Origin of the sequence: Paenibacillus sp. SYP-B3998 (genome assembly GCF_010820665.1) — a bacterium.
GTDB lineage: Bacteria > Bacillota > Bacilli > Paenibacillales > NBRC-103111 > Paenibacillus_E.
This window is the reverse complement of record NZ_JAAIKC010000007.1, coordinates 230,687-273,362: the sequence shown is the minus strand read 5'-3', so window position 1 is coordinate 273,362 and position 42,676 is coordinate 230,687. Positions and strand designations below refer to the sequence as shown.

The window sequence follows — 42,676 nt, the reverse complement described above, 5'->3', positions numbered from 1 at the left end:
CTTGCATGTATTAGGCACGCCGCCAGCGTTCGTCCTGAGCCAGGATCAAACTCTCCATAATAGTTAAACCTATTTGAAAGCTTAATTGCTCATTTGCGTTGCTAGCGAGATTTGCATCTCTTTTTTGGTCGATTGCTCGACCGTGCTTCTTTCACTCGTTGTTCAGTTTTCAAAGATCAATTTCTTTCGTTTTAATCCTTCGCCCCTCAAAGGCGACCTGATTAATGTACCACATTTGCCTATTCGATTGCAAGAACTTTTTTTGTTTCTTTACTTTCTTTTGTTCTGCCTCCGAAGCGACAAGGAGTAATATATCAAAATCGAAATAGGAATGCAAGCTTTTTTTAATAATTAAAAAAGAGGCTATGAAATGCTTCCACAGCCTCTTTTTCATATACTCATATTATCCTTGGCTTCCAATGTAGATATAACGTGCTAGAACTAGAACCGCTAGCACCCACATCCACCAGTGAATGGGATAACGCGTTTGACTTTTGCCGCTTAAGTTAGATGCTGAAGCAAGCACGACATAAGTAACGATTCCAAAGGAAATCCCATTTGTAATATTATAGGTGAAAGGCATTAAACGATAGTAAGGAATGCAGGGATCGCGAGAACGAAGTCTTGGAAATCAATCTCTTTAATCGATTGCACCATTAATACACCAACTACAATAAGAGCTGCTGCTGTTGCGGAACCAGGAATCAGCATAGCAATTGGCGCCAAGAACAGAGCAAGCAAGAAACATACCCCTGTAATAACTGTTGTTAAGTCCGTACGGCCACCTTCTGCTACAACCGCTGCACTTTCTACGAAAGCAGTGACTGTGCTCGTCCCAACCAACGCACCACCGCTCACGCCAATAGCGTCTGCGAACATGGCTTTACCTACACGTTTATTGCCCTCTTCTTTGTTCTTCATAATTCCTGCGCGACTCGCTGTTCCAACCATCGTTCCAAACGTATCGAAAAGCTCAACAAAGGTAAAAGTTGCAATAACAGAAATAATTCCTGTATTCATTGTTCCTGCAAAGTCAAAATCAGCAAACTTAAGCTTCGTCATATCCGGAATCCAAGTTGTGTCCGAGCTCGTAAGGGAACCCAGATTGACAAGTCCCATGAAGTAATCGACAACAGTAGTCATCAAAATTCCGATCAAGATCGCACCACGAATGCGCAGTACCATAAAGATGGAAATTAATAAAATTTCGATTAACGTCAGGATCACGCCTTTGTCCTGAAAGGATCCCAGATGAAAAATAGTTTCAAAAGAAAGGACCTCTGTGTATTTATGTGCGGCAATATCTTTGGAGCTTTCCACTGCGACACTTAAAATACCGCTGTTCTTAAAGCCAATCATCGCGATAAACAAACCTATACCTACGGTAATTGCATGTTTCAAGCTGTCAGGAACCGCGACAAGCAGCATCTGACGGATTTTCGTAAAAGTCAGAATCAAGAAAATAATTCATGAAATGAAGACGGCCGTTAATGCCTTGGAGAAAGTAAACTTGCCTTGCGAAGATAAAATAATTGTTGCGAAATAAGCATTTAAGCCCATACCAGGCGCAAGTGCAACAGGAAAGTTAACAAACAACCCCATAGCTATTGTCATTACACCCGCTGCAATAGCTGTAGCCAAGAAAATAGATGTCCAGTCAACGCCAGTTGCCCCTGATTTAAAGGCACTATGAACATCCGGATTCACTGCCAGAATGTAAGCCATCGTCATGAATGTAGTGATACCGGCCATGATTTCTGTTCTTACAGTTGTACCGTTTTGTTTCAACTTAAAAAAAACGATCCATCGACTTATTCCCCCTAAAGTTTCGCCAGAAAGCTAGCTTCGTAAGCAAATCCCTCTATGTCGGAACAGAAAAAAACCGAAATCCTCTAACTTGATTCCGGGTACGAAAAAGGAGCTATCCATATGAGAGCTGCCTTTGACGTGCAGATGCAAAAAGAAATGCTCATACGGATTCCGTTCCTTTTTTTTCGTAGCCAGATCATTTGCAGGTGATCTCGTAGAAACTCTCAGGCCAATTCCCAAGATTATACGAAAAACTGTTATCCATTTCACATTTCAGTTCAACAAAAAAACCGAACATTTCTAGGAATTATCCCCCTAGATGTTCGGTTTTAGAGTTTAGCTATTTTATTCCCACTCGATGGTAGCTGGTGGTTTAGAAGTTACGTCGTAGACAATCCGATTCACATTCTCTACTTCGTTAACGATACGAACGGAAATTTTCTCAAGCACATCCCAAGGAATACGCGCCCAGTCCGCTGTCATGCCGTCGATCGAAGTTACCGCACGAATACCAACGGTATATGAGTAAGTTCTCGCATCGCCCATAACGCCAACACTTTTCATGCCTGGAAGCGCGGTAAAGTACTGCCAGATCTCGCGATCCAAGCCAGCTTTAGCAATCTCTTCACGCAGGATAGCGTCGGATTCACGAACGATGTGCAGCTTGTCTTCAGTTACTTCACCCAGAACACGAATCGCAAGACCTGGACCTGGGAAAGGCTGTCTCCAAACGATTGCCCCCGGAAGGCCACATTCCTCGCCGACTTTACGCACTTCGTCTTTGAACAATGTCTTGAGCGGTTCAACAAGCTTGAATTTCATATCTTCTGGCAGTCCACCAACATTATGATGGGATTTAATGGTTTGCGCCGTAGCCGTCCCACTCTCTACGATATCTGTATACAGCGTCCCTTGCGCCAAGAACGTGAAGTCATCAAACTTGCTGGACTCTTCTTCAAACACACGGATGAATTCAGTCCCGATGATTTTACGTTTTTGCTCAGGATCATCCACTCCTGCCAAATTGCCAAGAAAACGATCACGCGCGTCAATTTTAACAACTTTCATGTCAAATTTACCGACAAAGGTTTCCATGACGCTTTCGCCTTCGCCTTTGCGCAGCAAACCATGGTCGATAAACATACAAGTCAATTGATCACCAATCGCTTTATGCAAAAGAATAGCAACAACGGATGAATCAACGCCACCGCTCAGTGCACAAAGCACTTTCTTGTCGCCTACTTCTTCACGAATTTCCCTGATCGTGTCTTCGATAAAGGATTCCATCGTCCAATCGCCTTCACAACCGCAAACGCCGTATACGAAGTTATGAATCATTTCATTCCCTTGCACAGAGTGACGAACCTCAGGATGGAATTGTACGGCATGGATGTTTTTCTCACGATGGCTCATCGCCGCAATCGGCAGGGATTCCGTACTAGCTTCCAGCACGAAGCCCTCAGGCAATGCGGAAACGTGGTCGCCGTGACTCATCCATACGACTTGCTTAGGGTCGAGTCCCTTGACTAGCGGACTTTCGTTCGTGAATGCCAGCTCTGCTTTACCATATTCACGCGTATGCGCGCGTTCTACTTTTCCGTTCAACTGATGGGCAATCAACTGCATGCCATAGCAAATCCCTAAGATCGGGATACCTAATTCTAAAATCCCAGCGTCAACAGCTGGAGCGCCTTCGCCATATACGCTTGCTGGACCGCCAGAAAATACAATCCCCTTTGGTTGAAGCTCACGGATTTTATCCACCGTCGTATTAAAAGGCAGCAGCTCGCTATAAACACCTAAATCACGAATACGTCTTGCAATAAGTTGATTATATTGTCCTCCAAAATCTAAAACGACAATTAGTTCACTCGGTTTACTCATTATCCGACCTCCTAGTTTCATAGCGATAATGCTTGTCGCTTATCACTATTTATAGCTACTAATTTTAAACATTACCTACCTAAGATGTAAAGGCCCTTGAAGGAAAGGATTTTGAAGCAGACTTAAAATAACCATAATCAGCGCCATAGCTCGTTCTTATTTTTGGGAACCTTGTATGGATTGAATAGCCCCCCATACAGCGGCAATGTCACGTTTGGAGTAGGCAGGCCGACCCGGAGTATCGTATCGAATGCTTTCATACATGAGCGCAAACTCAAGCAGCGCTTCCTTTTGAGCCATGTTCTTAATCTGTAAAGCCATCACATATTCTCGCACGGTTTGATGCGCGGATTTGGCCCCATACTTGTGAAACATTTGTAACCATAAACGATCCATATGCCGCACTTCAGGTCGGGAGCCGCTGAGACGAACATCATAACTTAGAAAGAGGAGCTTTATTTTGCCTCTGAATGCAAGAAACAAACCTGTTAGAAGAATGGTTAACGCAGCAATAATTAGTAGATGTTTCCTATAAGTTTGCACAAAATTGATAAACTCATTCTTGATCATTTGTAACCATTCCATCGGATCTGTTGCCAGACTTTTTCTGGTTGATGTCATAGCTAGGGAAGCTGTCATTGTGGGACGTTCCGCTTGCGCATTTTGAAACGCAGCTCTCGCCTGCTCGGAGTCAAGGCTTGAAAAGCCCGGAGTTGGCTCAAATGGAACCCAGCCCGTGGAAGGAAAATACACCTCTACCCACGAGTGTGCATCTTGATTGCTCACCCTTACCTCTTGCAAATGATCTTCCGTTGTTGCCAGAAGGGTTCCCGGCGCATATCCTTTCACCCAACGAGCAGGAACGCCGACAGAACGAAGCAGTACGACCATCGAGGTTGAAAAATGATCACAGTAGCCCACTCGATCTACAAACAAGAAATGGCTAACAAAATCTTCATTGCGAGTAGGACGCGTTGGCTTATCCAAACTATAGCTATAACTGCTGCGCAAATATTGCTCTATAGCAACAGCCTTCGCGTATGGATTGGGATAGTTAGTCGTCACCTGTTGAGCTAATGCACGGACGGTTCGCGGCAAATTGGCAGGAAGCTGCAAATACGTATCTCTTACAGATATCGGGTAACTGCTGGAATCCGCTCCTAGCGCAGCAGGATCTTCAAACACGGATTGTATCGTTATTTTGTAAAAAGAAAGTGGATCGCTGATTTCAGGTACTGACACTTTATCATTACCATTATTGCGGATAACAATTTCTGGAGAAAGGGACTTGCCTTTCTCTGTCAAAATGGCATCCACACGAAGAAGCGCCCCCCCATAAAATAACTGTTTAGTGGAAGATTCAGGGCTCCAGAGCACTTCTTGCGTGATTGTCGGAGCAGAAGCTAGCGAATCGCGTGGGACAAAGGACTGTCCCGTTTGCTCAGTCTGCGTCCATCCCTTACCGTTGTAGAAGCTTTTGGATTCGCCTCTCCAGTACGTTAGCTTCGAAGTTTTGGCTGTGAATACTAACGTGTTGTCTGATTGAAGCGGACCACCCAACAAGGAATCGTCATGACCATAGCCCGATCTTGCCGCGCTGGTCTGAAGTCCGGCATCCTCATTGTAAAGTTCAAACATACGATCGGTTAAATAGGCCCAGCTTACGGGCTTCATCAAAGGCGTCGGAGCAGCTTGGATCGCTGAGTACCAGCCTGCTCCAGCCATTACCCCCACAACGGTTATCGCAGCCAAAAGCCATTGAAAAGCACCCGCGGGTCGGATATTCGCAAAGCCATAGAATTGCTGAATTCGCGAGAGATTAAGTATGGATGCTAACAATAAACCATAGCATAGCGTGCGTATAATCCCATATACGGTATCTGTGCCTAGCACAAGCTGCAAACAAACGAGATAAGCGAGTGTAGCCCCTACGAACCAAAGACTGTGCTGCCTCTGAAGCATGAGTGCTTGGACAACGGAGATAAGGAGCGACCAGCCGAACAGGAACAACAAAGTGCGTGTCTCCCCGCTTATGTTGTCAAACTTCGCTTGGAGCACATGCCCAGCATCCTGCGAAATGAGTCTTATAAAATCAATGACCCATGAGCCGCTCAGGAAAGCATTGCGATCAAACATGAAGCCAATGAAGAATAAGATGATCATGCTTTTCGCGACCCAGCCCCATATATAGGGAACTTTGAAACAGTCTATCGCAATGGACAGCGCGAATACGACTAAAAAAGGTTGAATGCGATAAACTTCAGATACATCTGCCATAGCGGGTAGAGGACGTAACCATTCGATTAAGAGAAAAAAAAGCAGTATGGAGATCAGAACATCACGAAACATGGAATCCCCTGATCGAACTTCGGAACGGAAATCGTTCGTTCTAGAGCGTGTTGCACTCGCTTGACGAGATGGCTCTGGAACTTGGGAAGTTATACCGGCTCGAAACTGCTTGTTAGGGTATGCTTGTGATTCGCCGGAAGCAGCGATTTGATGACGGGAGGGTTCAGGCTGTCGCATCGATCACACCTCCTTGCTTCGGCCACTGACGCGAGGGATGCGGCACTTCCGTGAAGCTGCAGCCCAGCGCCTGCAGCTGCGAAGCCCCCTCTCGGTCTGCGACCGAGAGGGAAGGCCGGGCGTGCACGTAAATTACGTGCACGGATCGCCGCCTGCTGCGCGCTTCTGCAATGGCGCGCAGCAGGGGCACGTCCAGCGTCGATGTGATACATAGCATCGACGCATCCGGCGGCAAGGCCGCAGCCTCTTTCCTGACGAGATCAGGAAAGGAAAGGCCGGGCTTGCCGCCCACGCTCGCGAGGACTTCATACGCGAGCGTGAGATCAGGGCGAATCGAGGGCGCGATTCGCCTTACCCCGCTGGAGCTGCTAGCGAAGCCGCAGCTCTCGCGCCCGCGAGCGGCGGCTTCGAAGAAGCCAGCCGCAAGGGCGACGCCCTTCTCCAGCAGCGGCTGAGCCGCTTCTGCTGGGGCGGCCGCAGGCGTCACATCGAGCAGCAGCATCCGCTTCGCGGAGGCTGCTTGCTCGGGGTCCTTCGTCATCAGCCGCCCCAGCTTGGCTGATGATTTCCAGTGGATGCGGTGATACGAATCACCGCTGACATAAGCACGGACTCCGCCAACTAGCGAAGTCGCTGCCTGAGGTACGCCTGCAGCAGGCTTATCACCATCCTCTGCACGCAGCGTCATCACCGATCGATCCAATGCGTCAGGTTTCGGATAGACCATGCACCTTTGTTGACCATCACAAAAAGCCTTCTTCACAGCGAAACCAAATAAATCTCCCGTTACAACCTCAAGTCCAGCGAAACGATAGCTGCCTCGCATTAATTCCGTAATCCGGTAACGAATAAAAACCGAAGAGCGGAACCATGGAAATAGCAGCTTTCTGTGGCTTAATTTATTGCCTGTCGCCTCATGCAACCATGTTTCCTTCGCGATAAGCCAAGGCAACGGTAATAGAGAACGATGCGTTATCTGCAGCGTAACGATCAATTCCTCCCCGGCAATGCCTACAGTCTGCGATAATGTCCGCTCCACGCCCAAACCTCTTAACGCACACATATATACGAATCCGGCTTGCACTAAAATAAACAAAAAACAATCCAATAAAAACCAAGAAGCAAACCCACCTTGTGTAATCGCTAAAACGAAAGAAAGCAGACATCCTACCGTCAAGAGCAACGATTTTCCCCAGCTTCTCATCAACATCCCCCCTACTTCGACGAAGAAGAGTAACGAAGAACGGGTGTTTGTAGCGAAGAAAGCAGGCCAATCAAAATCGCTTCTGCGGACTTCCCCGTCATTCGAGCTTCGGAGGTTAGCATCAACCGATGTGCCCATACTGGAAGTACATAATCCTTAATGTCGTCAGGTACAACAAAAGTTCTGCCTCTCATATACGCCGATGATTGCGCGGCTCGCATAAGCGCGTACGATGCCCTTGGACTTACTCCCAAATACAAATCAGGATGCTGTCTCGTCGTTAATGCAGCGCGAACAATGAATTCTTTCAACGTTTCGTCAACGTGAACCCTCGCCGCTTCTCTTTGCAGTTCAACAAACTCATCTTGTACAATTACAGGCTTGAGATATTCCAAGGGTTGCCGATCCTGCAAGCGGTCCAACATCTGAATCTCTTGTTCCATGGTCGGATAACCGATTGTCAATCTCATAAGGAAGCGGTCCATCTGCGCTTCGGGCAGCGCATAAGTGCCTTCATAATCTGCCGGATTCTGAGTAGCCAACAGCAAAAAAGGCTTCGGTAGTTCATAACCGATACCATCTATCGTCACCCGCTTCTCCTCCATCGCTTCCAAGAAGGCCGCTTGCGTCTTCGGCGATGTTCGGTTACATTCATCCGCTAGTACGATAGGAGTCATTAGCGGCCCCGGTCTAAATTCGAATTCTCCTGACTTTGCATTGTACACCGATACACCTGTGACATCAGATGGGAGCAAATCAGGTGTACATTGAATTCTCTTAAACTCACAACCAATCGTTCTCGCAAGGGCGCGCACCAGCATGGTTTTCCCAACTCCGGGAACATCCTCTAGCAGCAGATGTCCACCGCTCAGCATGGCTACAAAAGCCTTCTCTATTGTTTCTCTTTTTCCAACGATAACCTTCTCGACGTTCATGATCATCCGTTCTACAAGAGGCTGCGGCTGATCGAAGATTCGGGCTTTCGACTGCATAGGCAAGAAGCCTCCTTCATCAGGGTATGCTTCTAGTTTTTCCAGTCCCCTACTCTTTTAGACATTAAAAGTTTGCAGCAAATAGAGAGTTTTTCAGAAAACTACTATTCTCATTCCACCCGTAAAATTGACGAAACGCTAGCGACACTTCTCTTTTGCCTGGTTCAATCAACGATTGAGTGATTCGCCCTCCAAGTAAATCTATCGTTTTCTGCAAAGGAACGATGATCGTGCCTTCTTGCAGACTCATATCCGCTAACCAATAGGTATCCACCACATTCCCAAACGTATAAAGACGCAGGCTTCTTGTGGATAACTCATACTCAACATCATATACCCCATAGTGAGCTCTAGCCGTCTTCGTTGCTTCTTCCCAACGCACTTGACCTCCCATCTTCTCTATAAGAACGCGAAGAGATAGTTCAATTTGATTCCCCCGTACTTCGTATTGCGTCGATTCGAGGGTAAACTCGCTACCTGCGCTCACATGAATTTGCAGTGGGACACCAGAAACAGACGAAAGAATTTGAGCGGACTCCTCTTGAACCACCTTGGTTTGATTCACCAATCGCTGAATAGCATCCTGGGGTTCATTCTTAATTGGCCCATGCGCTAATACGTATTGGCGCGTTTCTTTAAGCATCGTTTGAAAATGAGACAAACTCATGTTCCTTGACCATTTTGACTTGCCCACGGGGAATTGCTTTGGCTTCACTTCTGTTGTTAGTGGAGCAAACGAATAACCTAGCTTTTTATAATAGTGAATAATTTGCGGCAGCGCCTCTACGGAAGATTCATGCCCTGAGCCATCATGGAACAGCAAGGTGATTTCATGCTCTAACGGCGTGCTTTTAATCGTTTGAATCATTTCATTTACAGGCACATGCGGCCTTTTGGAATCGCCGCTATCAACGTTCCAATCTACTACTGTGTAGCCAGCTTGCTCTAACAAGTAATAATAATAAGCATCGAAATTCGTATAGGTGCCACCTGGCGCCCGTACCAATTGCGGTCTGACACCTGCTATATCAGAGAACACCTCTTCCGTCCTTTGAATTTGATCCCAGAAATTTTGAAAATCACTATAAAGATCTTTATATACATGATTAAAAGAATGATTGCCTAATGCGTGACCGCTATTAACGATTCTTTTGACTACATTCGGGTACGCCTTCGCTTCCTCGCCAAGGGCAAAAAATGTAGCCTTCACATCTTCTTTTTCCAAAATATCCAATACTTGATCCGTCAGCTTGCTAGGCCCGTCATCAAACGTTAAGTAAACGGTAGGCTGCTCTGGCTTCAAATAACTTTTTTCTTGGATGGAGCGCTTTCCGGATTTAAGTAATTGATAGATTTCCTGACCATCTTGAATGGAGCTCCCTTCCCCCTCGGCTGCTTGTACGGGGAAAACAGAGAATCCCAAAAAAACTACTAACAATGCGGCCATCGTAAGTTGAATTCGTTTCTGCATGTTGTGTAGACGTTGTGGATTCAAACGCATGCAATGATCCCTCCGGTTTGTTCTATCATTTTGAACTGCTGATAGATTATATGGGAGGAAGTTCAATAGTATGTCTGATGGTTTAGGTCTAACCAGGAGGAATTTATCCGGGGCTTGATATAAGACCTACGAAACTTATAAGCAATAAAGCAGCAAGTAAAAGAATCACTATTCTTGCTCCTTGAAAGAAAACAATTTGCGTACATATAGCAATTAACAAAACGCAGATACCCATTCCTACCGTATTAAAGAAACCATTCACACGACCAATGAGATGATTCGGTACCATTTCCATAAGGATGGTATTGCGTGCTACACGACTACCCGCATTTCCCCATCCATTCAATGTTTTGAATAGAAGGAAAATACTGACGAAAGGAAACGAATAAAAGAAAGAGTAGAATCGTAGACGCCAAAGTCGCATATCCATAGACTTCATCTCCACCAGATCGATTAACCAAAAGCCATGGAACACCAATCATCGTAATCCCTGAACCAATGGAAGAGAGCATATTCGCTATCATAAGAAAAGCCATTCTACGGTCTTTAAGCATTGTCCACATGGTAATCATTCCTTTCGCAAAAAAAGAGCAGCCCTCGATGGCCACTCTCAAATTACAGCAGATCTTTTACTTGTATTTCAACCTAATGCCGACACGACATCTAAAACAGACTGCACGTGATTCTTCACTCTCACATTACTCCATTCCTGCGCAATCATACCTTCCTCATCAATCAGAAAAGTTGATCGCACGATCCCCATATATTCGCGGCCATAAAGCTTCTTTAAAGCCCAGACGCCGAACTTCTCGGCAACCTGATGGTCGGAATCTGAAAGCAATAAAAATGGAAACCCGTGCTTAACGATAAATTTATCGTGCGCTTTAAGATCATCGGGACTAATCCCAATGACTTCTACACCAAATTCGGCGAATTTCCCATTATAATCGCGAAAATCGCAGGACTCCTGCGTACAAGCAGGCGTATGATCTTTTGGATAAAAATAAATCACGAGCTTCTTGCCTTGGTAGTCTCGCAAGGAAACGTTACTTCCGCTCGATGCGGGCAACGTAAAATCGGGTGCGACTCGTCTCGTCGTATCAGGTGTCATGGTTGTTCTCTCCCTTGTTCTACTACTCTGTATATCTATCTAGTCTCATTATGCTTTACCTACCGCACACACCGCAAACCAACTCCTCTAAAACGTGCACTCTACATGGAAAATGGCGAGCCTTACCACACACCGCCCTCCTACATGATTCGCAATTCCCTCTTTTGAGATAGAATTTATATGGAATGTTATGGAAAACGTGACTTTTAGCTAAAGTTTTTACTGAAATGTTCGATATAAGTAAGTGGCAGTATTTACTTGAGGGGGCTGACACATGTTACATACAATTAAAGGAAAAATGGTTACTGCGTTTCTACTAGCGATCATCGTGCCGATTGCTATTACTTGTCTCGTTGTTTATTTTTACATGGATCGGCAAATGAATGACAACTTCGTGCAAGCGACGACGAAAGAGATTGTACAAGTGGATAATTCCGTTTCTATCTATTTTGATACCATTCGCGAGAATGTAAAAATGATGGCAAATAATCCGGTTGTGATGAAGGCTGATGCGACCGTCACGACGTATATGGACAAAGCAGATAAGACGAAAAATGCACCACTGCAAAACGGTAAAACGGAAGCAGCCATTTACAAAGAGTTCCAACGGTTTGTTGATTCACATCCAAATACGTCCTACGTCTATATGGCGACCATATACGGCGGCTATATAAGCTGGGGAGAAGAACAGATTAAAGAGAAGTATGATCCGCGCATCCGTCCTTGGTACAAAGAACCAATGGATAATCCTGATAAAGTCGTTACAACGGCTCCATACGTTTCGTCAGGTGGAACCGCAGTAAATATAAGTAACGTGACTGTCGTTAAAAATGAGAAGGGTGCACCGGTCGGCGTTGTTGGTATTGATGCGAGTTTGGCTCAGCTAACGGACAATTTGAAAAATATCAAAATCGGTTCTTCGGGTTATGTGATGCTGCTTGCAAAGGACGGAACGGTTCTGGCTAATCCTAAACATCCCGATATGAATTCCAAAAACATCGCGGAGCTCAAGATAGAGAAGCTAATGGATGTAAAAGACAAAACGGCTGATCATTTTGAAGTCATGATGTATGGCACCCCGTATATGGCCAACTTGTATACATCAGAGAAAACGGGCTGGAAGTATATCGCTTTTGTTGAAAAGAAAGAGATGATCGAAGGAATCCAGCGAATCGGTCTTATTCTGATTTTTATCGGCGCTTTACTCGTAGTTATTGCGGCAGGCGCTTCTTACCTGTTCGCCTCCCGCTTTTCCAAGCCAATCCATGCCATCGTTCATCATTTGCAACAGATGGGTGAGGGAGACTTTACACACGAGGTACAAGAGCGCCTGCTCAGACGCAAAGATGAAATTGGCACGCTAGGCCAATCACTACAGCTGATGCAGCAATCAATGCAAACCTTGATTACTGAGGTTAAGCATGCAAGTGGTCGGGTGGTTGCCTCTTCGGAACATCTTTCATCTCACGTGGAGCAAAGCGTATCTACGGTCAATGGCATCGCTTCGACTGTAGAGCGAGTAGCCGACGGGGCTGAGAGCCAATTGCGAGGTGCTGTGGAAAGCGCGCGCGCGATGGAGGAAATGGCGCTTGGCATTCAGCGCATTGCCGAGACGACCTCCAGTATTGCTGGATCTTCCGCAGATGCAGAGCAAGAAGCGAAGCAAGGAAATGGATGTATTCAGCAGGCAATTCGACAAATGGGCGCGATTGAAGGGAACGTACAGAACTCAGTCTCCGTAGTTAGAGTTCTGGGCGATCGATCGCAAGAAATCGTACAAATCGCCGATGTTATTAAAGCGATTTCCACTCAGACGAATTTGCTGGCACTGAATGCTGCCATCGAAGCAGCACGCGCAGGAGAGCACGGTCGGGGCTTCGCGGTCGTTGCTGGCGAGGTAAGAAAACTGGCTGAGCAATCATCGGAGTCGGCAGGTCGAATCTCCCGCCTGATCCAAGAAATTCAGGGAGACACGCAGCGAGCCATACAAGCGATGGATTCCGTTAATCAAAGCGTCGTTCAAGGTTTCGAACAAGTACAGGAATCGGGCGAAGCGTTTGGGCGCATTTTGCAAGAAATTCAGACCGTCAATGAACAAATTCAAGATGCTTCGGCAGCTTCTGAGCAGATGTCAGCCGGTTCCGAAGAAGTGGCTGCCTCCGTTGACGAAACGGCACATATTGCTCGGTTGTCGTCAGAGCATGTGCGGCAGGTAGCGAACGCCTCCGAGGAACAGTTATCTTCCGTTAAGTCACTTTCGCATTCTGCCGGCCAATTGAATGAGCTTGCTCAGGAATTGAACCGTCTGATCGACAGGTACAAAGTTTAGAGCGCATCGTGGGCAAGCTAGTGAACAAAGCCATTGCTGTTAAATATAGCTTGTATTCAAAAAAAAACAATGCCAGGCACGATGCTGGCATTGTTTTTTTCTAAATTAACTTGCTGCCAAGAGATTTTCATCCACTGTTCGGTACTCCCCTATACACAAAGTGTAGAGAGATAACGGTTTTCTATATTTAGGAACCAGCGCCGCGATATCTTTTCACGCCAATATTCCAGATCGCGATACCCAAGACACTAAAAACAATGCCCATGATCGGCGTCAAAAGAGCGAACCATTTCCAATTCGCCGGATCGATAAAATAAGCTGCAGGATAAAACCCAACAAAGGCGAAGGGAAGAATCCACGTTAAAATACTTTTCAACAGCTTGTTGTAGATCGTAATGGGATAACGTCCGTAGTTCTGAATATTCCAAATCAGCGGGAGAATCCCCGTCGGTGCATCAGAGAAAAAGGAAAGGGATGTTAAAGAGATATAAACCCCTGCGTAAATAAGCACCGATCCAATCACCAGAATAATAAACATCAGCGGGTCATACCAATGGAAGGGAATCCCTAGCTTCAACCAAGAATAGATCATGACGACCGCTCCTGCTACTGCGCTAAAGAGCGAGGAGGGGTTAAGATTTTCCAGCATTAGCTGCCACAGATTGTAAGCAGGACGCGTCAGTATGCGATCCATCTCGCCTTTGACAATATACCGATCACCAAAGCCCCACAGGTTAAAAAAGGTGATGAACAAGCCATACGGAATCATAAAATAGCCGTAGATGAACAAGATTTGCTCTTGATTCCACCCGCCGAGCGACTGCGTTTGCAAAAAGACAACCAAGATGAAGAACAAGTTCAATCCATTGAACAATAAGTCGGAAAGCACTTCGATCCAGAAGTCTGAACGGTAGGTGAGACGTGTTTTCATGTAGTTTTTCAAATAGTCAACAATTAGAGACAGATAGAACATGGCTTCACCCTCCCTGCACAAACAAACGCGTTCTCGATTTACTCCACAGGAAGTACATCGGAATGATGAGGATAAAGAACCACATAGCTTGAATACCTAGCTTCTGAAATACTTCTGCACCTGTAATTTTCCCTGTAAATACAGCGCTTGGCAGGTAAGTGATCGCTTGAAACGGCAACCACTCGAGCACTGACTTGGACCATCCTGGGAAAAAAGAGATCGGAATAATTAATCCCGAGAAAAGGTCAACCGCCACACGTTTCATGCGCATAAGCCCTTCATTATTTTCCAAAAAGAAAGCAAACAGCCCAGTAATGATATTAAGTTGCGTGTTAATCAGAAAGCTGAAAAACAGCATTATCAAGTAAATTCCCCAAAGCGACGGATTGGTCGGCAGTTGAACAGGCAGAAGCAACCAAATGAGAACCATGCCAGGCGTCGTGAAAAGAAACAGACGAAAGATTCCTTCCCCTAGTCCTTGCATCATTTTGACAACTACATAATTGTAGGGCCTGATGAATTGGATAGCCACGCTGCCGTCGCGAATTTCGCTCGCAATCTCACGATCCAGATTATTGAAGTAAAACGCTCTGCCCATCCAAGAAACCGCTACATAGGTGGTCATCTGGCCCAGAGTGAGGCCGCCAATCATGGCCTGCTCTCCATAGATAGCTTTATAAACAAAATAGTAAGAACCGATATTGAGTGCGTAAATGAGTATGCCGCTGTAATAATTCACACGGTAAGCCAGCATCATTAGAAACCGCATGCGAATGACTTCTAAATAAGCGCTAAGCATGAGTGACGACTCCTTCTGCTTGCTTAGCTTCCTCTGGGCGCTTCACTTCAGCGGAACCGGATTTATAAATTTCCCGCACGATATCATCCGTGTTCGTTTCGTTAATCTTAATATCCTGAATTTGCAGGACACCTACAACTCGACTCAGCACCTCAGAAACATTCGCACGATCTTGTGGAATGAATACTTTAGCAGATAGCTCATTCTCAAGCTGCCACGCTACGTCGAGCCCTTGGGTCAATTCTTGAAGCTTAGCTAACGTTATCGGATATTCGAATTGCAGAACAACTTCTTTGCCTTTGCCCCACTTCGCTTTCAACTCTTCCAGTCCGCCATCATAAATAATACGACCGTCGTCCAGCATGATTACACGCGAGCATAATGCTTCAATGTCCTGCAAATCATGTGTAGTAAGCAGGATGGTCGTCTCATAGCGTTGATTCAGCGATTTGAGAAACTCGCGAATTTCCGTCTTCACTACAATGTCTAGGCCAATGGTCGGCTCATCTAAGAAAAGAATCGCTGGATTATGGATAAGCGAAGCCGCAAGCTCACAGCGCATCCGTTGCCCTAGGCTCAGCTTCCGAACAGGTCTGGATAGCAAATCAGCTAATTGGAGGCGATCCACCAATTCATCGAGACGTTGCTTGTAATCGGCTTCCGACACTCTATACACTTTCTTGAGTAGTTGGAACGATTCGACGACACCGATATCCCACCACAGCTGGCTTCGTTGGCCGAAAACAACACCGATACCAGCTACAAATTTCTCCCGTTCTTTAAATGGAACAAAGCCATTGACTTTGATATGTCCTGAGGTAGGTACGAGGATACCTGTCAACATTTTGATCGTTGTTGATTTACCGGCGCCATTTTCACCGATATATCCGCAAATTTCGCCCTTGGGGATTTGAAAGCTAATGTCTTTAACAGCGGTAACATGCTTGTATTCTCTTCTGAATAAATCTTGAAAAGCACCCTTTAATCCCCCGCGGCTTTGCTGCACCTGAAATTCCTTGCGGAGTTGTTGAACATCAATCGCTAACATACCTTACCCCCTGTCTGTGTAGACTCGGCTACAACATCTTTCATAATTCGCCTTAACTTGCTATCGAAGTTTCATAGCATCTATAATATGGATCATATAGGCGATTTGTACAACAGCATCTGCTTAATCTGTTTGCTTTCTGCAAAAACGCTGCACAGATGCTTGACTTACCAAACAAGCTTCCCATGAAAACTCCTAGACCCATGATACATGAAATCTGTAAGAAAAAAAAGTACAGATTGCCTTTCCATCTAGAAAGGAGCTCAAATGCATTGAAAATATTTAAACGAACACTTCTTGTCATTGTTTTACTGCTTATTGCAGTAGCTGGTTATTACTCTTATTCGTTTTATAGCTTTGCTAAACATATCTCCAACAAATCAGGGAACACTCAAGGCGGTGGCAATCCATTAATTAGCCAATCGCTCAAAGAAAAAGGCGACAAATACACACCACCAAAATGGGAAGGCAAACAGCGCGTAAATATACTGCTTCTGGGCGGAGACTCGCGTGGGATGAAGAAAAATGAGATTCCTCGATCAGACAGCATTATGCTAGCTTCTATTGACCCTGTGACGAAGAAAGCCTATTTATTTTCCATACTTCGCGATACCTACGTAAAGATTCCAGGTGAAGGCGAAGACCGTATCAACACCGCTATTGCAACGGGTGGGCCGAACTTGGCCATGAAAACGGTCAGTGATCTATTAGGCATTCCTATACAATATTACGTATATACGGATTTCAAAGGATTTATGGCGCTCATCGACGCAGTAGGCGGGATTGACCTGGAAGTAGAAAAAGATATGAAGTACTCCGATTCTGAAGACGATCATATTTATGACATTAATTTAAAAAAAGGGATGCAGCATCTCGATGGCAAAACTGCTTTGCAGTATGTCCGATTCCGGCACGATGCCTTGTCTGACTTTTCTCGTACGGAGCGCCAACGTAAGTTCCTGACCGCTGTCGCTCAAAAAATGCAGACAACTTCTTCTATTATAAAGCTTCCTAAAATCCTAAATGCGATGGATCCTTACATTGACACGAATCTCAGCGTAACGGACATGCTCAAACTCGGCACACTAGGCTATGAAGCTAAGACCGATGGTATTATAAGCTCTCAACTGCCGCCAAGCGACCTGTTGATTGAGAAGAATGTCCGAGGCGCAGCCGTCATCACGGCTAACAAGGATAAGTTGCAGCGATATGTGAAGGAGCTTTTTAACGGCACGTCAGAAGCGGACACTGGGCCTACCAAGCCATCGCCAACACCGAAGTCGTCCGCGAAGACGACGAAGAATTAAGAGCGAAGCCGCTTTAGCGACTAAAACATACCTATAACCGCTATCTGATCCCCCACTTTCAAATTGGCTTCCCTAGGGAACCTCATCTTTATCGCCTCTACTTGAAAGAGGGCATTGCGCCCAGCAAGTAGGGGCTTTTTGTAAGCTAACCAATTACATATAAAGGAATGATACTATTTATGGAACGCAAAAGATCTGAACAGTTGTATCAAGAAGCCCTTCAACATATCGTGGGAGGCGTGAATAGTCCCTCCCGCTCATTCAAGGCCGTAGGCGGCGGCGCTCCTGTCTTCATGAAGCGCGCGCAGGGCGCGCACTTCTGGGATGAAGACGGCAATCGCTTCATTGATTACTTAGCCGCCTATGGTCCAATCATTACTGGTCATGCGCATCCGCATGTGACCGAGGCCATTTGCCGCGCCGCACAAAACGGCACGCTGTACGGAACCCCGACCGAACTCGAGATCGAGTTCGCAAAGATGCTGAAGTCAGCGATTCCTTCGCTGGATAAGGTACGTTTCGTCAACTCCGGCACAGAGGCCGTGATGACGACGATTCGCGTGGCGCGCGCGTTTACGAAGCGCACCAAAATCATCAAGTTCGCCGGATGCTACCACGGCCACTCAGATCTCGTGCTCGTGGCCGCTGGCTCAGGGCCGTCCACACTCGGCACGCCGGACAGCGCCGGCGTACCAGCGAGCATCGCGCAAGAGGTTATCACGGTGCCGTTCAATGACATTCCGGCACTGGAAGCTGCTCTTGCGCGTTGGGGCGAAGACATAGCTGCCGTCATGATCGAGCCCATTGTCGGCAACTTCGGCATGGTGATGCCCCATGCCGGCTACCTTGAGCAGCTTTGCACAGCTGCTCGCAAACACGGTGCCCTCGTCATCTATGACGAGGTCATCACAGCGTTCCGCTTCCATTACGGAGCGGCGCAGACCTACCCCGGCCTTCCGCTCGCGGAGGCCGCAGTAAACGCCCGTCTGGCCATCGCCGCGGGCGGCAATACCGAGGCGGCGGCACGCTACGCCGCCGTGGAGCCAGACCTTACGGCCCTTGGCAAAATCATCGGCGGCGGACTGCCGATTGGCGCCTACGGGGGCCGCAAAGAAGTGATGCAGCAGGTAGCTCCGCTCGGACCTGCTTACCAGGCTGGAACGATGGCCGGGAACCCCGCCTCGATCTCGGCAGGCATAGCTTGCTTGCAAGTGCTTCAGCAAGATGATGTATATGCCAAGCTTGAGCAGCTTGGCACTCGATTAGCCGATGGCATTGCTGAATCGGCAGCTCGTCGCGGTATTCCCTTAACGATCAATCGCATCGGCGGTGCTTTCTCAACCCACTTCTGCGACCACCCAATTACCAATTATGATCAAGCCCAGGATACGGATGGTGAACGTTTCGCGCAATTTTTCCGCCTCATGTTGGAGCAAGGCATCAATCTAGCTCCTTCTAAATATGAAGCATGGTTTATGACCATTGCCCATACGGAAGAAGACGTCAACCAGACCCTAGAAGCTGCTGATCAAGCTTTCAAAGCGATGTCCACAAAATAAAACTTTAATCCATGAACAAAATAAATCAATTAAAACCTAAAAAAACATACCAGCTAGACGAATCCAAAACCTACAAATATGTCTCAGAAGCGAACTATGATCCCTCAGTGATTATAGTTCGTTCGTTTTTATTGACCATTGGATTTGTAAGAAAATTGGTTTTATTCACCATTATGCAGGAAAGGTAACGCTTACATTTATAAATTCAAAGCACGACTATTGTCGAATCAAACTTTTCATGCTATCCTAAGATTACTTTTACCCTTTTGCCGAAATGACTTGTTTTCACAGTATTTCCTTAGAAATTTAGGGCACGATTTACAAATTTCATAATCTTTTTTGTGATTCACGCCTTACTTTAATGCGGATCGTTCAAACCTTTTTTAGAGGAATTGCACTTCTTAGAATTTACATGCTATTCAACTTTTTGTATTTTTATGCATCTTCTTGCATATTCGGATTTACCGATTTTACGGTATTCCCCGAATATACAGGGATTGCGGACTTGAGCAGAGCATATATGCAAGACATCGTAATGCAAGAGGAGTTTAAATATGTATTGGAGGTGACGGTCAGGAAACTGACCTAAGCAATGAATGAATTGATGCGTAATGAAGGCCGTTTTCAAGATCTGCTAGGTACTGAACATGATAGCTGCGGAATTATTTGTATTATTGAAAAGAACGGTCATCCTTCCCATGATAATATTCAAAAAACGATTGATGCCCTTGTTAAAATGGAACATCGTTCGGGCTTTATCAACGGCGAAGGCGACGGTTGCGGTATTCTAACAGACATTCCACGTGCGCTTTGGGAAAAGAAGCTAACAGATGCCGGTCTCGATGGCAAATTAGCCTATGATAACCGTTTTTCTGTAGCTCATATCTTTGTTACCCGTAAGCTCGACCTGACTGTCATTCAGATTCAAGAGGGTATCCGCGAGCTTTTTAAACAGCATGATGTAGCGATTATTCTCGAACAAGAAAATCAAGTCGACAGCAGTGTGTTGGGTGCTAATGGCTTGAACGATGAGCCTACCTTCTGGCAAATCGCCGCGCTTTCCGAGAAACCGGAAGTCGTCGTTGCCGATCACCTCTTTGAACTTCATATTGCTATTGAGAGCAAATATGACGTACACGTAGCTACGCTTAGCAATATCACATCTGCTTACAAAGTATTGGGTGCTGCAAGTATTCTACCTAAATATTTTAACGATACTCGTGATCCTTTGTTCGCTTCCCAAGTAACCATCGGTCACAACCGTTATTCGACGAACACCTTGTCCAGCTTCTTCCGTGTACAGCCTTTCTCGCTGTTAGGCCACAACGGGGAAATCAATACCGTCAAGAAATTGCGTATTGAAGCTGACATGGTTGGTGTACCGCTTGTTAGCGGCGGATCTGATTCCCAAGATATGAATCGTACGATTGAAACGTTCATTCACCGTTTTGGACTCAGTCTATTCGAAGCAATGGAAATGGTATTCCCTCCTATTATTAATGAAATGAAACAATTCCGTCCTGAACTTCAAGATCTGTACGTCTACTACCGCCAAGTATGGGGACATTATGCACAAGGTCCTGCGGGTATCGTTTCCCGTTACGGTAACGAATGTATTTTCAGCGTGGATGCCCTAGGTCTCCGTCCTGTATGGATGGTTGAAAGTGACACATCCCTCTACTTCTCTTCTGAACAAGGTGTTATTACAGTAGGCGACATGGTTGCTGATCCGAAGCCTATTGCGCCAGGTGAGAAAGTCGGAGTCGTACTTACACCAGGCGAACACGTCCAAGTCATTCCGTACCACGAAGTACAAACCTTAGTGTATGAGCGCGCAAGCAAACGCCTGAACATTAGTGGACTTCGTAAATATTTGACGCCTGAAAAAACAAATACACAAGCAGAGTTAAATGATAATATCGTAGCAACTGATCAATTGTACAGCGCATTTGGTTGGGATCGTGACGGTATTCAACATATTGAAACGATGTCCGAAACTGGCGCAGAGCCAATTCGTTCCCTCGGCCACGATTCCCCTCATGCTGCGATTGCTTGGGAACGCCAGAACGTGCCTGACTTCATTAAAGAAAGCGTAGCTGTTGTAACGAACCCAGCGATTGACCGTGACCGTGAAATGGAGCATTTCTCCACACGTGTCGTAGCCGGAACTCGTCCTGCTGTTTACGCGCAAGTGGATGCCGACCTGCGTATTGAGCTTCTTGCTCCGCTCGTACTTGAAGGCACCAATGGCGTAGATAGCGAAGAGCATCTGTCTCAACCTTCTTATGAGCAATTGCTTGCTTTATTCCGTGCTCAAGGCGATCAAAAAGTAGCCGTTCTATCCGCTACTTTTGGCAGAGGCACGTCTCTAAGCGATGGTCTAGATTCACTAGCTGCAAACGCAATTTCTGCTGCACGTAGTGGCGCAGCTTTGATCGTGCTTGACGATTCCGATGCTCACCAAAATGACCGTCTATGGCTTGAGCCGCATCTTGCTGTTTCCAAAATCGATATCGCGTTACGCGCTGAGAAGCTTGGCTTCGGCGATAACTTGCGCCGTCATGTTACACTCGTTCTGCGTTCTGCAGCTATTCGCAGCTTGCATGATATCGCTGTAGCTTGTGGGCTGGGTGCGGATGTAATCTCACCATACCTTTTGTTCTCCACAGCTTCAGATAAAGAAGGCGACGCAGCTGCAGCTCGCAAAGTATATGCGGCGCTGAGCAAAGGTCTGGAAAAAGTTATTTCTACAATAGGTACGCACGAGCTTCGCGGTTATACGCGTTTCTTCTCCTCTATCGGCTTCCATCCGGAGGTTGCTGAGGTTCTGGATATCGTCAACTACCTCGGCAGCGAGAAAGCCGGAACTGGTTTTACCCAGCTTGAAGCTGAAGCTGAGGCGCGTTACGTAGACTTCACTAATCCGAAAGCAAAAGCGGCGAAAAACTTCCGTTTCTTCCAACGGATGTGGAAAGCATTAGGCGATGCCGCTTCTGGAGCTGCTCCATATAGCGACTACCGCGATAAGCTGCGTGAAGAGGAAAAGAAGAATCCGATTTCCATTCGTCATATTGCTGGTTTTGATTTTGAAAAAGCGCTTAGCGAAGGTCGTAAAGCACTTGATCCGTCCCAAGTCGATATCTCGATCGGCGATCATTCCTTACCGATGTTGATCTCTTCGATGTCTTTCGGTTCACAGAACGAAACAGCTTTCCGTGCTTACGCTGAAGCCGGCGAACGCCTGAACATGGTAACCATGAACGGCGAGGGCGGAGAGATTAAAGATATGCTCGGCCGTTACAAAAAAACACGCGGCGCGCAAGTCGCATCCGGACGTTTCGGTGTAAACGTAGAATTAGCAAACGCCGTAGCTTTCCTTGAGATCAAAATCGGTCAGGGCGCCAAACCGGGCGAAGGCGGTCACTTGCCAGGCTCCAAAGTTACAGCCAAAATCGCTGCTGCACGTAACGCAACGATCGGTTCGGATCTTATCTCTCCTTCGAATAACCATGATATTTATTCGATCGAGGATTTGGCGCAAATTATATCCGAGTTAAAAGAAGGTAGCGGACGTAAAGCCAAAATCATCGTAAAAATCCCTGTCGTTCCAGGTATCGGTACAATTGCAGTAGGTGTAGCTAAAGCAGGCGCCGACGTAATTACGCTTTCCGGTTTTGACGGCGGTACCGGTGCGGCTCGTATCCACTCTTTGACTCACGTAGGTTTGCCTACAGAGATCGGAACGAAGCTCGCACACGTAGCTTTGATTGAAGCTGGCCTTCGTCACCGCGTTGAGCTATGGTCCGATGGCGGTCTGAAATCCGGAGCTGACGTAGTTAAAATGGTTATGCTCGGTGCGAACCGTGCAGGATTCGGTAGTATCGCTATGCAATCAATCGGCTGTACAACATGTCGCGGCTGTCACTTGGACACTTGTCACGTAGGTATTGCAACGCAAATCGACTCTATGGAAGAAGCTGAAGAAAAAGGTCTTCGCCGTTTCGTTCCACGTCAACTTGACTTGGCTGTAGACAGCCTAGTTCGCTTGTTCGGTTCGATGGGTGAAGAAGTTCGTGAAGTAGTAGCTTCCCTTGGATTCAAAAGCTTGCAAGAGCTCGTTGGCCGTTCCGACTTGCTGCAACAAATTAGTCATCAAGAACGTATCGACTTGTCCGATATTCTTCGTCCAGCTCCGCTGCAATTCATCTCTGCTGCTGAAAGAGCACAGGAAGAAGCGGCTGTATCATCCGATATTCGTATCGCTGCTGGCGCAGAAGGACAAGAGTTCTTCCCAGATTCCTTGGAACTGGGTACACCGATTGTTCGCAACTGGTCCAAAGTGGATGCCGAGTCCCGTATTCTCGGAGCTCGCTACTCCAGTCATCGCGTAAGAGACCGTTTCGACGGCAGCTACGACGAACTGCCTAACTTTGATCTGAACCTCATTGACGGTTCTGTTCCCGGTAATGGATTGGCTGCCTTCAATGCTCGCGGCGTAAACATTACCGTTCACGGCGGCGCTGAGGACGGTCTTGGTAAAATGGCGTTCGGCGGTAAAGTAGCTATCTTGAAATCACTTGGTAAAAATAAAGCATTTATCAACGGCAGCGTTGGTAAATCCTTCGGCTACGGCGCACAAAAAGGCTTGTTCTTGATTCAAGGCGGTGCAGATACTCGCGCATGTATCCGTTTCTCGGGTGCTGACGTCGTATTCGGTGGAGAAATCACAACACCTCTTCAAGATGAGCTTGGCGGACTTGCTGCTCGTGCGAACCTCAAAGGTTTCGCCTTCGAGTACATGACCAACGGCCGTGCAGTAGTGATGGGCGATCCAGGTCCTTGGATCTGTGCAGGTATGACAGGCGGCGTGATCTATCAACGTCTAGTACCAGAAATGGGCCTTGATCAGAAGGCGATCGAACGTCGTATTGCAAAAGGCGCCAAAGTTAAACTGGAATCAGTCGGTCTTCAAAGTAAAAAAGACTTAACTGAACTATTGACTGCTTACCGTGATGAGCTTGCTGGCTCCGGTCAATCCGAAGCTGCAGCCAAAATCGAAGGTTTGCTAAGCAACCTGGAAGAAAACTTTATTCGTATCTCCCCAGTTAACATGCAAGCTGACCAATCGGTAGCTACAGAGTAAGCCGGTAATACAAATAGACCTCTACATGACGCCTTGGCGTTCAGTGTAGAGGTTTTTTAGTTGACTGAATTTCCACCGCATTACAAATAGCAATATGGTATAAAGCCAAATGAATAGCGGTATTTTATTAAAGCTAGTACAAATCTTCTTACCGGAGGAGTTTACACTATGAGCCATCAAAAGAGGCGTCAGGAAGCTGCTTGGAAAAGCCGTAAGCATTCCCAGTATCCGCATGGGAAAGTGAAATCATTTGAGGAACTCTCTAACGAATCCGATAAGCAAGGTACTACGAAGTAAATGAAAGGCGTTCGCTCCCCAAAGCCATCAGGCGGGAGAGCGGGTGCCTTTTCCAATTATTATGCTTGCTTTGTTAATCAATCTTGTACGTATGTGCGGTTGTTCTGCGATGAACGCCGTTAGCTCTCCTAACGAGAACACGTGCAGCTGTATCGCCCTCGTGCAAGCGGTGTAGAACAGCTTGCGTTCGCTCTCGCTAACCTAGAGCACGCTCTTGGTTTCTTTGCGTAGATTCTCGAGGGCTGAATATTCAGCCCTCCTCATCAAACCGTACATAAAGTTTTCCCTCATACGGCTTTCCGATGTTCTTCAATCATGAGCTTGCGGATCACAACAACGTCATCTATCTTCTGCGTTGTCTCTTCTTAGCGTACCAACGGATCAGTCATTGCAGCATGTACCAATTCACTGCATTATCTTTCATACCATGCCGATCCTCTACTCTAGAGGATTCTTCGCTATTGTTCCAAGTTCTATATTGCTTCCATACCCTTCGTCTATATTTTGCGAGACTCGGCTTCCCCTTCTCCCTCTTGCGAGGCTTTTTTGACGATGCGGCATGATTCTTGATGTTCCAGCCTGGTATGTTGCTCGCCCTGTCTCTGACAGATACTTTTGTCGATGCACTTTTACGCACAGACTTCGCCATACGTAAGCATCCTAGCTACAAGGGTGGCTTGGTCCCTCCCTTGGTTGGACTTCACCAACTAGATAATGCGTGCCTCTGGGCACGCCACATAAAAAAGCCTGCTTCTCACGAAGCAGACACTACTTATTTTCCTTTGCTCGAATACGACGAATTGCCCTCACATGTTGTGTGGCATGACTGGACATCATTTTAAGTAGCCTACCGACCGATTCTTCTCCATTTGAAGTTTTAACTGTACACTGCATAGCAGCTGGAAGATGTTTGCATAGGCCAATAATGTGTTGCCGCACGGCACGAAACATCGCCAATTCAGGGCCTATCGGACGGCTAATGTAATCCAGACCAGCGCACCAGTCATCTTGGGAAAAGCTATTCCCCTGATAAGCTCGTCCCGACTCCGCTAACGCGAACTTCACTTTGTGAATCGTGACAAGCTCCAAATCAATCACATGCAGTACCTGCTGCCGAATTGACCACTTGCCCCATGCTTCAACTGCATCTAATTCTGTCTCTGACAAACCAGCTACCGCGAGATCCATATCTTCTGCTCCCTTTGTATAAGTAGCCAGAATATCCTCATCCGTTGGAAATAATTCTTCCCAGTAAATGATCGTGAACCCCTCAGGAGTAGGCACAAACAGCTTGCGAATGCAGCCTGCATCTTCTTCCTCGCGAAGTTCCCAGAATCCGCGTTCACAAAGCGCTTGTTTCACCTCTTTCAGGCAGTTCACCCCAATATATATATAATCCCCCTGCTCAGGATGATGTGCTTGCGGAAGCAGCCAATCGGAGAAATCTAACTGAAGATTATCTTCCATATCATTCACATTCATTTCGATCACCACGACCAGATAGTCGGGTACTGCACGTAACATCACTGCTCTATGTGCTCTGTCTGTTCTGTCTGTTCTGTCTGTTCTGTCTGCTTTGTCTGCTCTATCCGCCCTGTTTGCTCGCTCTGCATTTCCCGCAGCCCTCGTATCCACCTCAATCCATCCTAATCGGGTTACATAAAACGCCATCGCCACCTGAAGATCAGGTACCCGAATGAGCAATTTCGCTTGATTGACCTCCATGTTCGATCATTCCCTTCCATAAAAAATGCGCTCCATCTTAGTTCGACGGAACGCATCCATATCCTACTTCTTAGCCGCTTTATAGGCTTCGATATATTGGGCAGCCTTTTTGGTCACAAGGCTATAATCACCTGTCTTAACCGCTTCGCTGGTCAAGTCGGAACCAATGCCAACGGCGATAGCGCCTGCTTGAATCCATTCGCCTAGATTGCTCAGAGACACGCCGCCCGTCGGCATGATGTTCGCCTGCGGCAGTGGGCCTTTAATGGCCTTAATCATCGCGGGCGAGTAAAGATTGCCCGGGAAGAGCTTCACAATATCAACGCCGAGCTCTAGCGCCGTCTGAATCTCTTGAATCGTCATGCACCCTGGCATGACGGGTACACGGTAACGGTTGCAGAGCTCAACCGTTTTCGGGTTCAACGAGGGGCCTACGACGAATTCGGCCCCACTCAAGATCGCGGCACGCGCCGTCTCGGGGTCAAGGGCTGTGCCTACCCCGATTATCGCGTACTTCGCAGCGTCCTGCGCTGTACTGGAGTAGCGCTTCGCAAGCTCCTCAATGGCGCGCAGCGCGAAAGGCACGGTCATCGTTACCTCAATGACCTTAATGCCACCGGCAATGGCTTGCTCAGCCATTGCAACGACTTCTTCTGGCGTATCTCCACGTAGGACTGCGACGACGCCTTCTTGTGATATTTGCTGAATCAATTTAATTTTTCTCATTTCAATCGACACCTCTCTATGGTTAGAACGCAGACTAACGTTCAATATGTTTCACATCATTTAGAACAGCTTCAACTTGTTCCCAAGTCGGCGCGCCTTCCCAATCGCCTTCGGCTTGAACGATCAAGGAACCCACCAGATTACCGATACGTACTGCTTTCGCATAATCGTAGCCCTTAACTACCCCCGTCAAGAAGCCTGCACAAAAACCATCGCCTGCTCCAACTGTATCAACAACTTGCTCAGCCTTAAAATATGGCACAGCAGTTATCGTATCCGCGTCGACAACATAAGTTACATCGTCTCCACCCTTCACGATGGAGATGGCAGACAACTCACGCAGCTTGCTCACAATTTCATTCCAGTCCTCCGTCTGATAGAGCAGCTTAAGCTCATCCAACCCAGGTAAAAATATATCGGCTAGCTTCGCTAGTTCCAGCAACACTTCACGAGCATCCTCGATGCCCCACAGCTTCAAACGAAGATTGGGATCAAAGCTCACCTTAACGCCATGTTTACGTGCAATACGAACTGCTTCAAACACGCTCTCTTTACAAGACTCACTCAAAGCTGGCGTAATACCAGTAACATGTAAAATTTTCGCCTGTGCAATATAATTTCCATCCAAATGCATCGGATTCATCCGGCTTGCAGCTGAATGCTTACGATAGTAGTACACAGAAGTCCTACCCATAAGCACTTCACGCATCATAAGTCCCGTAGGGGCATCCGCTGTCAGCTCTGCTCGTGAAACATCCACGCCTTCGCCGCGAATTTTTTTCAAAATCATCCGACCTAGCGGATCTTTACCTAACCGTCCAAACCAGCCTACTCTAGTCCCTAGTCGGGATAAACCGATGGCTACGTTGCTTTCGGCCCCGCCAAACAAGCTATGCAGCTCAGACGAGTATTCCAAGCCTTTGCCATTAGTAGGCATAAGCAGTGCCATCGTTTCGCCAAAGGTAACGATTTCTGGACCATATTCCGGTTGAGATTGCGGATTCGTCATAGGACCTCTCCATCCATTCCGATTGCGCTGCACGCGCGCCCGTTAATTGAAACGTTTAAATAATAGCTATACCTCATATTATAGAGCATGTTGAGCGTTTACACCAGACTTGACTTCTCGCTTACAAAAACAGCCATGACTCGTAGTCACAACCGTCCCTACTTCGCCTCCGAACAAGGGAATATACGAGCAGCTTCCCTTATCCTTTCTCATCCATTTCCTTCCAACCCAATAAAAAATATAACTTCTTATACACAAAGAAGAGCCACATCAGTGGCTCTCTCATCTCTTTACTGCGTTAAGCTATACCATTATCCTTCTTGCCCATTCTTTTTTTTGTAACCCATCGTTGCTTTGACAGCCTCTTTCCAACCCTCGTACAGATCCTCACGTTCAGCAGGCTCCATAGCAGGCTCAAATGTCCGCTCGATTACTTTGTTCTGAATAATATCATGCTTGCCAGCCCAATAGCCAACAGCTAATCCTGCTAAGTAGGCTGCGCCAAGTGCAGTCGTTTCCAATACGCGAGGACGATCCACACATGCGTTTAATAGGTTCGCTTGGAACTGCATGAGGAAATTGTTCGCAACAGCGCCTCCGTCTACCGCCAACTTTTGCAGCTCAATCCCAGAGTCTGCTTCCATCGCTTCTAACACGTCTTTAGTTTGGTAGGCAAGCGACTCTACAGCTGCACGGATCAAATGATCCTGCGTCGTTCCACGCGTTAATCCGAAGACAGCGCCACGAGCCTCCATATCCCAATACGGAGCGCCCAATCCCACAAAAGCAGGCACGAGATAAACCCCGTCGGTACTTGTCACAGCCGCTGCATGTTTCTCAGAATCAGCTGCTGAATCTATTAATTTAAGACCGTCACGTAGCCACTGGATCGTCGCTCCTGCAACAAAAATACTACCTTCCAGCGCGTACTCTACTTTGCCGTCTACTCCCCACGCTATCGTTGTCAGCAGACCGTTCTGTGAAGCTACAGCTTTGGAGCCTGTATTCATCAACATGAAACAACCTGTGCCGTACGTGTTCTTAGCCATACCTTCTTCGAAGCAAGCTTGCCCGAAAAGAGCCGCCTGTTGATCACCAGCAATACCCGCGATAGGAATTTGAACTTCAAATAGGCTCTTGGATGTCTTTCCATATACTTCACTGGAAGGGCGCACGTCGGGAAGCATAGCCGCAGGTACAGTCAGCATATCCAGCAGCTCTTGATCCCATTTCAGCTCATGGATGTTATACATCATCGTCCTTGAAGCATTTGAGTAATCCGTTACGTGAACATTACCGTCAGTCAACTTCCATATGAGCCATGTATCAATTGTACCGAACAATAATTGACCGTTCTCGGCTTTTTCTCTTGCGCCTTGAACATGATCAAGAATCCACTTGACTTTAGTCCCTGAGAAATAGGCATCAATAAGTAAACCCGTTTTCTCACGTACGATGGGATCGAAGCCTTGCTCCTTCAGCTCATTGCAAATATCCATCGTTTGACGGCTTTGCCAAACAATTGCGTTATACACAGGTTTACCCGTACTTTTATCCCACAAAACCGCTGTTTCACGCTGATTCGTAATACCAATCGCAGCAATCTGCTGTGGGTGTACATGATTTTGAATCAGCACCTCTTTCAACACCTGCAGCTGCGTTTCCCAAATTTCTTCCGCATTATGTTCGACCCAACCTGGCTTCGGATAAATTTGCGTAAACTCTTTCTGAGCAACTCCCATGATCGCACCGGATTTATCGAACAAAACAGCGCGAGAACTCGTCGTACCTTGATCTAATGACAGTACATATGTCTTTTCCATGGAAAATCAGCCTCCTGAAACTTTAATTAGAATTTGTTTTATCTCTATGCTAGAATAAAATTATCCAAATATTTCTTTAGTCGATTGCTTATTAGCCGACTTTTTTCTGTTTAAGCGCCGGTTCTACAACCTGACTTGAGCTAATTTTACCTACTACGATAGCTACTAAGAAAAATACCGCCAAAATCACAATTGTAAGCGTTTGATTACCAGAGGTGGCAACACGATAAAATTGAGCGCCAGCTACACCGCCAACGATTGGCGCAATAACAGGAATCCACGCATATCCCCAATTGGAGTGGCCTTTTCCATGGATAGGAAGAATAGCATGTGCGATTCTCGGTCCTAGATCGCGCGCCGGATTAATGGCATAGCCGGTCGTTCCGCCCAAAGATAAGCCGATCGCCAAAATGAAAAAACCAACGATTAACGGATTAAGTCCATCTGCAAATTTATTCGCTCCAATGGCCAAAATACCAAACACCAGAAAAAACGTTCCTAATGCTTCACTTATAAAATTAGCCCCTGTGTTCTTAATCGCTGGTCCTGTTGCAAATACCCCAAGCTTGGTCGCTGGATCTTCCGTTGCTTTCCAATGAGGGAAATAAAACACCCAAACGAATGTTGCCCCAACGAAGGCTCCTAGCAGTTGCGCCGTAATATACGAAGGTACATCCTTCCACGGAAATTCACCAATGCTCGCCAAGGCAATTGTTAGTGCCGGATTAAGATGGGCTCCGCTAATCTTTCCTACTGCAAACGCCGCGAAAGCGACTGCCATCCCCCATCCCATTGTGATTACAATCCAGCCTGGACTATTCGAATACGACTTCTTTAAGCTTGCTCCTGCGCACACACCGCCGCCAAGTATAATTAAAATCATGGTACCAATCAATTCACCAAAAAATGGACTCATGTTCATCCTCCTCATTTATACAGCCAAAATCCTACGAATTCATGCATCGGCCTCCGCCTACAAACGCTTACAATTTTGACCTCTCTTTCTGAACAATAAAAAAACAGCAAGCTACCCCGCATGTGCGTTCTTACACGCACAATTGGGATATACTTGCTGTTCTCCTAAGCTCCGCAGCTAAAATTAAATTATAGTCTTATAATACTTCAAATGAATGAATTGTCAACACTTAAATCTTCTACCTTCACTCACAGCCGGTTGCTTGCGCTACCGTAAGTTCTTGCTGAAGCTCATCATGAATGCGACCATTGGTAGCCAGTACGTTGCGCACAGCAAGGTTATAAAGCCTACCAGCCGTATCTGTTACCATACCTCCGGATTCTTGTATCAAAAGAGAACCCGCAGCTACATCCCACGAACTTAAGCCAATTTCCCAGAATCCACTCAATCGGCCAACTGACACATAAGCCATATGAAGCGCTGCGGAGCCGCCTGAGCGAAGATTCCTAACCTTCGGCGCTAACTCTTGCACACCTTTTAAATTAATGGGCAGCGCCCCAGTATGATCTGCAGGAAAGCCAGTCGCAATCAAGCTATCAGATAGTTTACTTTCAAGCGAAACCACCGTCTTCCGGCCATGCATATAAGCCCCTTTACCCTTCTCTGCAACAAACAACTCGTCACGTGTTGGATCATAGACCACCCCGACAATCACCTCGCCTTTATGAGCTAAAGCGATAGAAACTGAATAGAAGGGAAATCCATGTACATAGTTCGTCGTCCCATCGATTGGATCAACGATCCACAGATATTCGGCATCGCTAACCTCCTGAAGAGCTTTGCTGGAAGCCTCCGGTCCAGGCTCAACACCTTCCTCGCCAAGGAAGGAATGATCCGGGAAATGCGTCATAATGAGATTACGGATGAGCTTCTCCGAGCCTTTGTCAATTTCAGTGACTAGGTCATGCGATGAATATTTCATATCAACTCGATTAATATCTCCTTGCTTGCTTTTGATCCACTCCCCTGCTTTTGCAGCTGTATTAATCGCCACCGCCGTAAAACTCTTACTTCCTACGACGAACGGCTCCTGTGTACCATTTGCCATTTATATCAACTCTCTCTTTTAATGAATTATTATGTAGTTTCAGTATAGTAAATTATACGCTTTAAATACTAGTGCGTTTCATCCCAATTTATTCGTACATTTTTACATTTTTTTATATTTCACACATCATTTCGTATAAAAATTACATAAAATCGACTATAAAATGGTTTTATATACAAAAAAAAGAGTGCTCTTCACAGGCTACTATTAGCCCTTGAGGACACTCTCTTATAGATATGATTAAACCCCGACAATATGATAGCCACCATCAACGTAGATGACTTCCCCTGTGATTCCGCGGGACAGATGGCTCATTAGGAACATGGCTGTATCGCCTACTTCGGCCGTTTCGGTTGTTTTACGAAGCGGCGCCTTTTCTTCCACTTGACGTAGAATCGAGTTGAAATCCTTGATGCCTTTGGCTGCCAAAGTACGAATCGGGCCTGCAGAAATACCGTTCACGCGGATGCCGAATTGCCCGAGGTCAGCTGCTAGGTAGCGTACGCTTGCTTCTAGCGCCGCTTTGGCAACACCCATAACATTGTAGTTCTTCATCGCACGCTCAGCGCCGAGGTACGTCATCGTCATTATGCTGCCGCCTTCTGTCATCAGCGGATATATGCGCTTTGCGACCGCAACTAGCGAGTAGGCGCTAACATCATGCGCCAAGGCAAAGCCATCGCGCGACGTTTCGACATACAAGCCTTCCAGCTCTTCGGTCCTAGCAAATGCAATACTATGTACGAGGCCGTGAACGACGCCCAACTGTTCTTTCAACGTGCTTGCCAGTGTATCGATCTCCGCATCAACGGTTACGTTGCAAGGCATAAGCGTTGAACCAGGGAGCGTATCCGCCAGTTTGCGTACTCGTTCCTCCACGCGCTCATTTTCATAAGTAAAAACTAGATTTGCACCTTGTGCTGCTAAAGATTGCGCAATTGCCCATGCGATACTGCGGTCATTGGCAACCCCCATGACTACTATATTTTTCCCGGTTAATAGTTGATTCATCTTAGCAAGAAACCCCTCTCAACAATGGATTGTACTTCGACATTCTTACCCTCCAAAGTACTCCATTTTACCAAACATTTCAAGAGGGAAATCCCATCTTACAACTCAACAGAAGCTTGCGAAAGCACAGAAATACCGCTTTTCTGCTTCAAGTCGTTCATTAGGCGAAATAGCGCGTCATCTTTCATCTTCGCTTCGATCATAATATCAAGCCTCGGTGTAACCGGAGCGATGGCCTGTAAGAATGTAAAAAGAGGATCCACTTCGATATAGTCAGCATGACTTCTCGAATCACTCTCGCCCTTCGGGCTAGAAACGTGTATTTTAGGAGGCAGTGCGACTGCCGATTCATTCAGATAAATTCCCTTTTCTCTCACCCAAGTTTGTAAAATTCTTGGCCACAACTCAGGTGCAACCTCTCCATGATTATTCAACTCATGATGATGAATATCCAACACCATAGGTGCGCCGACTTGCTCAGCAAGCTCCAATGTTTCTAGCGCTGTGAACGTTTTATCGTCATTCTCAAGTGTTATGCGTTTCTGGATTTCGGGACGCAACGCCTTGAAATTATGTACAAAGCGCTGCGCCGCTTTCACCTTATCTCCATATGTGCCGCCAACATGGATGTTGCACATCGCTTCCATGCCTAACCCCATGGCATTTAGCATTGCGGAATGCCGCTCCAAGTCATCCACTGATTTTAGCAGGACATCCTTTTTCGGAGTACTCAGTACCGTGAAATGATCCGGATGAAAACTGACTCGCATCCCATTTTTCTTAACATAATTACCTACCTCTTGAAACTCCTTGGCTAATGTCGGAATAGGATCCCAGCCGACTAATAATTCATGCCCGATCAGAGGAATGAGTTTGGACGAAAAACGGTATACCATGATATCATGAGCACGATTATGTCTAAGCAACCTTAGGGTATTGTGCAAATTTTCGGCGCTAATTCGCTCTAGCTTGCGAATCGCCGCTTCTTGGTCGAGCAGCTTGGTGAAATTAGTAGCTGTCATCGTCTTTGATGGGGAAGCATTCTTGACGGCCGTGGACATTGCCACGTACCCAAGGCGAATAATCATGGGAGTCGACCTCCAGCAGAGTATGTAGAATGACCTACCTAGGTTACCCTTCCGGGAAGTCGCTCATGCACCTCAATCGACCATCCTCATATTGTGAATAAAGCAATTATTTTGTAGGCGATAAAGGCGGATGTGGTAATGAGTAAAGGGCTGAGCGCTAACATCCCCATTCGCGTGCTCCAATTCTCAGCACGTAAGCATAAATAATTGCCGCCGAGCCAGATGAGTAGGTAGATGATAAGCAACCCAAGCGCCAGATATTGTTCAAGCTGCTTGGGCGTAGACATCAGCCCGTAATAGTTAATGATAATAAATATAAAAATAGATGGACTAGGCAGTCCTAGACCTATGTTAAACAGCCAATACGCCGTTAATTTACGTTGATTTATTCCAGCTTGATACATGGTCTCTCCCTCCTCATCTTCCTCTCCCGTAGGGCCATTGTAGCCTGCTTCGACAGTTCGTGTAAGTACTACATTCCTCTAGTACCCTAAGTTACAAATAAAAAAGACACCGTCCTTAATGGACGATGCCTCATTTCTTTTGCTTCAAATCTGCTCACACTTGATCCCCAAAAAACATTTCATCTGCGAGAGACGTTTGGATCCGCGCCTCTTCTTCCGTTAACCTACGCACCAATTCCATCTCCACCTGCGTAACTTCTTCGCCTTGAAAGTTAATCTCTGCGATTGAAGCAACAATTCTAACGATAGCGATGGCTTGATTATTCGGGGTATAGGCAATTACCTTCTGGCCGGTAGGAAACACACGAAAACCGCTCTTTACCATTTTACCGCGCCCGTATTCCAATAGTTCATAAAGCTCCTGCTCCGATTTGAACTTGCAGACGGAATTAAACTCAGTTTGAAATCCCATGATTATCTACTCCACATCAAAAGTATATTGAATAGCCTGCTTCGCCTCATGTCGTTCAATAGCTAATTGGATCAAATTATCCAGAAGTTCCGTGTAAGGCTTGCCGGACTCCTCCCACAGCAGCGGATACATACTAAAAGGGGTGAAGCCAGGCATGGTATTGATTTCATTAATATAGACTTTTTGATCTAATTTACCGAGGAAAAAGTCTACGCGGGACAAACCGCTTCCGTCGACCGCTTGAAAGGCTTGAATCGCAAGCTGCCGAATGTGCTCAGCCGTTTCTGCTGGAATGTCCGCAGGGATCACCATCGCTGATTTGCCATCCATATATTTCGCTTTGTAGTCGTAGAATTCACTCGAAGATACGATTTCCCCCGCTACAGAAGCTTGCGGCTCGTCATTGCCAAGTATGGCTACCTCAATCTCTCTGGCGTCGATATTTTCCTCAATAATGACCTTCCGATCATATTGGAAAGCGAAAGTAACCGCGGCAATCAACTCTTCCTGATTCCGGGCCTTGGATATGCCTACGCTTGAACCCAGGTTGGCAGGCTTAACAAAACATGGATATCCAATCGCTGTTTCCAGTTCCATCAGATGGTAAGCACGATTCTTTTCCCATTCGGTCCGGTTGAAATAACGGAACACACACTGCGGAAGCCCTTCTTGTGCGAACACTTTCTTCATCATTACTTTATCCATGCCGACAGCCGATGCAAGAACACCTGCACCCACGTAAGGAATATTAGCTATTTCCAGCATTCCTTGAATGGTACCATCTTCGCCGAACGTTCCATGCAGAAGTGGAAATATGACATCAAGTCCTGGCTCAGAAGCTTTAGCTTGACTTGATACTGTCGAAGAGATCGTTACCTCACCTTTACTTTGAATAGAACCAAAGATCGGTGAAAGCGCATTTGAAGCAATCGGTTCTAAAGCTGAATCGCCTCCGAAAGTTAACGCTTCCTTCGATTGCGCTGGGCTCAGCAGAGGAGCTCCGCTTTTCCATTCCCCTTTTTTCGTTATGTAAAACGGTGTGATTTCATATTTATTAAAATCTACTGCCTTCATTACTGCAAGTGCAGTTTGCAAGGACACGTCATGCTCTCCGGATTTCCCTCCGTAGATCAGTCCTACTCGTATTTTGCGGCTCATTACGTACCTCCGTCTAGTGATTCTATTTCATTTAATTACTTTTACATCTCATCTGCCACTCGAAAAAACTTGTATTGCGTTCGTTCAGTCCAAGCAGGTGAGTCCTTATAAGCCCAGTAGCGGTTACGGGAATTATAGGTATGTGCGTTAACCAAAGGCATCCCGTTCGCATCTTTAGCCGTCACTATAGCATTGTGTTGGTAACGGCCGTCGCCATCCCAGTCATAGCAAATGGTGTCTCCCGGTTGAAGCTCTTTGGGATCATTTACAGCATAGCTGTGCAACCCTCGGTGGCTGTGCAATAGAAAAGTTTTTAGGCTATGAGCAACAGCCCAACTATAGCTCCATAGCTCTTGTGAGCCTTGTTTCCCAGCATACCACCAACCCGAAGCCCTTTTCCCAGTATAGTCCATTGGAGCCCCGCCTGCAAAGAGGCACTGCGATACAAAATTCGTACAATCTACTTCGAATTCCTCATACTTTGGATTCGCTTTATCCCACCATGCTTCTGCATAATTTACGACGCTGGCTCGGTCATATTTGATTTTTCTCGTGAGAGATTCCGAGCCTGCGCCTTTGAGTATACCATGATTGATATAAGGAATAGACGGGGCTCTGATTCCGCCGTACGAGGATCCTTCATTATCCAGTAGAAAGTTGGAAAGCAATTTTTCTGAATGTAGAGCCTCTGTCTCTCTCACGCACCATCTACCCGCAACGGCTTCTAAAAACACTCGCTCTGGTTCTATCCGCTCTTCAAGGTGATCTATAGAGCCAATACGGTAGTGAATCGAACGGCGAAGCTGGATATCCGCAATAATCCTATTCGCTGTTTCTTTGACACCCGTGAGGCGCAGCTTGGTTTCACTCCTCATCGGCTTCGCATCACGGTCTCGGTAAGTCTCTATCCGCTTGCGTAGTCTGATGTCCTGATTCTGAATATGGGCGCTGTCTGAGATGTATGTTTCCAAACTTGCTGCAGAGCCTTCCAACTCTGCCTGATTCTTGGCGTGAACATAATTATAAAGCGCTGTTCTCCAGGACATTGAGGTGACCTCCTTAGAGTTTTCCATAGGAAAACTTGCATCGTAAGCATTCGCTGAGCCTTTTTCAAAAAAGATAGCTTTGTAGAAATAGAAAGTATGTTTTCGCGGCAAACTTGTTGTTTGTAAGCACGGATTCTGCTTTTTCTTAGAAAAACTAACGTCGGAAGCATGATCCGACCTAGCTGTAGGAAAGATAACTGCAGCACCCTTTAGAGGACAAACCGTTTTATGAGTTTTCTTGCAGGTTTGTATGTTTGTCCTTCTATATTAATGAAGTGCGATATCGAGACCTGGAAATACTCACACTCGCTCGCTTCGCCCATAGGACTAGCCTTTAAATGTTTGAATTGTTTCAATATATGACATTTGGGCGGCAAAAATGATTGAAATAAATCTTTACGGAAGCATAACGAGGCGGTATACTTGAAGTAGAGGGATAATGAAATTGAGTTTCACTAGTTGAAACCAATGATTTATGATATTTTAAGGAGGAATTACCCATGTCCAATAAGGACTCTTTTTCCGTGCGTAAGCAGTTAAACGTCGGTACCAAGACATTCCAGTACTACAGTCTTCCTGATTTTGAAAGCCAAGGTCATGGAACGATTAGCAACCTTCCTGTCTCCATTCGAGTTTTGCTTGAGGCAGCTGTTCGTCAATTCGACGGAAGAGCCATTACAAGCGAACACGTAAAACAAATCGCTGGTTGGGCGGAAGGCCGCGATGAAAACAAAGAAATCCCTTTCATCCCTGCTCGTATCGTACTTCAAGACTTCACAGGAGTTCCTGTCGTCGTTGACCTTGCGGCAATGCGCGCGACAATGGCTCGTGAAGGCGGAGATCCGAAACGAATCAATCCGCTTGTCCCTGTAGACCTTGTTATTGACCACTCCGTTATGGTGGATGCATTCGGTTCCCCTGACGCGCTTGATATTAATATCAACCTTGAATTCGAAAGAAATGAAGAGCGTTACCGCTTCCTTCGTTGGGCGCAAACCGCATTTGATAACTTCCGTGCTGTTCCGCCTTCAACAGGTATCGTTCACCAAGTAAACTTGGAGTACTTGGCATCTGTAGCTGCTACAAGAACGATCGACGGCGAAACTGTCGTTTACCCAGATTCCCTCGTAGGTACAGACTCCCATACAACGATGATCAATGGTCTTGGTGTTGTAGGTTGGGGCGTCGGCGGTATCGAAGCTGAAGCCGGTATGCTTGGACAACCGCTTTACTTCGTAGCTCCTGAGGTTGTCGGGTTCAAATTGACAGGTAATCTGCCAGAAGGCGCAACTGCAACTGACTTGGCACTGACAGTTACACAAATGCTTCGTAAAAAAGGCGTTGTCGGTAAGTTTGTTGAGTTCTTTGGTCCTGGCCTAAGCAACATTTCCTTAGCTGATCGAGCAACTGTAGCGAACATGGCTCCAGAGTATGGCGCAACAATTGGTTTCTTCCCAGTTGATAACGAAACATTGAATTATTTAAGAGCGACTGGCCGTGAAGATGATCAAATCGCGCTTGTTGAAGCTTACTATAAAGCACAAGGCCTGTTCCGTACGGACAGCACACCGGATCCTGTATTTACTGATGTTGTTGAACTTGATCTGGGTGCAGTAGTACCAAGCTTAGCAGGACCTAAACGTCCTCAAGACCGCGTTGAGCTGACGAACATGAAGGAGAGCTTCAACTCCATCATTCGTACGCCGATCGAAAAAGGCGGATACGGACTAACGGAAGAGAAAATCGAAGAAGTCGTTGATGTTGTGTATCCAAACGGCGAAACTGTACAAATGGGTACAGGCGCTGTTGTTATCGCTGCGATCACTTCATGTACGAACACGTCCAACCCAAGCGTTATGCTAGGTGCTGGCCTCGTGGCGAAAAAAGCGGTTGCTCGTGGTCTCAAAAAACCAGCTTTCGTGAAAAGCTCTTTGACACCAGGTTCTCTTGTTGTTACCGAGTATCTGATCAAAGCAGGCTTGCTTGAGCCTCTAGAAGCACTAGGCTTCCACGTTGCAGGGTACGGTTGCGCAACTTGTATCGGTAACTCCGGTCCACTTCCTGACGAAGTAAGTAAAGCAATCATCGACAACGATATGACGGTAGCTGCTGTAATTTCCGGTAACCGTAACTTCGAAGGTCGCGTACACGCACAAGTGAAAGCGAACTACCTGGGATCTCCTCCGCTTGTAGTTGCCTATGCGCTTGCAGGAACAGTAAACATTGACTTGGCTACAGATCCTATCGGATACGACCAAAGCAATCAGCCTGTTTACCTCAAAGACATCTGGCCTACAAACCAAGAGATTCAAGAAGCTCTAGGCATTGCCATGAGCGCAGACATGTTCCGCGACAAATACAGCAACGTATTCCGTGCTAACGAGCGCTTCAATGCAATCGCTGTACCAGAAGGCGACCTGTACGAGTTCGACAACAAATCAACTTACATTCAAGAGCCTCCATTCTTTACAGATCTGGGTACGGTTCTGGACGATATTGCAGATATCCGCGGCGCCAAAACGTTGGCACTCATGGGCGATTCCGTTACAACGGATCACATCTCCCCTGCTGGTAACATCAAAGTTGATAGCCCAGGCGGTCAATATTTGATCGATCATGGCGTGAAAAAAGAAGACTTCAACTCTTACGGATCCCGTCGTGGTAACCACGAAGTAATGATGCGCGGAACTTTCGCGAACATTCGTATTCGTAACCAAGTTGCTCCCGGAACAGAAGGCGGCGTAACTACTTACCTGCCAACTGGCGAAGTTGAATCCATCTACGATGCTTCCATGAAGTATCAAGCTGAAGGACAAAACCTGGTCGTTATCGCAGGAAAAGAATACGGAACTGGCAGCTCCCGTGACTGGGCAGCAAAAGGTACATTCCTTCTCGGCGTCAAAGCAGTTATTGCAGAAAGCTTCGAGCGTATCCACCGCAGTAACTTGGTTGGTATGGGCGTTCTTCCGCTTCAATTCCTTGATGGAGCTGGTTGGAAAACGCTTGGTATCACGGGTCGTGAGACGTTCGACATTACGGGTCTGAGCAATGATGTTCAACCAGGATCAACTGTAAAAGTAACAGCAACTCGTGAAGATGGAACAAGCTTCGAGTTCAACGCACTTGTGCGTCTGGACAGTTTAGTTGACGTAGACTACTACCGTAATGGCGGTATCCTACAAACCGTTCTTCGTCAAATTATTGCTGAGAAAAACTAAGTAGTATCCGTTATTGCTTCAAAACAACAAGAGTCTGGGACTGCCTTTAGCGCAGTCTCAGACTCTTTATTTTAGTTGCCATGCCAATTTTTGCGGGTTGAGCCCCTTTCCCTCTCCCTCTATAATGAGGACAGCGAAAGGGGAGATAAAGATGAAGTCAATGAAAAGGTTCGTCCTTGTCATGCTAATCGCAGCCGTTGGTCTTATTCCTGCACTTGGCAGTTTTAATCAACCCAGTTATGCTGCCGCAGCAGCTACCTTAAAGCAAGGAAGTCAAAGCGGAGATGTATGGGATCTTCAATTCCGTTTGAAAGCGCTAGGGTATTATCAACAGCAGTTGGATGGCGTATATGGCGCTGCCACAACCGCAGCGGTAAGAAACTTTCAAACAACATATGGTTTAACAGCGGATGGCGTAACAGGAACGAGCACCTGGTCAGCATTACGAAAATATTCGCTTAATCAAGCCGATATGGATATTCTAGCAAAAGTGATTTATAGTGAGGCACGTGGCGAATCTTACGTAGGACAAGTTGCTGTAGGAGCGGTTGTGATGAACCGTTTGAAATCGAGCCAATTCCCGAATACGATTCAAAACATTGTATTTCAAGAAGGAGCCTTTACGGCTGTTAGCGATGGACAGTACTGGTTAAGGCCTGACAAAACCGCTTATTTAGCAGCACAAGACGCTGTTCGCGGTTGGGATCCTACCAAAGGCGCAATTTACTATTTCAATCCGGATACAGCGACGAGCGCTTGGATCTGGTCGCGTCCGCAAACCCTTAAGATCGGCAGTCATATCTTCGCAAAATAAGGGTAAATAGCAAAGAAGAGGTTATCCTGGTGTTTGACCTGGGATAGCCTCTTCTTTTATCTATTTGGAACTGCTGCTTGCTTATCCTCATACCAAGGGTTGAGGTGAACAAGCACCTCATCTACATCGTTGTGAGCATCCTTAATCTTCTTTTTGATCAGACGACTGATGTCATGACCTTCCTGGATCGTCAATGCCCCAGAGACGGCGAGTCGGGCATCGACTAGTATGTAGTGACCATGCTCACGCGCTCGCAAGCGATCGATTCGCTTAACCTCCGGTACAGATCGGATCAATGCGGCGTACTGCTCGATATGCGCCATACTCACGCTTCGTTCCATCAGTACATCAAATGACTCCCTGCCCATTCCGTAAGCTAGCTTTAGCACCAGAAAAGAGACGATAATTCCTGCTACAGGGTCACCGTAAGCTAGTATACGGAGCTCAAAATGATCCCCGAGTAAGGCTAAGCCAATACCGACAGAAGCAGCAATCGAAGCATACACATCGGCAAGATGATCGTAAGCCGTTGCGATCAAGCCCTTACTGTTCATCTTCCGTCCGATTCGCATCGTATAAACATAAAGAATTTGTTTCCAAATCAACGAAATAACTGCGGCTACAAAAGCAATGATATGTGCTTTTCCCGGCGGCTCGAAAAGGGCATGAATAGAATGAAAGCCCATATAAATAGCGGCTCCGCCAAGTATAATTGCAACGATGAAGGCCCCTAGAACCTCAGCCTTCCCGTGCCCGTAGGGATGATCTTCATCCGCAGGTTTGGAAGATACTCTCATCGCGCTGTAAGCTGTGGCAGAGGCAATGACATCTCCTGCATTATGAATACCGTCAGCGATAAGCACCTGGCTTTTGAATAGGAAGCCAACGGCTATTTTGATAGCCGTGAGCACGATATTGCTGGCAAGGCTGATCCAGATGGCCAGCATAGAGGCCGTTTTGCTCATCTAACGTTGCCACTCCCTTCCCTCTTCTAGTATGACCTGCTAGAAGCAAAAAATCCCCATCCTGAGCTGTGTAGTAGGATAAGGGATGGGTTTGATTCGCGCTTCTCATAGCGAATCGAATTAACGTGACGGATGCGCTTAGCGCAGCATCGTCCCCATGCGCCGCGCCGCCTCCATAATCAGCGGCGCCTGCTCTTGCATCAGGTCCAGCGTAAGCCTGTTCGCTGGACCTGACACGGCAAGGGCCGCAACGAGATGGCCCTTGCTGTCAAGAATCGGTGCGGCAACAGCCGCCGCACCGGGTTCGCGTTCTTCGACGCTCGTGGCGAAGCCAGCGCGTCTCGTGTCGCTGAGCTGCTGCAGGTATGCAGGCTGGTCTAGCCCCGTCGGCCAATCGTCCGAGGCTAGCAGCTGCTCCTGCACTGCAGGCTCCGCAAAGGCGACGAGCACCTTGCTTGAGGCGCCGACGTACAAGGGCATTCGCGCCCCGACAGGGGCTACACGGCGAATGGCATGATTGCCCTGGACGGCTTGGATGCGCACGCGCACCAGGCCGTCCTGCACGTAGAGCGAGATCGTCTCGCCGAGCTGGTCGCGCAGACGTTCCATTTCTGGCAGCAGGATGATGCCGGGATCTCCTTCTTTGGAAAGATTGGCAGATAGCTCCCACAATCGGTACCCGAGCCTATATTTATCCGTAGCGCTGTCACG

At 46.7% G+C, this 42,676-nt stretch carries 32 protein-coding genes, 1 rRNA gene, 1 pseudogene and 1 riboswitch (1 of these 35 only partly in view); of the genes and pseudogenes, 7 read left to right on the top strand and 27 right to left on the bottom strand.

All coding sequences use genetic code 11. From position 1 onward, the window contains the following. The 9 genes and pseudogenes from GK047_RS19060 to bcp all read right to left on the bottom strand — a co-directional run. A 16S ribosomal RNA gene (locus tag GK047_RS19060) occupies positions 1–61 on the bottom strand; the annotation flags it as partial. A gap of 342 nt (positions 62–403) precedes the next feature. Continuing rightward, positions 404–1,752, bottom strand: a pseudogene (locus GK047_RS19055) (NCS2 family permease). A 225-nt stretch (positions 1,753–1,977) separates the two neighbouring features. After that, a riboswitch (purine riboswitch) is annotated at positions 1,978–2,079 on the bottom strand. Between the two features lie 75 nt (positions 2,080–2,154). Continuing rightward, a complete protein-coding gene (gene guaA, locus GK047_RS19050; RefSeq protein ID WP_163950286.1) occupies positions 2,155–3,693 on the bottom strand; it encodes a glutamine-hydrolyzing GMP synthase in 1,539 nt (512 codons plus the stop codon). 156 nt (positions 3,694–3,849) lie between these two features. Further along, positions 3,850–6,219: a transglutaminase TgpA family protein gene (locus GK047_RS19045; RefSeq protein WP_163950283.1), complete on the bottom strand. Its 2,370-nt coding sequence runs from the start codon at positions 6,217–6,219 to the stop codon at positions 3,850–3,852. Continuing rightward, the gene (locus GK047_RS19040; protein WP_163950280.1) at positions 6,206–7,423 is read right to left on the bottom strand and encodes a DUF58 domain-containing protein; all 1,218 of its coding nucleotides are present in this window, start codon (positions 7,421–7,423) and stop codon (positions 6,206–6,208) included. The genes GK047_RS19045 and GK047_RS19040 overlap by 14 nt, the downstream gene beginning before the upstream one ends. Before the next feature lie 11 nt (positions 7,424–7,434). Then, complete coding sequence (locus GK047_RS19035) at positions 7,435–8,415, bottom strand: AAA family ATPase (protein ID WP_163950277.1); 981 nt, start codon at positions 8,413–8,415, stop codon at positions 7,435–7,437. A gap of 64 nt (positions 8,416–8,479) precedes the next feature. Next, positions 8,480–9,916 (bottom strand): polysaccharide deacetylase family protein, encoded by a 1,437-nt coding sequence (locus tag GK047_RS19030; RefSeq protein ID WP_163950275.1) that lies wholly within the window; start codon positions 9,914–9,916, stop codon positions 8,480–8,482. 320 nt (positions 9,917–10,236) lie between these two features. Then, positions 10,237–10,479, bottom strand: a complete 243-nt coding sequence (locus GK047_RS19025; RefSeq protein ID WP_163950272.1) for a hypothetical protein — start codon at positions 10,477–10,479, stop codon at positions 10,237–10,239. Between the two features lie 77 nt (positions 10,480–10,556). Further along, positions 10,557–11,027 carry a thioredoxin-dependent thiol peroxidase gene (gene bcp, locus GK047_RS19020; RefSeq protein WP_163950269.1) on the bottom strand — a complete coding sequence of 157 codons (471 nt, stop codon included), beginning with the start codon at positions 11,025–11,027 and terminating at the stop codon, positions 10,557–10,559. A gap of 274 nt (positions 11,028–11,301) precedes the next feature. Between bcp and GK047_RS19015 the strand changes: the two genes are divergently transcribed. Further along, the gene (locus tag GK047_RS19015; protein WP_163950266.1) at positions 11,302–13,356 is read left to right on the top strand and encodes a methyl-accepting chemotaxis protein; all 2,055 of its coding nucleotides are present in this window, start codon (positions 11,302–11,304) and stop codon (positions 13,354–13,356) included. A gap of 187 nt (positions 13,357–13,543) precedes the next feature. On the opposite strand, the gene GK047_RS19010 is transcribed toward GK047_RS19015, so the two are convergent. From GK047_RS19010 to GK047_RS19000, 3 genes are read right to left on the bottom strand one after another with little or no spacing between them, the layout of a single operon-like run. Next, the gene (locus GK047_RS19010) at positions 13,544–14,329 is read right to left on the bottom strand and encodes an ABC transporter permease (protein ID WP_163950264.1); all 786 of its coding nucleotides are present in this window, start codon (positions 14,327–14,329) and stop codon (positions 13,544–13,546) included. A gap of 4 nt (positions 14,330–14,333) precedes the next feature. Further along, the gene (locus GK047_RS19005; protein ID WP_163950262.1) at positions 14,334–15,128 is read right to left on the bottom strand and encodes an ABC transporter permease; all 795 of its coding nucleotides are present in this window, start codon (positions 15,126–15,128) and stop codon (positions 14,334–14,336) included. Continuing rightward, positions 15,121–16,176 carry an ABC transporter ATP-binding protein gene (locus GK047_RS19000; protein ID WP_163950259.1) on the bottom strand — a complete coding sequence of 352 codons (1,056 nt, stop codon included), beginning with the start codon at positions 16,174–16,176 and terminating at the stop codon, positions 15,121–15,123. The genes GK047_RS19005 and GK047_RS19000 overlap by 8 nt, the downstream gene beginning before the upstream one ends. 272 nt (positions 16,177–16,448) lie before the next feature. Here GK047_RS19000 and GK047_RS18995 point away from each other — a divergent pair, with 272 nt between their 5' ends. From GK047_RS18995 to GK047_RS29770, 4 genes are all read left to right on the top strand, one after another. Continuing rightward, positions 16,449–17,483 carry an LCP family protein gene (locus GK047_RS18995; protein ID WP_240344039.1) on the top strand — a complete coding sequence of 345 codons (1,035 nt, stop codon included), beginning with the start codon at positions 16,449–16,451 and terminating at the stop codon, positions 17,481–17,483. A gap of 179 nt (positions 17,484–17,662) precedes the next feature. After that, on the top strand, positions 17,663–19,042 hold the full coding sequence (locus tag GK047_RS18990) for an aspartate aminotransferase family protein (RefSeq protein WP_163950253.1): 1,380 nt from the start codon (positions 17,663–17,665) through the stop codon (positions 19,040–19,042). Between the two features lie 592 nt (positions 19,043–19,634). Beyond that, positions 19,635–24,185 carry a glutamate synthase-related protein gene (locus GK047_RS18985; RefSeq protein ID WP_240344037.1) on the top strand — a complete coding sequence of 1,517 codons (4,551 nt, stop codon included), beginning with the start codon at positions 19,635–19,637 and terminating at the stop codon, positions 24,183–24,185. Positions 24,186–24,353: 168 nt separating this feature from the next. After that, on the top strand, positions 24,354–24,482 hold the full coding sequence (locus tag GK047_RS29770) for a DUF6254 family protein (RefSeq protein ID WP_240344036.1): 129 nt from the start codon (positions 24,354–24,356) through the stop codon (positions 24,480–24,482). Positions 24,483–24,867: 385 nt separating this feature from the next. On the opposite strand, the gene GK047_RS18980 is transcribed toward GK047_RS29770, so the two are convergent. From GK047_RS18980 to GK047_RS18920, 13 genes are all read right to left on the bottom strand, one after another. Then, positions 24,868–25,131: a hypothetical protein gene (locus tag GK047_RS18980; protein WP_163950251.1), complete on the bottom strand. Its 264-nt coding sequence runs from the start codon at positions 25,129–25,131 to the stop codon at positions 24,868–24,870. Between the two features lie 119 nt (positions 25,132–25,250). Then, positions 25,251–26,207, bottom strand: a complete 957-nt coding sequence (locus GK047_RS18975; protein WP_163950249.1) for a DinB family protein — start codon at positions 26,205–26,207, stop codon at positions 25,251–25,253. A gap of 63 nt (positions 26,208–26,270) precedes the next feature. Then, entirely contained in the window at positions 26,271–26,933 is a 663-nt protein-coding gene (locus GK047_RS18970) for a bifunctional 2-keto-4-hydroxyglutarate aldolase/2-keto-3-deoxy-6-phosphogluconate aldolase (protein WP_163950246.1), read from the bottom strand. 34 nt (positions 26,934–26,967) lie between these two features. Next, the gene (locus GK047_RS18965) at positions 26,968–27,942 is read right to left on the bottom strand and encodes a sugar kinase (RefSeq protein WP_163950243.1); all 975 of its coding nucleotides are present in this window, start codon (positions 27,940–27,942) and stop codon (positions 26,968–26,970) included. Between the two features lie 311 nt (positions 27,943–28,253). Then, a complete protein-coding gene (glpK, locus tag GK047_RS18960; RefSeq protein WP_163950239.1) occupies positions 28,254–29,765 on the bottom strand; it encodes a glycerol kinase GlpK in 1,512 nt (503 codons plus the stop codon). A gap of 91 nt (positions 29,766–29,856) precedes the next feature. After that, positions 29,857–30,681: an MIP/aquaporin family protein gene (locus GK047_RS18955; protein WP_163950236.1), complete on the bottom strand. Its 825-nt coding sequence runs from the start codon at positions 30,679–30,681 to the stop codon at positions 29,857–29,859. Between the two features lie 244 nt (positions 30,682–30,925). After that, a complete protein-coding gene (locus GK047_RS18950) occupies positions 30,926–31,789 on the bottom strand; it encodes an inositol monophosphatase family protein (RefSeq protein WP_163950233.1) in 864 nt (287 codons plus the stop codon). A gap of 240 nt (positions 31,790–32,029) precedes the next feature. Continuing rightward, the gene (fabI, locus tag GK047_RS18945) at positions 32,030–32,800 is read right to left on the bottom strand and encodes an enoyl-ACP reductase FabI (protein WP_163950230.1); all 771 of its coding nucleotides are present in this window, start codon (positions 32,798–32,800) and stop codon (positions 32,030–32,032) included. Positions 32,801–32,898: 98 nt separating this feature from the next. Continuing rightward, complete coding sequence (gene uvsE, locus GK047_RS18940) at positions 32,899–33,888, bottom strand: UV DNA damage repair endonuclease UvsE (protein WP_163950227.1); 990 nt, start codon at positions 33,886–33,888, stop codon at positions 32,899–32,901. A gap of 86 nt (positions 33,889–33,974) precedes the next feature. After that, positions 33,975–34,292: a hypothetical protein gene (locus tag GK047_RS18935; protein WP_163950225.1), complete on the bottom strand. Its 318-nt coding sequence runs from the start codon at positions 34,290–34,292 to the stop codon at positions 33,975–33,977. Positions 34,293–34,446: 154 nt separating this feature from the next. Continuing rightward, positions 34,447–34,764, bottom strand: coding sequence for a hypothetical protein (locus GK047_RS18930; RefSeq protein ID WP_163950222.1), 318 nt, complete (start codon positions 34,762–34,764; stop codon positions 34,447–34,449). A gap of 6 nt (positions 34,765–34,770) precedes the next feature. Continuing rightward, positions 34,771–35,922, bottom strand: a complete 1,152-nt coding sequence (locus tag GK047_RS18925; RefSeq protein WP_163950220.1) for a D-alanine--D-alanine ligase — start codon at positions 35,920–35,922, stop codon at positions 34,771–34,773. A 41-nt stretch (positions 35,923–35,963) separates the two neighbouring features. Beyond that, positions 35,964–36,968, bottom strand: coding sequence for an amidase domain-containing protein (locus GK047_RS18920; protein WP_163950218.1), 1,005 nt, complete (start codon positions 36,966–36,968; stop codon positions 35,964–35,966). Positions 36,969–37,468: 500 nt separating this feature from the next. On the opposite strand from GK047_RS18920, the gene acnA reads away from it, so the two are divergent. After that, complete coding sequence (acnA, locus tag GK047_RS18915) at positions 37,469–40,186, top strand: aconitate hydratase AcnA (protein WP_163950215.1); 2,718 nt, start codon at positions 37,469–37,471, stop codon at positions 40,184–40,186. A gap of 151 nt (positions 40,187–40,337) precedes the next feature. Beyond that, entirely contained in the window at positions 40,338–41,000 is a 663-nt protein-coding gene (gene sleB, locus GK047_RS18910; protein WP_205516875.1) for a spore cortex-lytic enzyme, read from the top strand. 56 nt (positions 41,001–41,056) lie between these two features. On the opposite strand, the gene GK047_RS18905 is transcribed toward sleB, so the two are convergent. Further along, positions 41,057–41,965: a cation diffusion facilitator family transporter gene (locus GK047_RS18905; RefSeq protein ID WP_163950212.1), complete on the bottom strand. Its 909-nt coding sequence runs from the start codon at positions 41,963–41,965 to the stop codon at positions 41,057–41,059. Between the two features lie 138 nt (positions 41,966–42,103). Next, positions 42,104–42,676: the 3' portion of an IclR family transcriptional regulator gene (locus tag GK047_RS18900; RefSeq protein ID WP_163950209.1), read on the bottom strand. The gene runs 171 nt beyond the window's last position; the window shows 573 of its 744 coding nt (coding positions 172–744); its start codon lies beyond the right edge, outside the window — the gene reads right to left on this strand; it ends in the stop codon at positions 42,104–42,106.

Excerpts from the sequence above, each read along its gene's own strand:
- bcp (WP_163950269.1), bottom strand. The coding sequence starts at position 11,027 with ATGACACCTGATACGACGAGACGAGTCGCACCCGATTTTACGTTGCCC.
- guaA (WP_163950286.1), bottom strand. The coding sequence starts at position 3,693 with ATGAGTAAACCGAGTGAACTAATTGTCGTTTTAGATTTTGGAGGACAA.
- GK047_RS19045 (WP_163950283.1), bottom strand. The coding sequence starts at position 6,219 with ATGCGACAGCCTGAACCCTCCCGTCATCAAATCGCTGCTTCCGGCGAA.
- fabI (WP_163950230.1), bottom strand. The coding sequence starts at position 32,800 with ATGAATCAACTATTAACCGGGAAAAATATAGTAGTCATGGGGGTTGCC.
- GK047_RS19025 (WP_163950272.1), bottom strand. The coding sequence starts at position 10,479 with ATGTGGACAATGCTTAAAGACCGTAGAATGGCTTTTCTTATGATAGCG.
- GK047_RS18990 (WP_163950253.1), top strand. The coding sequence starts at position 17,663 with ATGGAACGCAAAAGATCTGAACAGTTGTATCAAGAAGCCCTTCAACAT.
- GK047_RS18925 (WP_163950220.1), bottom strand. The coding sequence starts at position 35,922 with ATGAGCCGCAAAATACGAGTAGGACTGATCTACGGAGGGAAATCCGGA.
- GK047_RS18950 (WP_163950233.1), bottom strand. The coding sequence starts at position 31,789 with ATGGCAAATGGTACACAGGAGCCGTTCGTCGTAGGAAGTAAGAGTTTT.
- acnA (WP_163950215.1), top strand. The coding sequence starts at position 37,469 with ATGTCCAATAAGGACTCTTTTTCCGTGCGTAAGCAGTTAAACGTCGGT.
- GK047_RS19035 (WP_163950277.1), bottom strand. The coding sequence starts at position 8,415 with ATGCAGTCGAAAGCCCGAATCTTCGATCAGCCGCAGCCTCTTGTAGAA.
- GK047_RS19040 (WP_163950280.1), bottom strand. The coding sequence starts at position 7,423 with ATGAGAAGCTGGGGAAAATCGTTGCTCTTGACGGTAGGATGTCTGCTT.
- GK047_RS18930 (WP_163950222.1), bottom strand. The coding sequence starts at position 34,764 with ATGGGATTTCAAACTGAGTTTAATTCCGTCTGCAAGTTCAAATCGGAG.
- GK047_RS18935 (WP_163950225.1), bottom strand. The coding sequence starts at position 34,292 with ATGTATCAAGCTGGAATAAATCAACGTAAATTAACGGCGTATTGGCTG.
- GK047_RS18985 (WP_240344037.1), top strand. The coding sequence starts at position 19,635 with ATGAATGAATTGATGCGTAATGAAGGCCGTTTTCAAGATCTGCTAGGT.
- GK047_RS18920 (WP_163950218.1), bottom strand. The coding sequence starts at position 36,968 with ATGTCCTGGAGAACAGCGCTTTATAATTATGTTCACGCCAAGAATCAG.
- GK047_RS19005 (WP_163950262.1), bottom strand. The coding sequence starts at position 15,128 with ATGCTTAGCGCTTATTTAGAAGTCATTCGCATGCGGTTTCTAATGATG.
- GK047_RS18970 (WP_163950246.1), bottom strand. The coding sequence starts at position 26,933 with ATGAGAAAAATTAAATTGATTCAGCAAATATCACAAGAAGGCGTCGTC.
- GK047_RS18975 (WP_163950249.1), bottom strand. The coding sequence starts at position 26,207 with ATGGAGGTCAATCAAGCGAAATTGCTCATTCGGGTACCTGATCTTCAG.
- GK047_RS19015 (WP_163950266.1), top strand. The coding sequence starts at position 11,302 with ATGTTACATACAATTAAAGGAAAAATGGTTACTGCGTTTCTACTAGCG.
- GK047_RS19010 (WP_163950264.1), bottom strand. The coding sequence starts at position 14,329 with ATGTTCTATCTGTCTCTAATTGTTGACTATTTGAAAAACTACATGAAA.
- glpK (WP_163950239.1), bottom strand. The coding sequence starts at position 29,765 with ATGGAAAAGACATATGTACTGTCATTAGATCAAGGTACGACGAGTTCT.
- GK047_RS19000 (WP_163950259.1), bottom strand. The coding sequence starts at position 16,176 with ATGTTAGCGATTGATGTTCAACAACTCCGCAAGGAATTTCAGGTGCAG.
- sleB (WP_205516875.1), top strand. The coding sequence starts at position 40,338 with ATGAAGTCAATGAAAAGGTTCGTCCTTGTCATGCTAATCGCAGCCGTT.
- GK047_RS18905 (WP_163950212.1), bottom strand. The coding sequence starts at position 41,965 with ATGAGCAAAACGGCCTCTATGCTGGCCATCTGGATCAGCCTTGCCAGC.
- uvsE (WP_163950227.1), bottom strand. The coding sequence starts at position 33,888 with ATGATTATTCGCCTTGGGTACGTGGCAATGTCCACGGCCGTCAAGAAT.
- GK047_RS18965 (WP_163950243.1), bottom strand. The coding sequence starts at position 27,942 with ATGACGAATCCGCAATCTCAACCGGAATATGGTCCAGAAATCGTTACC.
- GK047_RS18955 (WP_163950236.1), bottom strand. The coding sequence starts at position 30,681 with ATGAGTCCATTTTTTGGTGAATTGATTGGTACCATGATTTTAATTATA.
- GK047_RS19030 (WP_163950275.1), bottom strand. The coding sequence starts at position 9,916 with ATGCGTTTGAATCCACAACGTCTACACAACATGCAGAAACGAATTCAA.
- GK047_RS18980 (WP_163950251.1), bottom strand. The coding sequence starts at position 25,131 with ATGGCGAAGTCTGTGCGTAAAAGTGCATCGACAAAAGTATCTGTCAGA.
- GK047_RS29770 (WP_240344036.1), top strand. The coding sequence starts at position 24,354 with ATGAGCCATCAAAAGAGGCGTCAGGAAGCTGCTTGGAAAAGCCGTAAG.